The organism is Achromobacter sp. LC458 (assembly GCF_001005835.2).
GTDB lineage: Bacteria > Pseudomonadota > Gammaproteobacteria > Burkholderiales > Burkholderiaceae_B > Achromobacter > Achromobacter spanius_B.
Genome location: NZ_LBHW02000019.1, coordinates 1 through 56,615, shown reverse-complemented (window position 1 = coordinate 56,615; position 56,615 = coordinate 1). Strand labels below are relative to the sequence as shown.

The window sequence follows — 56,615 nt, the reverse complement described above, 5'->3', positions numbered from 1 at the left end:
CTTGCTGGCCAGCTTGGGCGAAGCCTTGTCGCAGGCCGAGCGCATCGGCTACCCCGTCATGCTCAAGAGCACGGCTGGCGGTGGCGGCATTGGCTTGTCGCGCTGCGAGAACGAAGCGGAACTGACCGTGGCGTTCGACAGCGTGCAGCGCATGGGCGAACATTTTTTCCGCGATGGCGGCGCGTTTATCGAACGCTATGTGGATAACGCGCGGCACGTGGAAGTGCAGATCTTCGGCGACGGCGCGGGCCGCGTGTTGGCGCTGGGCGAACGCGATTGCTCGGTGCAGCGGCGCAATCAGAAAGTGATCGAAGAAACGCCCGCGCCGCTGCTGCCGGCCGCAACGCGCGCGGCGCTGCTGGCCGCCGCCGTGCAGCTGGGCGAGTCGGTGAACTACCGGTCCGCCGGCACGGTTGAATTCATCTACGACCCGGCGCGCGACAGTTTTTATTTCCTGGAAGTGAACACGCGTCTGCAAGTCGAACACCCCGTCACGGAAGCCGTCACGGGGCTGGACCTGGTGGAATGCATGCTGCGCGTGGCGGCCGGCGAAGCGCTGGACATCGCCGCGATGTCGCGCGCGCCGCAAGGGGCGTCCATCGAGGTGCGCCTGTATGCCGAAGACCCGTTGCGCCAATTCCAACCGTCGCCGGGCGTATTGACCGAAGTGTTCTTTCCCGAGGGCGTGCGCGTCGATGGCTGGGTGGCGACCGGCACCGAGGTGCCCGCTTTCTACGATCCGATGCTGGCCAAGCTGATCGTGCATGCGGACACGCGCGAGGCGGCCTTGGACAAGCTGGCCGACGCGCTGGCGCGCACGCGTCTGCACGGCATCGCCACCAACCTGGACTACCTGCGCCAGATCGTGGCCGACGAACGTTTCCGCGCGGGCAAGCTGTCTACGCGTTTCCTGGACAGCTTTGCGTATCGGCCCGCCGCCGTCGAAGTGCTGGAAGCGGGCACCTACACCAGCGTGCAGGATTATCCGGGCCGCACGGGCTACTGGGACATCGGCGTGCCGCCGTCCGGCCCGATGGACGACTACGCGTTCCGGCTGGCCAACCGCATCGTCGGCAACGCGCCGGATGCGGCGGGCATCGAGGCCACGCTGGTCGGCCCGACGCTGCGCTTTCATGGCGACACCATCGTGGCGTTGACGGGCGCCGAGTGCGCGGCCACGCTGGACGGCGAACCGGTGCCAATGTGGCAACCCATTGCCGTGCGTTCGGGCCAAGTGCTGGCCACCGGCCGCGCGCTGTCCGGTTGCCGCAGCTATCTGGCCGTGCGCAACGGCCTGGACGTGCCCGTCTACCTGGGCAGCCGCTCGACCTTTGCGCTGGGTCAGTTCGGCGGCCACGCCGGCCGCACGCTGCGTGTGGGCGACATGCTGGCCATCGTGCGTCCCGAGCTGGATGCGACGGCCACTGCGCCGCTGGCCGAACCCATGGCCGCGCCGGCCGACTTGATCCCCGCGTATGGCAACACCTGGGAAATCGGCGTGTTGTACGGCCCGCATGGCGCGCCGGATTTCTTCCAGCCCGAAGCGATGGACACGTTCTTCGCGGCGGATTGGGAAGTGCACTACAACTCGAACCGCCTGGGCGTGCGCCTGATCGGCCCCAAGCCGACCTGGGCGCGCGAGAACGGCGGCGAGGCGGGCTTGCACCCGTCCAACATCCACGATTGCGAATACGCCATCGGCAGCATCAACTTCACCGGCGACAGCCCCGTCATCCTGACGCGCGACGGCCCCAGCCTGGGCGGCTTCGTGTGCCCCGTGACCATCGCCAGCGCCGAGCTGTGGAAGGTGGGGCAGGTCAAGCCCGGCGACCGTATCCGCTTCGTGCGCATGGACTATCCGCGGGCGGTGGCGCTGCAAGCGGCGCAGGACCAAAGCGTGGCTGCGCTGTCGGGCGTGGCGCCCGCCGCGACCCAGCCCAGCCCCGTGCCGGCCACCGTGTCCGAGACCATCGTGGCGGCGCTGCCCGCCGAGGGCGCGCGCCCGTCAGTGTCGTATCGCCAGGCGGGCGACGGCTATCTGCTGCTGGAATACGGCGAGAACGTGCTGGACCTGGCGCTGCGCATGCGCATCCACCTGTTGATGGAAGCGCTGAACGCCGATCCGATTCACGGGGTGGAAGAGCTGTCGCCGGGCGTGCGCTCGTTGCAGATCCGTTATGACAGCCGTCAGATTTTGCAGGGCGCGCTGATCGAGCGACTGCTGAAGATCGAAGCGGGGCTGGCCGACGTGGCCACGCTGAAAGTGCCCACGCGCGTGGTCTACCTGCCGATGGCGTTCGAGGATACGGCCACGCTGGGCGCCGTGCAGCGCTACCAGGAAACCGTGCGCGCCAACGCGCCGTGGCTGCCGAACAATGTGGACTTCATCCAGCGCATCAACGGGCTGGCCAGCCGCAACGATGTGCGCGACATCGTGTTTGACGCCAGCTACCTCATCATGGGCTTGGGCGACGTGTACCTGGGCGCGCCGTGCGCCGTGCCGATCGACCCGCGACACCGCCTGCTGACGTCCAAGTACAACCCCGCGCGCACCCACACGGCCGAGGGCACGGTGGGCATCGGCGGCGTCTACATGTGCATCTACGGCATGGATTCGCCGGGCGGCTATCAGCTGGTTGGCCGCACCTTGCCGATCTGGAACAAGTTTCTGAAAAACCCCGTGTTCCAGGACGGCAAGCCGTGGCTGCTGCGCTTTTTCGACCAGGTGCGTTTCTACCCGGTGACCGAAGCAGAGCTGGACGTGTTGCGCGAAGACTTCCGCGAAGGGCGCGCCACGGTGCGCATCGAAGAAGAAGTCTTTGACTTCGCCGCGCACCAGCGCTTCCTGGCCGATCAGGCCGACAGCATCGCCTTGTTCCAGACGCGTCAGAAAAGTGCGTTCGATGCCGAAGTGGCCTTGTGGAAAACGGAAGACGTGGCGGCCGAGCAACCCGCCGCGGCGCCCGAGACCGAGGCCGACACCGCGCTGCGCGAGGGCGAACGCCTGGTCAGCGCCGACATGTGCGGCAACATCTGGAAGATACCGGTTCAGGTAGGGCAGAGCGTATCGGCCGGCGACACGCTGGTGGTCGTCGAAGCGATGAAGATGGAGCTGTCGGTCATCGCGCCCGCAGCGGGCACGGTCACGGCGATACGCTGCGTGCCGGGCAAGCCCGTCAACGCGGGCGACCCGCTGGTGGTGCTGGCCGAAGACGCCACTTGCACCGTGGCGGGATGATGCGGCTGGAATCCGTTCAGGTCAGCCCGGCGATCCGGCCCGCGCCGGCGCTGGCCGGATCGCTGGCCGACCAGGTGTACCAGCGCATCAAGGACGACCTGTTCGACTTTCGCATGCTGCCGGGCGAACGCTTTACCGAAGCCGATCTGGTGACGCGGCTGGGCGTCAGCCGCACGCCGGTGCGGCTGGGTCTGGCGCGCCTGGAGCGCGAAGGCTTCGTGCTGGCGCGCCCGCGCAGCGGTTGGCAGGTGCGGCCGTTTGATTTCGAACGCTTCGAGGCGCTGTACGACGTGCGCGTGGTGCTGGAGCAGGCGGCGGTGGACAAGCTATGCACGCGCGAGCCGATGGACGACTCCGGCATCCTGGGCGCGTTGAAAGACGTGTGGCTGGTGCCGCCGCCGCAGCGCATTCTGGATGGCCGCTTGGTGGCGCAGCTGGACGAGGCGTTTCATTGTTCGCTGGTAGCCGCCGCCGGCAACCCCGAGATGGCGCAGATACACCGCGACGTCACCGAGAAGATCCGCATCGTGCGGCGGCTGGATTTCACCAAGGATTTTCGGGTGGATGCCACCTACGACGAACACGCGGCGATCCTGCGCGCGGTGCTGGCAAGGCGCGGCGACGAGGCCGCGCGCATGCTGCGTTCGCATATCGAAATGAGCAAGGCGGAAGTGCGCAAGATCACGCTGCACATGCTGCATGAAGCGCGCCAGGGCGGGGGCTAGCCCTGCAACTGCCGGTAGACCTCTTGCGATACCCGTTGCAGTTCGTCGCGGCTGACCGCACCGGACAGGGCATAGCCAAACTGGCCTTCCACCCAATAAAACACCCGGACCGGCCCTTCCTGCGTGAACTGGAAGGCGGTCTGCCCGCCCGCGGCTTCGCGCGTAACGTACAGCGTCAGGCGTTGCCCATCGGCCGCGCCGTACATGAATTGTGCGACCGGACCCGAGCCGCCGGGCAGCAAGCGGCCGCCCACCAGTTCATAACCCGCCTGCGATAAGGACGGCGCGCGCACCGGCGCGCCCATGCGCTTGGTCAACCACGTGACCAGGCCTTTTTCGTTGTCGGCGCCCACTTCAACCGGGCGGCCCATGTCCGGCGCGTACACCGCGTGCGCGATGGCGGCGCGTTGGGCATAGCCGCCCGCCGCGCGTTCCGGGCTGGCGGTGGCCAATACCGTTTGCATGCGCTGGGCGTCCATCGCGCCGCGCGCCGTCCAGGCCGCGCCGGCGCTCACGGTGGCGATCAACACGCTGGCCGCCAGCGCGCGCCATGGGAACTGCCGCGCGGGCGCTTTCAAGGGCAGTCGCAAGGGCAGGGGTTCATCCAGCACCGGGTCCAGCAGCGCGTGCAGCGCGCGGCGCTGCGCCTGCCAGTCGGACACGCGGGTCTGGTCCTGCGGATGCGTGGCCAGGAAAGCGTCCACTTCGGCATGCCGCGCGGGCGGCAGCTGGCCATCGGCATAGGCATGCAGATCGGCTTCGGTGATGGGGCTGCCGATGTTCGGAACCGGATGAAGGGATTTGTCGTTCATGTCATTTCACGCGATGCAGCCGGTTGACCGTGTCGCGACCCTGCATCAACGCGCCCAGCTTTTCACGGGCGCGTGACAGGCGCGACATGACGGTGCCCAGGGGCACGTCCAGCACCTGGGCCGTGTCCTGGTAGGACAGGTCTTCCACGCAAATCAGCAACAGCACTTCGCGCTGCTCGGGGGGCAAGGCTTGCAGGCAGCGGTCCAGATCACGTACCTCCAGATGGTCGGTCTGCGTGGCGCGCACCGGCGCGTCGGGCAAGTCGCCCGGCGCGGTCTGGTCGGCCCGCCGGTTGGTGGCGCGCACGCCGTCGATGAAGTGGTTGTGCATGATGCCGAACATCCAGGCGCGTAGCTCGCCGCGTTTTTGCCAGCGGGAAAAGCGGCTCCATGCGCGCTCCAACGTGTCCTGCACCAGGTCATCGGCCCGGTGCGGGTCGCCCGTCAGCCCGCGGGCGTAACGCCGCAGGCTGGGGATGCAGGCCAGGATCAGGGCCTCGTCGTCGGCGCGCATGGTCAAGCTGGGGCGGCGTCAGGCGCGGGTCAAGGCTTGATGACGTGCCAGACGTCCTTGAAGTTGTCGCCGGTCTTGTCGCCCGGCTTGGTGTCCTTGGCGTACAGGTAGACGGGCTTGCCCTTGTACGCCCATTGCTTGGAGCCGTCGTCGCGGGTGATGACGGTCAGATCGCCCATGGGCTTGGCGTCGGCGGGCGCGGCGACGGGCGGCCAGATCTTGGCGCACTGGTCGTTGCAGGCGCTTTTGCCCCCGCTGTCTTTGTCGAAGGTGTAGAGCGTCATGCCCGCGCTGTTGACCAGCATGCCGTCTTGCGTCTTGACGGCTTGGGCGTGGGCGCCGGCCGTGAACAGGGCGGCGGAGCCAAGAACCAGGGCGGCGGCGATATGTTTGCGCATGTTGAGCCTCGTACGATGTGGGGGAAGGGGTGACTGCCCACTACAGACGCCTGCCGCCGGGGCTTTATTCCAGGCGGGCAAAAAGAAATTGCATCGGTCGTTGCTGCAAGGGTCAGCCGGCCGGCCGGACCGCGCCGGGTTCGTAACGCATTTCATATTCCAGGTCGGTCTCCTTGACGCGGGTGAAGCCCAAAGCGGCGTACAGCCGTTGGGCGGGGTTGCTTTTGAGTACGTTCAGCGTCACGGGCGCGCCTTGCGCATCGGCCTGATCCAGGATGCTTTCCAGCAGGCGCCGGCCCAGGCCACGGCCCTGGAAGTCCGGCGCGATCTGGATCTGCACGATGTGCCAGCCGGCAGGGTCGCGGTAGTGCTTGAACAGGCCGGCGGGGCGGCCGTCCACCCAGACGATGTGCGCGTCGTCGAAGTGGTACTGGATGCGGGCCAGGTGGTCGGCGTCAGCCGTCGGCGCGCCGGCGCGTTCCAGGTGTTCCTGCATGGTGGCCTTGCGCAACGCCAGCAGAAAAGGCACGTCTTCTTCGGTGGCGGGCTGCAAGGCCAGGGAATGATCGGGGGCGCGGGGCGCTTGGGACGACTTCATGGGGCTTCGGGGTGATTTCAGGGCGGGGTGGGGGTTTGGCGTTTGGCCAGCTTGCCGGTCTGATGAATCAGGTTATAGAGCTGTTGGGCCGCCGGCGCCAGCGGCCGGCCGCGCCGCGCGATCAGGCCCAGCGTGCGCGTGACGCGTGGATGCTCCAGCTTGACGCTGGTCAGCGTGGCGTGGCCGGCCAGCGGCATCGCCAGCTGCGGCACCGCCGCCACGCCCAGCCCGGCTTCCACCAGGCCCAGCAGGGTCATCACGTGACTGACTTCGAACGCGCTGACGGTGCGCTTGCCGCTTTTGGCCAGCGCATCGTCGATCAGCAGGCGGTTGCCGCTTTCCTTGGCGACGGTCATGAAGCGTTCTTGCGACAGGTCTTCCCACGACACGCTGCGGCGAGTCGCCAGCGGATGGTCGCGCCGCACCGCCAGCACGAAGTCTTCGCGCAGCACCGCCTTGAAATCCACATCGGGTTCCTGCGTGCCGAAAAAGCTGATGCCGAAATCGGCGCGGCCCGTCACCACGCTGTTGAGCACGGTGTTGGCGGTTTCGTCGATGATGCGCACGCGGATGCGCGGGAAGCGTTCGGTGTAGTCGCGAATGACCGAGGGCAGGAAGTAATACGCCACGGAAGGCACGCAGGCCACGGTGACCAGGCCGCCGCGCTGCGCGGCCAGGTCGCCGATGCTGAGCACGGCGCTTTCCAGTTCATCGATGGCGCTGCGGGCACGCTCCAGGAAGATGCGGCCCACCTGGGTCAGCGATACGCGGCGCGTGGTGCGTTCCAGCAGGCGCGCGCCCAGGATGCTTTCCAGCTTGTCGATGCGGCGGCTAAGCGCCGGCTGCGACAGGTGCAGGTCATCGGCCGCCGCGCGGAAGCTGGCGCGCTCGGCCACGGCCACGAATGCCTGTAATTCCTGTAAGTCGAAATTGATGCGTGCCATGCATTAATCCATCCGTAAGTTGCAATTCACATCATAGCCATGCCCGCGCAGAATGGCTTGCATGGAAACCATCATCCCTTGCGTCCTGATGCGCGGCGGCACGTCGCGCGGCCCCTTCTTCCTGAGCGACTGGTTGCCGGCTGACCCCGTGCAACGCGACCGCCTGCTGTTGATGGCCATGGGCTCGCCCCACGCGCTACAGATCGACGGCCTGGGCGGCGGCAACTCGCTGACCAGCAAGGTGGCCATCGTGTCGCGTTCGACCCGGCCCGACTGCGATATCGACTACCTGTTCGCGCAGGTGTCGGTGGAGAAGGCCAGCGTGGACACCCGCCCCAATTGCGGCAACATGCTGTCGGGCGCGGCGCCGTTCGCCATCGAGGAAGGCCTGGTCCAGGCGCAGGACGGCGTCACCTCGGTGCGGGTGCACAACGTCAATACCGGCGCCGTCATCGAAGCCGTGGTGCAAACCCCGGGCGGCCACCTGACTTACGAAGGCGATGCGCGCATTGACGGCGTGGCCGGGTCGGCGGCGCCCGTGCGGCTGAACTTCCTGGACGCCTGGGGCGCGGTCACCGGCCGCTTGTTTCCCACGGGCCGGCGGCAGGACACCGTGGATGGCGTGGCGGTCACCTTGATCGATGCGGCCATGCCGATGGTGCTGATGCAGGCCGCCGACTTTGGCCTGTCGGGCAGTGAAAGCGCCGCGCAGCTGGACGGCAACGCCGACCTGCTCCAGCGCATCGAGCGCATCCGGCTGCAAGCCGGCCTGCTCATGGGCCTGGGGGACGTCTCGAACAGCGTCATTCCGAAACCGGTGCTGGTGGCGCCGTCCCCAACCCCAGATGGGCTGGCATTGCAATCGCGTTATTTCACGCCGCGCGCCTGCCATCGGGCGCATGCCGCCACGGGCGCGGTGGGCGTCGCCAGCGCCTTCCTCATGCCCGGCACGGTGGCCCACGATTGTGGCGGGCCGCCGATACAGGCGGGGTATCGCAGCGTGCGTATCGAACACCCATCGGGCGCGATGAGCATCGATGTCGACCTGGACCCGGTCAGCGGCGTGGTGCGCAGGGCGGGCTTGGTGCGCACCGCGCGCAAGATCATGAAAGGGCAGTTGTACGTGCCCGGCCAGTACACCGATGCACCCGTCTGCGTGGAGGAATCCCACGCAATGGCTTAGCCCGTTGATACCAGTCAACGGGTAATCGGGTCCGACAAAAAGGGCAAAACCGCCCCGGACCCTTGATCTTTCCCTACCGTCGAAGCGACCCGTGGCTATGACACAGAAGTGCCGCGCGACGACCCCTGAATCAGGAGACAACCATGAAGCACCCTCACGTCAAGACCGCCTGCGCGGCCGCCATGCTGTTTGCGTTCAGTGCGTTTGCGCACGCCGAATTTCCCGAGCGTGCCATCACGCTGGTCGTCCCCACCGCGGCGGGGGGCGGCAACGACGTGCTGGCGCGCGTGGTGGGGCAGAAGATCGGCGAGCTGCTGGGCCAGACCGTCATCGTGGTGAACAAGCCCGGCGCGCAAGGGGCCATTGCGTCCGACTACGTGGCGCGTCAGCCGGCTGACGGCTACACGCTGATGCTGGGCTATATCGGCACGCACGGCATCAATCCCGCCATGCAGAAACTGAACTACGACCCCGTCAAGGACTTCACGCCCATCGGCATGGTGGCCGATTCGCCGACCATCATGGTCGTGTCCACGCGCATCCCGGTCAAAGACGTGGCCGCGCTGGTGAAGTACGGCCATGAGCATCCGGATGGCTTGAACTATGCATCGGCAGGCCCGGGCACCGCGCCGTCGGTGGCCGGCGAACTGTTCAATCAAGCCACCGGCACCACCATGCTGGACGTGCCGTACAAAGGCTCGGCGCCGGCGCTGACCGACACCTTGGGGGGCGTCACGCAGGTCATGTTTCCCAGCCTGTTCAGCGTGTACCCGCACCTGAAGTCGGGCATGATCCAGGCCCTGGCGGTGGCCGGGTCGACGCGCTCGGCGGCGTTGCCGGACTTGCCCACGCTGGCCGAAGCGGGCGTCAAGGGCGTGGACGTGCCGCAGTGGTACGCCATCTTTGCGCCCGCCAAGGCGGCGCCGTCGGTGGTGGTGACGCTGAACAAGGCGCTGAACCAGGCCTTGGCGGACCCGGCGGTGGCGCGGAAAATCGCGGAGCAAGGCGCCGAGGTGCGCCAGAGTACGCCGGCCGAATTGGGGGCGTTCGTGGAGAGCGAGGCACTGCGTTGGAAGCAGTTGCTGGGCAAGCGCAAGCTGGCTTCGGGCTGACGGCCGTTACGCCTGCATCAGCATCAGCCGGTCCGCGTCGAAGTTCTTCAAGTTCGGGAACACCAGACCCAAGTCGTCGCGGCCGGCGCCAAACCATGCGCCCAGCGAGGCGCCCAGCTGGTCCACCGCGAACGTGGGCAGCAAGCGGCCGTTGTCCACAAAGCCGGGGCCGTCCAGGGCGATCTCGGGGTGCGTACCGTAAAAGCGCCCGCCATTGACCGCCCCGCCCATGACCAGATGATGCGCGCCCCAGCCGTGGTCGGAACCATTGCCGTTGGACCCCAGCGTGCGTCCGAACTCCGACGCCGTGAAAGTGGTGACGCTTTCGGCCACGCCCATCGACGCCAAGGCATGCTGGAACGTGGCCATGGCCTGGCCCAGCTCGCGCAACAGCGCGGGGTGGGCGTCATTCAAGCCGGTGTGATTGTCATAGCCGTTCTGCGACACAAAGAACACCTGGCGCCGCGCGCCCAGCGCCTGCCTTGCGCCGATGATGCGCGCCACGATCTTCAATTGCTGCGCCAGCGGCGACGCGAAATCACCCGGCACCGCGACGTCGGCCAACGCCGCGCGCAGCTGCGTGTCGGCATCGATGGACTGCGCGGCGATGCGCGATAGCTCGCGTTCCATCAGATGCTCGCGCGGCTGCGTGATCAGTTGGCGCAGCAGCGCCGTGCACGCGCTGGACCCGTACATATCGCGGTGCAGCAGATCAATGGACGTGGACCCGTTGATGCCGACCCGATAGCCCGCGACCTTGCGCCCGGCCAGCAGCACCGTGCTGCCGCCCGCCGTGATGCCGGTGAACGTGCGCTGAGCGTTGGCGCTGGCGAACAGATCGGTCAGCCGGCCGCCCCAGCCCGACGATGCCCCCTCGGGCGCGAGGGCCTGCCAGTAGGCCTGCTGGTCGTTATGCGAAAACAGCTTGGGCGGCAAGGGCACGCGCGCGCTGATGTATTCGGCCTTGGTCGTGGGCGCCACCAGCGGCCCCACGTTCAGTAACACGGCCAGGCGTCCGCTTTCGTACAGCGGGGCCAAGGGGGCCAGCGCGGGCGCCAGCGCAAATTGCGCACCCCCTGCGGCGGGTGCCTTGCCGCGCAAGACGGTGGCTTGCAACGCGTCGCGTGGCAGGGCGATGTCGCCGCGCGCGGCGGCGTAGGCGCGATAGGCGGGCGAGTCAAAGGGAACGATCGTGTTGTAGGGGTCGTTGCCGCCATACAGGAAGACGCAGACCAGCGCCTTGTAGGAAGACGGCGATCCAGACCCCGACCCCGACCCCGACCCCGATGCCGATGGCTCCGGCAAGGATTGCGCGGCCGCGGCACCCAGGGCCGCCAGGTTCAGCGCCAGCGGCGCGGCGGCGCCCGTTGCGCCCAGTGCGCAGGCGCGAAGCAGGAAGGCGCGGCGGTCGGCGTCGTGGCTTCGTTTCATTTTTGCACCAGGTATTCAGGGCTGGCGGCCACCAGCATGATCGCGGCGCGCACGCGGTCGCGCGGCCGGTGGGCGGGCAGGGTAGCCACCGCTTGTGCGATGGCGCTGGCGGTTGTTGCGCTGAAGGCATCGCCCGCCAGCAGCAGCACCACGCGCGCCACCAGCGCGTCGGGGTCGTGCGCCAAGGCAATTTCGGGCGCATACGATGTCTGCAAATCCTCCCAGCCGCGATCGGCGTAGACCGCCAGAAAATTCAGGTAGCCGGCAATGCTGGTCTCATCCGTGATCTGTAGTTCGGGCGCGACCAGATGCCGGCGGGCCAACTCGGTGACGGGTGGCGTATAGCGCGGCCGAAAAAAGTTGAACACGGTGGCCGACCGCATCGGGCTTTGCGCCAGCCGTATCGTGTTGTCGGTGGTGTCCGGCATCGCCCACGCGCCATTGGTCGACGTGGCGCCGAACGCGCGCGCCCATCCCGAAAAGCGCAGGATGGGTTCGCGCACCTTGCCCCAGCCGGGGTTCGCCAGATCGGGGTTGCGCGCCTCCGGGTCCAGCAAGATGGCGCGCAGCACCGCCTTGAGGTTGCCGCGCGCGCCGCTGCCGTCGTCGTCGAACACGGCCGATACGCGCCGCACATACGCCGGGCTGGGGTTGCTGGTGACCAGCCGCTGTATCAGTTGCATGCCGATGAAAGGGCCCACGTTCGGATGCGCACAGATGACGTCCATAGCGCGCTTGAGCGACAGATGCCCATCGGTGCCCGCGGGAATCACCGTGCCCAGGAAGCGCTTTTCCGCCATGGAGTGCTGCGCGTTGTTCAGCGCCATGGGGCGGCGATGAAATTGCACGTCGGTCTCGGGGCCGTTGATGTCCCAGCCGGTGAACACGCGCGCCAGCCCCTGCACATCGGCGTTGGTATAGGTTTCGACCGGCGCGCCGTTGACCTTCCTGACGGTGCCATCGGGCTCCAGTTCCAGCAGCCCGATGCTGAACAGCTGCATGACCTCGCGCGCGTAGTTCTCGTCGGGATGGCGGCCGGTCTTGGGGTCTTCCTTGCGGTTGCCGCGATAGGTCAGCATGCAGCCCATCGACAGGTTCTTGGTCACGGCGGTCAGCAGCGCCTGGTAGCTGCCCAGCGCGTGCTCGGCCAGCAGGTCCATGAAGCCGGCCGCGCCGAACAGCGGCCACGAGGCGGTGATGGACTGCACGCCCACCACGAATATTTCCGATAGCGCGAAGGCCATGCGCGTGCGCACCTGGTCTTCAGCGCTGATGAACTTGCGCCACAGCGTGGATTCCAGCGGCGCGTTGATGCCGTTGCCCTTGAATGCCTCGGTGTTTTTCTTCTGCTGTAGCAGCCAGTCGAAATGCGTTTGGGATGGCGGCATCGCCAACTGCGCGTCCAGCCACGCAGCGTAGCCGTCGCGCACCACGGCGTCGATCAGGGCGGGGGTGGGCCCGAACGTGGCCTGCGCCAGAAAGCGCGAGGCCTGGCCGGGGGTAACTGTCATCGCAAGCCTCTCGTCGAATGCGAAAAACTACGGTACTGAACCGCGCGGCGCGCTTCAATACCGTCATTCGGACGAGAGGATTAATCCTTAAGCATGAGGCCCGGACCGGGGCTCAGACCGAGCGCGTGATGCCGCCGTCGATACGGATGTTCTGGCCGGTGATGTAGGACGACGCGTCGGACGCCAGGAAGGCGATCAGGTCCGCCACTTCGTCGGCGGTGCCGTAGCGGCCCATGGGGATGCGCGCGCGGCGGTCTTCCTTTTCGGGCAGGCTGTCGATAAAGCCGGGCAGCACGTTGTTCATGCGCACATTGTGTTCGGCGTATTCGTCGGAAAACACTTTGGTGAAGGCGGCCAGGCCGGCGCGGAACACGCCGGAGGTGGGGAACAGCGCTTCAGGTTCAAAGGTGGCGTACGTGGAGATATTGACGATGGCGCCGGACTGTTGCTGCTTCATCACCGGCGCCACCAGGCGCGCGATGCGCACGACGTTCAGCAGGTAGTACTCCATGCCCAGGTGCCAGTCTTCGTCGCTGATGGACAGAAGCGGGCCCTTGGGACCGTGGCCCGCGCTGTTGACCACCGCATCGACTCGGCCCCACTTTTGCAACGTGGTTTCCACCAGCCGGGCCAGGTCTTCGGGCGAGCGGTTCGAGCCGGTCACGCCCAGCCCGCCCAATTCACCCGCCAGGGATTCGCCCTTGCCGGACGACGACAAAATCGCGACGCGGTAGCCGTCGGCCGCCAATTTGCGCGCCGCCGCAGCGCCCATGCCACTGCCGCCCGCCGTCACGATCGCTACTTTTTCCGTGCTCATGCCTGCTCCCTGTCGGTGTGTACGAGAAAGCGGCCATTGTAGGGGGAACGCACCCAATGGAAACGGGCTGTCGCCCCGAAAGAATCGGGGGCGACAGCCCGTGTCGGCCGCGGCGTCAGGCGGGTCAGTCGACCAGCTTCAGGCTGCCTTTCATCAGGGCGAAGTGGCCGGGGAACGAGCAGAAGTAGGTGTAGTCGGTGCCGGCGGCCAGCTTGCTGACATCGAAGGTGACGGAGTCGGACTGCCCGCCGCCGATCACCTTGGTGTGCGCGATGACGCGCGCGTCGCCCTTTTTGACGTAGTCATTGTCCAGGCCGGCGGCCATGCCGTCGTTGACGGCGCCCTGCATGTCGGCGGAGGTGGTCAGCACCCAGTTGTGGCCCATGACGTTCTTGGCCAGGTTGCCCGGGTGCTTGAGGTTCACGGTGAACTGCTTGCAGCTTTTGCTGACCGTGATTTCCTTCTTGTCGAACTGCATCTGGTCATTGCCGGCGATATCCACCGAGCATTCGGCAGCCAGGACCGGGGCGGATGCGGCAGCCAGGATCGCGGCCACGCAAAGTTTCTTGAACATCATTTCTTGCCTCCAACGTTTCACTACAAGCGGATTTCCGGCCCGCGCTTGCGCGCCGTGACCGGTTTCACGACATTCTGACTCCGCTACCGGCCAGAATGCCAACACCCGCGCAAGCGGGCTTGATGCAGCGCAAGCCAAGGCGATTGAGTTGCGTGAAAGCGTGGCCGGTCAGGGCTTGGGGCTGACGCGCCAGATTACGTTGCCGACGTCATCGGCCACCAGCAAGTCGCCTTGGCCATCGACGGCGACCCCTACCGGGCGCCCCTGCGCCTGGCCGTCCTTGTTCAGAAACCCGGTCAGCACATCGCGTGCCGGGCCATTGGGCGCGTTATTTTCAAAGGGTACGAAGATGACTTTGTAGCCACTGCGCGGGTCGCGATTCCAGGAACCGTGCTGGCCGACAAACATGCCGCCGGCGTAGGGGGCGGGCAACCGCGCGGCGCCGGACCAGGCCAGCCCCAGCGAGGCGGTGTGCGGACCCAACGCATAGTCGGGCACGATGGCGCGCGCCACCAGGTCCGGGCGCGGCGGCGTGACCCGGGTGTCCACGTGCTGCCCGTAATAGCTGTAGGGCCATCCATAGAAGCCGCCGTCTTTTACCGACGTCATGTAATCGGGAACCAGGTCGCTGCCCAGCTCGTCACGCTCGTTCACGGCCGTCCACAGTGTCTTGCCGTCGGGCGCCCAAGCCATGCCGACCGGGTTGCGCAGGCCCGTGGCGTAGAGCCGCTTGGTGCCGGTGGCCACATCGATTTCCCAGATGGCGGCGCGCCCCTCTTCGATGTCCATGCCGTTTTCCGCCACATTGCTGTTGGACCCGACCGACACGTACAGCTTGCTGCCGTCCGCGTTGGCGATCAGGTTCTTGGTCCAGTGGTGGTTGATGCCGGCCGGCAGGTCGGTGACGTGCACGCCGGGGGCCTGAATTTGCGTCTGGCCGGGCTGGTACGGAAAGCGCAGCACGGCGTCGGCGTTGGCCACGTAAAGCTGGTTGCCGACCAGCGCCATGCCGAAAGGCGAGTTCAGGTTTTGCAGCAGCACGCTGCGCGTTTCCGCCACGCCGTCGTGGTCGGCATCGCGCAGCAGGGTGATGCGATTGGCGCTGGGCGTCTTGGCGCCGGCGCGCTTCATGACGATGCCCGCCGCCCATTCCTTGATGCCGCCGCCCGCGCCTTCGGGCTTGGGCGGCGCGTTGGTTTCCGCGACCAGCACATCGCCGTTGGGCAGCACGTAAAGCCAGCGCGGATGGTCCAGGCCGCCGGCGTACGCGTTAACGGCCAGGCCGGCGGCGGCCACGGGCTGTGCGCCGTCGGACCAGCCGACGGCCTTTGCGGTGTTGACGGTGGGGATCAGCGTGGAGTTGGGCGCGGGCAGCGTCGGGTTCGGACCCATGCCGGATTCCACGGGCAGGGTGGCGATTTCACCGCAGGCGGCAAGCGTGGCCAGGGCGGCCATCGCGCCGATCGTCAGGCCGGCCTGCGCCAGGGGGCGCGCGGTACGCGGGGTGGGCATGATGCGACTCCAGGCTGTGGATTCGCATCATCATACCTAGCCGGGTGCGCCGGGCATCGGTTCCGCCCGGGCGGGGCCTCGGATTGCCGCTGCCACGAGGGAGCGCGGCCGGGTCCGCGTAGCCATTCACTTCACCAGCGTGACCGGTACCTCGGCAAGTTGCAGCACCTGGTTGGCGACGGACCCCATCAGGATGTTGACCAGCGTACCGTGACCGCGAGTGCCCATCACGATGCGGGCGCAGTGCTGGTCGCGGGCGTATCCGGCGATCTCGGTGGCGGGGTGGCCAAACAGCACCTGGCTGGTGTGGTCGGTGCCCGTCGCGCCCAGCAACTGCCGCGCATCTTGCGTGGCCTCCTGGCCCTCGCGGGCGTAGAACTGGTCGATCATGTCTTGCGTGATCAGGCGCGACACGCCGGCGCGGCCATGCGTGGGTGTCTGGACGTTGATCAGGTGGATGCGCGCGGACGCCGCGCCTTCGGCCAATTGACGCGCATAGAGCACTGCGCGGTTGGCATTGTCGGAGCCGTCGACCGGGACAAGGATGTTCAACATGGTTGCTCCTGTGTGCGTTACTTGACCAACGTGACGGGCAGGTCCGTCAGGTGCACAACGCGCGTGGCGATGGACCCCATGAACAAAGACGATACCGAGCCCAGGCCGCGCGAGCCCATGTAGATTTCGTCCGCATCGGATTCCGCCGCCACGCGGATGATGGTGTCGGCGGGTTCGCCGACTTCGATGCGTACGTCGAACGGCACGCCGGCTTTGGTGAGCAGGTCGCTGCTGGCCCGAAGCGCGGCGCGGGCTTCGTCCTGGTGGTACGCATCAATGTCGGCTTGCGCCAGACCGCGTCCGATCTTGCCCGACTTGAGCGGAATCTGCACCGTCAGCAACTCGACGTGCGCGACGGGATCGTAAGCACGTGCCGCCAGCAAGGCTTGGACGGCGTGCAGCGCGGGCGGCGAGCCGTCGACGGGTATCAGGATGCGTTTCATGCGCGTCTCCTTGGGTGCGAGCCTGGGCAGGCGGATTTTTCTACTGTATTCGAATTATTCGCCGGTTTCGGGCCGGGGAAGATGCGCTGGATCAAGCGGGGCGCAGACAGGGAGTTTGCCGCGGTGCGGGATGCTTGGGGTTTTTTCACCCCGATTTTTCGCCTGCAATGTCGACCGAGCGCCGCTGCTACCGCCAGCGCGGGGGAGTTTGAGCGACTGCCACGCCCGGCGCCCAAAGCCGGTCCGCCAGGGCGGCCACGGCCGGCGCATGGCCGGTCGTCTCCAGTTGGCAGATGGCGTGGGGGTGGTGGTCGGTGGCGGGGTCGCCACGGTCCGAGCGGCCTTGGCCCGAGGTGCCTTTGTCCAAGGTGCCTTTGTCCGAGCCGTCGTTGTCCGAGCCGCCTTGGTTCGAGTGGCCTTTGTCCGAGCCGTCTTTGTCCGAGCCGCCTTGGTCCGGGACGGTCTTGCCCGGGTCGGCTGTGCCAGCGGCGCCAGAGCGCAACAGCCGGCGTTGCTGCAACTGGTGCTTGAGCCAGCGGGCGACGGGCGCGCCCGTTTCCAGCAACGGCACGCCAGGGCCGGCCGACGCCTGGATTGCGTCGCGCAAAAACGGAAAGTGGGTGCAGCCCAGCACCAGCACGTCGGCCCCGGCCGCGCGCAGTTCCTCGACGGGCGCGCGCACCGCCGCGTCCACATCGGGGCCTGACAATTTGCCTTGTTCCACCAGCGCCACCCATTCGGGGCAGGGCCGCAATACGATGCGCACCTCGGGCGCCTCGCGCTGGACCAGCGTGGCGAACTTGGGGCTGGCCAACGTGCCGGTCGTGGCGAACACGCCGACCACGCCGCTATGCGTCAGATGCGCGGCCGGCTTGATGGCGGGCTCTACGCCGATGATGATCAGGTCGGGGTATCGCGCGCGCAGCGGCGCAATGGCGGCGGCGGTGGCCGTGTTGCATGCCACGACCATGGCCTTGGCCTGCCGCGAGACAAAATAGTCCGCCATGGCGTAGGCGCGCTGCAACACGAAGTCCTGGGTTTTGTCGCCATACGGCACGTGGGCCGAGTCCGCCACGTACAGCAAGGATTCATCGGGCAGGGCGTCACGAATGGCGCGCAACACGCTCAGGCCGCCAACGCCGGAATCGTATACGCCGATGAGGGAATCACAAGACATGGTCGCAACGCAAAAAGGAAAGACACGTGCCGCGCAGTGTAGCGCCGCGAGCAGGGCGTCTGGCCCGTGGTCCGGCCCGTCGTCCGGCCCCTAGTCCGAGTCCGATCCTGGACCTGTACCCGATCCCAGACCTGAAGCCGATCCTGTGCCCGAGCCCGAACCCGAACCCGGAGCCGAACCCGAACCCGAACCCGAACCCGGCGCTGAACCCGAACCCGACTCCGCGCCTTCGACCCCACCTTCGCCCGCGCCGACGCCGTCCGCGCGATGCCGGCGCACTTCGTCGATCAGCTTGCGGGTCGCGCCCGACAGCGGCGCATCGCGCCAGATCAGCTTCAGCGCGGCGCGCAGCGCCACGGGGCCGGTCACGTTGACGTACACCACGCCTTCGATGTTCACGCGCCGCAATGACGCGGGCACAAGCGACACGCCCAGGCCCGCCGCCACCAGGCTCAAGGTGGACAGCATGCGCGGCGCTTCCTGCACCACGCGCGGGCTGAAGCCCGACGCGCTGCATGCCGTGATGATGGCGTCGTACAGGCCCGGGCCGCTGTGCCGCCGATACAGAATCAGGGATTCCTCGGCCAGCTCGGACAGCGCGATCTGCTGTCGCGCGCGCCCCTTGACGGCGGGATGGTCGGCGGGAAACGCGGCCAGCATGGTTTCTTCCAGCACCGTTTCCTCGGCCACGCCCGGCGTGCTGGCATACGCGCCGCGAATGAAGGCCACGTCGACCCGGCCTTCACTGACCGCGTCGCGCAGTTCGCCCGAGCTGCTTTCTTCCAGCACCAGCCGCACATTGGGCGCGCTTTCCCGAAAACGGCGGATGACCGACGGCACGAAGGGATGGAACGCCGCCGACCCGGTAAACCCCACCGTCAGCCGGCCGGCTTCGCCCTGCGAGACCCGGCGCACGCCGTCCACCGCCTGATCGACCAGCGCAAGAATGCTGCGCGCGTCTTCCTTCAAGGCACGGCCGCTTTCGGTGAGCTCCATGCCGCGCGGCAGGCGATGAAACAGGGTCACGCCAAGCTCCTGTTCCAACACGCGTATCTGTTGGCTCAGCGGAGGCTGGCGGATGCCCAGCCGTGCCGCGGCCTTGGTCAGGTGAGCTTCCTCGGCGACGGCCAGGAAGTAGCGCAGCAGGCGCAGATCTACAGATGCCATATGCAGTGAATATGATTGTTTGCGTGGTCATATATTAGACATTATCCAAGCCGAAGAGTAGGCTGCGAGCCTTGATTTTCCGCTGTCGCCGCGCGCGTTTCGCGTGGTGAGAACGACGCGCCCGCCCTTGCCCCGCCGGCCTTGCCCCGGCCTACGACCCTATGAATGCAGCAGCCTTGACCCCCGACGCCGCCACGCGGCCGCCGCCCACTTGCGGGCAATTGTTCACCGGTTTCCTGATGCTTGGCCTGACCGCTTTCGGCGGCGCGTTGCCCCTGGCGCGCCGCATGGTCGTTGAAAAGCACGGCTGGTTGAGCGGCCCCGAATTCACCGACCTGCTGGGGCTGTGCCAGTTTCTGCCCGGCGGCAACATCATCAACCTGTCGGTGGCGCTGGGCATGAAGTTTCGCGGGCCGCGTGGCGCGTTCGCCGCCTTGATGGGGCTGATTCTTGCACCGTCGGCCATCGTCATTTTGCTGGGCATGGTGTATGACCGCTTTCAGAACGATCCGCATATCCAGCACCTGTTCGCCGGCCTGGCTGCGGCGGCGGCGGGGCTGCTGATTTCGATGGCGGTCAAGATCGGCGTGCCGGTCATCAAGCGCCGCGACTGGCTGGCGGGCGTGGTGGCAACGCTGTGCTTCGTGGCCGTGGCGGTGCTGCGCATTCCGCTGTTGCCCACCATGGCGGTGCTGACGCCGTTGAGCATCCTGCTGGTTTGGAGGCAACGTCGATGATCCACACACTGATTGCCCTGGCCCTGATCTTTTCCCAGCTATCGGTGCTGGCGTTCGGCGGCGGCAACACGATCCTGCCCGAGATGCAGCGCCAGGTCGTGGACGTGCACGGCTGGATGACGGCGGCCGACTTTTCGGCCCTGTTCGCGCTGGGGCAGGCCGCGCCGGGGCCGAACCTGATGGTGGTCACGCTGGTGGGCTGGCATGTGGCCGGTTGGTGGGGCATGTTGGTCACCACCATCGCCAAGTTCGGCCCGTCGTCGCTGATCACCATCGTGGCGCTGGGCTTGTGGGAACGCTTCAAGGACCGCCCATGGCGGGGCGTGATCCAGGCGGGTATTTTTCCCATGACGGTGGGGTTGGTCGCGGCCAGTGCGGCGCTGATCACCGAGGCGTCCGTGCACTCGTGGCTGCTGGCCGCGATCACCACCGTCGTGGCGGTACTGGGCAGCACCACGCGCATTCACCCGCTATGGCTGTTGTTTGGCGGCGCGCTGGTGGGTTTGTTGGCGATCGGTTAGCGTAGGCGCATGCCTAGCGCAGGAGCCCCCATGACCCAACCGAGTACGACCAAACCTCGGGTTGAAGAACCAAAGGACGGCGAACAAAAGGTTCGGACGGCGCGGCCCGACGAAGCGGATCGGGGCGATACCGATCGGGACCACGGTAAGCCGGACTGCGCAGAGCCGGGCGAAGCCAAGCCCGACCACGCCAAGCCCGACCACGCCAAGCCGAACGACGGCCACAGCGCCTCAGTTGAGCGCCTGCCCTTTTTTCACGCGCATCGACGCCTGATGTTGTGCGGCATGCTGTTCCTCGCGGTGGGCGGCGGCGCGTACGCGTGGGGGCGTTCAGTCAGCCTGGCGCTATTGCTGGGCTTCGATGCCGCCGCGCTGGTGTTCCTGGTGCTGACGGCGCGGGTGTTTGGCAAGGCCAGCCCCGCTTCAATGCGCGTGCAGGCCAGGCAGCAGGACGTGGGCCGTTTCGGCGTGCTCTGGAGCAGCGTGGCCTTGTCCTGCATGGTGTTGATGGCGCTGTGGGTCGAGCTGCACGGCGAAAGCAGCTCGGGCGGCGCGCTGGATATCCTGGCGGCGGGCGCGACCATCGTGCTGTCGTGGCTCTACATGAACATGATTTTTGCGCTGCACTATGCGCATGGCTACTACGGCCATCGGACCGGCGCGCACAAGGGCCTGGATTTTCCCGGCACGCAGGAACCGGACTACTGGGACTTTGCGTATTTTGCGTTGGTGCTGGGCATGACGTTCCAGGTGTCGGACGTGCAGATCGTCAACCGCCGCGTGCGCCGCATGGCGTTGATGCACAGCGTGATCGCGTTCTTCTTCAACGTGTTCATCATCGCAATCAGCGTGAACGTGGCGGCGGGAAAAGCATAGCGAAAGCGGAGAGGGAATGCCCCCACGCGGCGCACGCTACGCGCGCTTGCTGCCCCCCGAGGGCGCGCCTCCCGCCTTGGGGCGGCCCGGCGGCGGGAGGGAATGCCCCCACGCGGCGCACGCTAGGCGTGCTTGCTGCCCCCGAGGGGGCGTCTCCCGCCTTGGGGCGGCCCGGCGGCGGGAGGGAATGCCCCCACGCTGCGCACGCTAGGCGTGCTTGCTGCCCCCCGAGGGGGCGTCTCCGGCCTTGGGGTGCCCCGCGCCGCAGGCGTCGGGGCCTTCGCGATCAGGCGGCGGCGCCCAATCTCCACAGCGAGGTGACTTCCTTTGAGCGCGCGGCGTATAGCGGGTCGCTGGGGTCTTTGGCGCGGGCGTGCGTGGGGCGGGTGTCCAGGCGTTCGATGACGCGCAGGCCGGCCGTGTCGATCATTTCAAGCAGCTGTTCGCGCGTGCGCAGGCCCAGGTGCTCGGCCAGGTCAGACAGGATCAGCCAGCCTTCGCCGTTGGGCGTCAGGTGCGCCGGCAGCCCGTTCAAAAAGCCGCGCAGCATGCGGCTGTCGGGGTCGTACACGGCTTGCTCCACCGGCGAGCTGGGGCGCGCCGGCAACCACGGCGGGTTGCAGACCACCAGCGACACCCGGCCTTCGGGGAACAGGTCGGCGTCAACCACGTCGACCTGTTTGTCCAGGCCCAGTCGTTCCAGGTTTTCGCGCGCGCAAGCCAACGCGCGCGGGTCCTGGTCGGTGGCGATGACGCGCTTGCCGCCTCGGCGTGCAATCACGGCCGCCAGCACGCCGGTGCCCGTACCGATATCGAACGCCACGCTACCGCGCGGCATCGGCGTATTCGCCACCAGATCCACATACTCGCCGCGCAGCGGCGAGAACACGCCGTAGTGCGGATGGATGCGGTTGTTCAAAGCGGGGATCTCAACGCCCTTCTTGCGCCATTCAAACGCGCCGATCAGGCCCAGCAGCTCGCGCAGCGACGCCACATAAGGCTCGTCGGCCGGGCCGTGCGCTTCTTCGCAGGCCTGGCGCGCATCGGGCGCGCGGCGCAGCGAAATGCCGTGGCCAGCGTCAAACGGAATCAGCAGCATGCCCAGGATGCGGGCGCGCTGCGATTGGATCTGGCGATGCTGGTTGAACGCTTCCAGCATGGTCTCGACCGGCTTGCGCGGGCGCTTGTCCACGCGCCGCGTCATGGCCAGCAGCAGCTGGCGGGCGTTCTGGAAATCTCCGCGCCACAGCAGGCCCACGCCTTCGCACGCCTGGCGGTACGCCATGTCGGCGGTCAGTTTGTCGTCTACCACCACCACGCGCTTGGGCGGCGTTGCGCCGGTTTCAGAGCGCCAGCGGGCGGAATGGGGGACATCGTTTTCGACCCAGTGCAATTCGGGGGCGCTCAATGTGTCGCTCCAGCAAGGACGGGGGAAGGGGTAAGGATCATGGGGACCAATAAAAAAAGATAGGGCGCGGGCTGCCAATGTAGCAGCTTCGCGCCCCGGGGCGGGCGCGCGGCACGCCGGCCGCCGCGCGCAACACGCATCAGTGGAAAAGGACCACCGCCTTTTGCAACGTGATCCAGATCCCCCAGGCCAGCGGGATGCCCACGCAGGCCCAGGCAAACAGCACCAGCACGGCGGGTGTGCGGAACGTGGACGCGCCCACGCCGTGCGTTTCGGCGGCGGCCGCGCGCTCGTGCGCCAGCGCTTTTTCATGCGCCAGCTCGTCATCCGACATGAAGTACTTCGGATTGACCGGGCGTATCGCCAGATTGCACAGGAAGCCCAGCACCAGCATGCCCGCCAGGATGTACATCGTGATGTCGTACACCTGCGCGCGCGGCACGCCGATCGACAGCTGGTATTCGCGGATATAGTTCACCAGCACCGGGCCGAAGATACCGGCCGCCGACCACGCCGTCAGCAGGCGACCATGAATGGCGCCCACCATCTGCGTGCCGAACAGGTCCGCCAGATACGCCGGTACGGTGGCGAAGCCGCCGCCGTACATGGACAGAATCACGCAGAACGCGGCCACGAACAGCGCCAGCGCGCCGATGTGGGCCGTCCAGGGAATGGCGGCGTACAACACGAAGCCCAGCACGAAGAAGATCAGATACGTCATCTTGCGGCCCAGCTTGTCCGACAGGCTGGCCCAGAAGAAGCGGCCGCCGATGTTGAACAGGCTGAGCAGGCCCGTGAAACCGGCCGCAATGGCGGCGATGGCGGCCAGTTGATCCTTGTCCAGCTGGCCAAAGCCCAGTTCCGGTTTGTTGATCAGCCCGCCGCCGAACACCTCCTGCAACAGCGGCGACGCCATGCCCAGAATGCCGATGCCGGCCGTGACGTTCAGGCACAGCACCAGCCACACCAGCCAGAACTGCGGCACGCCCCAGACGCGCTTCACGTGCACGTGGCCCTTGGTGATCATGGCGTTGTTGGCATGCTTGGCCGGGGCGGTCCACCCTTGCGGCTTCCAGCCCGTGGGCGGCACGCGGTAACCCAACGCACCCGACATCATGAACACGAAATACACCACGGCCATGGTCAGAAACGTTTGCCACACGCCCGGCGAGGTCGGCGTGGCAAAGTGGCGCATCAGCAAGTCGGCCAGCGGGGCGCCGATCATCGCGCCGCCGCCAAAGCCCATGATGGCCATGCCGGTGGCCATGCCGCGCCGGTCGGGAAACCATTTGATCAGCGTGCTGACGGGCGAGATATACCCCAGCCCCAGCCCGATGCCGCCGATGACTCCCGAGCCCAACCACAGCATCCACATCTGATGCAGGTACACGCCGATGGCGGAAATGACCAGGCCGCCGCACCAGCACACAGCCGACACCACGCCCGCCTTGCGCGGGCCGGCGCGTTCCAGCCAGCCGCCCCACAGCGCGGCCGAGCACCCCAGCAACACGAAGAACAGGGTGTACATCCACCCCATGGTTGAAATTTTCCAGTCGCAGCTGGTGGTGAACAACTCGGCCACCAAACTCATGTCGGCCGGGCAGGCCAGCGGCTTGGCGCCGCCCACCACTTTGGACAGCGGCAGCCAGAACACCGAAAAGCCGTAGGCCATGCCGATGCACAGGTGGATGGCCAGGGCGGCCGGCGGCACCAGCCAGCGCGAGAAACCCGGCCCGGCGATGGTGCGTTCTTTGTCAAAAAAGCCCGGCTTAGCGCCGGGCAGGTCCAAGGTGGCGGTGCTTTCCATGTAGTCTCCTCGATGGGTGCGGCTTTATCGCCGCTATGTTTTGTTTTGACTGCGGGTAAAGCGGTGGCGCCCGCCTAGTTCACGCGGGGCGCGGGCGTCAGGCGCTGGCGGTTCTGCGTGACCGCGTCCAGCACCAGCGGATGCAATTGTTCGTCGCCGGCATCGCCGTCCGGGGTGGCCGCCAGGAAGCCCAGCAGCTCGTTGCGCATGCGCGGTTCCCAGAACTTGTGGATATGGTTGGCCACGCCTTCCAGCGCTTCGTGGCGGTCCGGCATGGCGTCAAAGAACTGGCCGATGCGGTTGGCCATGCGGATCAGGTTGCCGATTTCCATTGCGAGTCAGGGTCCGGTTCAAGTGCGATTCAGGATGCGATTCAAGGTGCGATTCAAGGTGCGCTTTAACCCGCGCTTCAGTCGATGAATCGTTCGGGGTGCGAATACAGCGTGGCGTCGTCGCCGCGTAAGAAGCCCACCAGGCTGACGTTGGCGTCTTGCGCCAGGCGGATGGCCAGCGCCGTGGGGGCGGACACCGCGGCCAGCACGGCCACCCCAGCCGCCGCCGTCTTCTGCACCATTTCAAAACTGGCGCGGCTGGACACCAGCACGATGCCGTTACCGCCGTGCATCGCCTGTCGTGCCAACGCACCGATCAGCTTGTCCAGCGCGTTATGGCGGCCCACGTCTTCGCGCAGCAGCGCCACGGCGCCGTCGCCGCCCGCCCAGCCGGCCGCGTGCGTGGCGCCCGTGATGTCGTGCAGCGCCTGGCGCGCGCGCATGTCGCGCATGGCGGCCAGCACCGCGCGGATGCGCACGGCCGACCCGTTCGTCACGGGCGCCACCGGCCGCAGCACTTCGGGCAGCGTTTCCACGCCGCACAGGCCGCAGCCGGTGCGTCCGGCCATGGCGCGCCGCCGCGTTTTCAACCGCACTTCGCAAGCGCTTGAAATTTCCACCTGCACCACGATGCCATCGCATTGCGGCAGCACGTCAATGCCGCGCACATCGCTGACGCTGTCGATGATGCCTTCCGACAGCGAAAAGCCCACGGCAAAGTCTTCCAGGTCGGCCGGCGTGGCCAGCATGGTGGCGTGGCTGATGCCATTGAATTCCAGCGCCACCGGCGTTTCCTCGGCAACAAAATCCGATTCGGCGGCGGGGGCGATGGTCCCGCCCCGCACGCGCGTGACCTGGGTCGGCGTGCAGTCGGGGCGGGGCGGCGGGGGCGTTGTCTGGGAAGTCATGGCATCCGGGGCAGTGGCTGGCAGGCGGTCATTTCCCGGTCAGCGCCGCTTCGTTCTCGCGCGATCGCTCGCGCAGCAGCTTTTGCTGGATGTCGGCAAAGCGCGACCATTGGCGTTGCCATTCCGAAGGCTGGGACACGCGCGTCACCTGCACGGCCGTGACCTTGTATTCGGGGCAGTTGGTCGCCCAGTCCGAGCTGTCCGTCGTGACGACGTTGGCGCCTGACTCGGGAAAGTGGAACGTGGTGTATACCACGCCCGGCTGCACCCGGTCGGTCAGCGTGGCGCGCAGCACCGTTTCGCCGGCGCGGCTCTGGATGCCGACCCAATCGCCTTCGGCCACGCCCCGATCCTCGGCGTCTTGCGGATGCAGTTCCAGCACATCCTCGCCATGCCACATCACGTTGGGCGTACGCCGTGTCTGCGCGCCCACGTTGTATTGCGACAGGATGCGGCCCGTGGTCAAGAGCAGCGGGAAACGGCGCGTGCTGCGTTCGTCGGTGGGCACGTACTTGGTAATCATGAACTTGCCCTTGCCGCGCACGAACGTGTCGATGTGCATGATGGGTGTGCCGTCCGGCGCATCGTCATTGCACGGCCATTGCAGGCTGCCCAGCTTGTCCAGCTTGTCGTAGCTGACGCCTGCGAACGTGGGCGTCAGCCGCGCGATTTCCTCCATGATTTCGCGCGGGTGCGTGTAGTTCATGGGGTAGCCCAACGCATTGGACAAGGCCACCGTCACTTCCCAATCCGACTTGCCGTTCTTGGGTTCCATCACCTTGCGCACGCGCGAGATGCGGCGTTCGGCGTTGGTGAAGGTGCCGTCTTTTTCCAGGAACGACGAGCCCGGCAGGAACACGTGCGCGTACTTGGCGGTCTCGTTCAGGAACAGGTCCTGCACCACGATGCACTCCATGGCCGCCAGCGAGGCCGCCACGTGCTGCGTGTTGGGGTCGGACTGCACGATGTCTTCGCCCTGGCAGTACAGGCCCTTGAACGAGCCGCCCAATGCCGCTTCGAACATGTTGGGAATGCGCAGGCCGGGTTCCGGTTGCAGCGTCACGCCCCAGTCCCGTTCGAATTGCGCGCGCACGGTGTTGTCGGAAATGTGGCGATAGCCGGGCAACTCGTGCGGGAACGAGCCCATGTCGCACGAGCCTTGCACGTTGTTCTGGCCGCGCAAGGGGTTCACGCCCACGCCCTCGCGGCCGATGTTGCCGGTGGCCATGGCCAGGTTGGCAATGGCCATCACGGTGGTGGACCCTTGGCTGTGTTCGGTCACGCCCAGGCCGTAGTAGATGGACCCGTTGCCGCCGGTGGCGAACAGCCGCGCCGCGCCGCGCACGGCTTGCGCCGGCACGCCGGTGATTTCGGCCATGGCCTCGGGCGAGTTCTCGGGCAGCGATACAAAGTCGCGCCATTCGTTAAAGGCCTTGGCTTCGCAGCGTTCGGCCACGAAGGCCTCGTCGATCAGCCCTTCGGTGGCGATCACGTGGGCCAGCGACGACAGCAGCGCCGTGTTGGTGCCCGGCCGTACCTGCAAGTGATAGTCGGCCTTGATGTGCGGCGAGCTGACCAGTTCGATGCGGCGCGGATCAATCACGATCAGGCGCGCGCCCTGGCGCAGGCGGCGCTTCAAGCGCGAGGCAAACACCGGGTGCCCGCTGCTGGGGTTGGCGCCCATCACGATGACCACGTCGGTGTGCATGACCGAATCAAAGGTCTGCGTGCCGGCCGATTCACCCAGGGTCTGCTTCAGGCCGTAGCCGGTGGGCGAATGGCAGACGCGCGCGCAGGTGTCCACGTTGTTGGTGCCGAAGGCCGCGCGCACCAGCTTTTGCACCAGCCAGGTTTCTTCGTTGGTGCAACGCGACGACGTGATGCCGCCGACCGCGTCGCGGCCGTACTGGCTTTGGATGCGGCGAAATTCCGACGCCGCGTAGTTGATGGCCTCGTCCCAGGACACTTCCTTCCAGGAATCGGTGATGTGCTTGCGGATCATGGGCTTGAGCACGCGTTCCTTGTGCGTGGCGTAGCCCCATGCAAAGCGGCCCTTCACGCACGAGTGGCCGCGGTTGGCCTGCCCGTCTTTCCAGGGCACCATGCGCACCACTTCCTGCCCCTTCATCTCGGCCTTGAAACCGCAGCCCACGCCGCAGTACGCGCAGGTGGTGATGACCGAGTGTTCGGCCTGACCCATCATGATGACGGTCTTTTCCTGCAACGTAGAGGTCGGACAGGCCTGCACGCAGGCGCCGCAGGACACGCATTCGCTATCCAGGAACGGCTGGTCCTGCCCGGGCGACACGCGCGATTCAAAGCCCTTGCCAGAGATCGTCAACGCAAACGTGCCTTGCGTTTCTTCGCAGGCGCGCACGCAGCGGTTGCAGACGATGCACTTGGACGCGTCGTAGCTGAAGTAGGGATTCGAATCGTCGACCTTCGCGTCCAGGTGGTTGGCGCCGTCATAGCCGTAGCGCACGTTGCGCAGACCCACCACGCCGGCCATGTCCTGCAATTCGCAGTCGCCGTTGGCGGGGCAGGTCAGGCAGTCCAGCGGGTGGTCCGAGATGTACAGCTCCATCACGCCGCGCCGCAGTTCGTGCAGCTTGGGGGTTTCGGTGACCACCACCATGCCGTTTTCGGCTGGCGTGGTGCAAGACGCGGGATAGCCGCGCCGGCCCTCGATCTGCACCAGGCAAAGGCGGCACGACCCAAAGGGTTCAAGCCTGTCGGTCGCGCACAGCTTGGGGATGTTGATGCCGGCCTCGGCGGCCGCGCGCATCACCGACGTACCCTCGGGCACGCAGATTTCCTGGCCGTCGATGGTCAGGGTAATGGTGTTGGCGGACTCGCGCGCCGGGGTGCCCAGGTCGCGGTCGCGCTTGATGACGGTCTCTAGCATGGTCGTCTCTCGGGTTCAGGCCGCGTGCGCGGCAGACTGCGAGGACTCGATGCCGAAGTCCTGCGGAAAATGGTTCAGCGCGGACAGCACGGGGTAGGGCGCCATGCCCCCCAGCGCGCACAGCGAACCGCCCATCATCGTGTCGCACAAGTCACGCAGCAGGTGCACCTGTTGTTCGCGCTGCGCGGGGCTGACCCCGCCTGCCGCGATCTTGTCGATGGTTTCAACGCCGCGTGTGGAACCGATGCGGCACGGTGTGCACTTGCCGCAGGATTCAATCGCGCAGAACTCCATGGCGTAGCGAGCCATGCGCGCCATGTCCACGGTGTCGTCAAACGCCACCAGCCCGCCGTGGCCGATCATGGCCGAGATCTGTATGTAGGCTTCGTAATCCAGCGGCACGTCCCATTGCGATTCGGGCAGATAGGCGCCCAGCGGGCCGCCCACTTGCACCGCGCGCAACGGCCGGCCGCTGGCGCTGCCGCCGCCGAAGGTGTAGAGCAGGTCACGCAGGCTCAGGCCGAACGCCTTTTCCACCAGGCCGCCTTGCCTGACGTTGCCGGCCAGTTGGAACGGCAAGGTGCCATGCGAGCGGCCCACGCCGTAATCGCGGTAGTAGGCGGCGCCCTTGGCCAGGATGATGGGCACGGTGGCCAGCGATATCACGTTGTTGATGACGGTGGGCTTGCCGAACAGGCCCGAGATCGCGGGCAGCGGCGGCTTGGCGCGTACCACGCCGCGCTTGCCTTCCAGGCTTTCCAGCAGCGAGGTTTCTTCGCCGCAGATGTAGGCGCCCGCGCCCTTGCGCACTTCCAGGTCGAAGCGGCGTCCGCTGCCGTGGACGTCGGCGCCCAGCCAGCCGACGCTGCGCGCGCGGGCGATAGCGGCTTGCAGGGTCTCGATGGCGTGCGGGTATTCCGAGCGCACGTAGATGTAGCCGTAGGTGGCGCCCACGGCCAGCCCGGCAATCGTCATGCCTTCGATCAGCACATAGGGGTCGCCCTCCATCAGCAGGCGGTCGGCGAAGGTGCCCGAGTCGCCTTCGTCGGCGTTGCACACGATGTACTTCTGGTCGCCGGGCGTGCCCGCCACCGTTTTCCATTTGATGCCGGTGGGAAACGCCGCGCCGCCGCGTCCACGCAGGCCGGAGGCGACCATCTCGTCGATGATGGCGGCCGGGTCCATTGCCAGCGCCCGCTTCAGGCCCGCCAGGCCGCCGTGCGCGGCGTAGTCCTGCAAGGACAGGGGGTCAATCACCCCGACGCGGGCGAAGGTCAGGCGTTCTTGCTGTTTCAGGTAGGGGATGTCTTCGGTCAGGCCCAGGCACAGCGGGTGTACCGGGGCGGCGCCGGCGGCGTTGTCGTGGTGCGTCAGCCAGCCGGCATCGAACAAGCCGGCCACGTCTTCGACCGCCACGGGGCCGTAGGCGACGCGGCCGTTTGGCGTGGTCACTTCCACCAGCGGTTCCAGCCACAACAAGCCACGCGATCCATTGCGCACGACCTGCACGGCCAGGCCGCGCGCATCGGCGATGCGTTCGACCTCGCGCGCCACGGCGTCCGCGTCCATGGCCAGCGCGGCCGCGTCGCGCGGCACGTAGATGACGACGGGGGCGCTCATGGGGTGGTCTCCTGCGGTTGGGCCAACGTGCGCGCCAACAAGCGGTCCAGCTTCTCGGGCGTGACGCGGGCATGCGGCCGGCCATCGATCATGATGGCGGGCGACTGCGCGCATAGCCCCAGGCAGTAAACGGGTTCCAGCGTGAAATTGCCGTCAGCGGTGTGGGCATGAAAATCGCAGCCCAGATGCGCGCGGGCATGGGCAGCCAGCTGGTCGCCGCCCATCGCCTGGCAGGACTCGGCGCGGCACACTTCCAGCGTGTGGCGGGCGGCCGGCTGGCTGCGAAAGTGTGGGTAGAACGTGATGACGCCGTGGACTTCGGCGCGGGACAGGTTCAGGGCCTCGGCGATGGTTTGCACCGCTTCGGCCGGGATACAGCCCAGTTCATGCTGCACCTGATGCAGCACCGGCAACAAGGGGCCGGGCAGGTCTTTCAGCCGCGCAACGATGCGGGCGGTGGTGGCAATGGCGGGGGTGGTGGACGCCTGGGCGGCGTCCAGAGCCAATTGGCCGCCCCGGGCGCCGCCGCTGGACGCCAAGTCGGATGTTGCCTCGCGCTGATGCACGGTGGTCTCCTCCAGTGTTGCTGGGCCCCTTGACGGGGTCTGTTGTGGCGGTCGAATGTTCGGGTATTCCCAGGCAATTAATATGCTTTTAAAAACATAATAAAAACCAGTCCGCCGCGTTATTTGTGTACTCTAACCACGTACTTGAACGCCTTCAATAAGAAATAAATGACATATAAAAATGACATATAAGTTCCGAATCGGGCTGCGGCCGCAATGGACCTTGGGCGGGGGCGACGACACGGCTCCTTTGCCCTTGCAGGACATGCTGGCGCTGTTGGCCGCCATCGACGCCACAGGCAACATCACCGGCGCGTGCCGCGCATGCGGGCTGTCTTACCGCCATGCCTGGGGCGTGCTGCGGCGCTTTGAAACGCTATTTGGCACGCAGCTGCTGGTGACGAACCGGCGCCAGGGCACGCAGTTGGCGCCGTTCGCGCAGCGCCTGCTGTGGGCCAACCGCCGCATCGAAGCGCGGCTGATGCCCACGCTGGACAGCATGGCGTCGGAATTGCAGGAAGAACTGGAAAAGCTGCTGCCCGAAAGTGGCCCGCATCTGCGGCTGCACGCCAGCCACGGCTTCGCGGTGGAATCGCTGATGCAGCACATGGGCGGCAGAAAGCCCGGGCTGGAACTGCGCTATCGCACCGCCATCGAGGCGCTGGCCTCGCTAGAGCGCCACGAATGCGATCTGGCCGGTTTCCAGGTGCCGCTGGGCGACTTTGAAGCGCCCATCATGGAACGCTACGCGCAGTGGCTGCACGCCGATGAATACCTTCTGATCCATCTGGCCGTGCGCAACACCGGCTTGTTCGTCACGGCGGGCAACCCCAAGCAGATACGCGGCATGGCCGACCTGGCGCGCCCGGATGTGCGCTTCGTCAACCGCCAGATCGGGTCCAGCACGCGTTACCTGGTCAGCTTGATGCTTCAGCGCGCAGGCGTGTCGATTGGCGAAGTCCAAGGCTACGAAACCAACGAATTCACCCATATGGCGATTGCCGCGCATATCGCCAGCGGCATGGCGGACACCGGCGTGGGCGTGGAAACCGCCGCCTGCCGTTTCGGGCTGGACTTCATCCCGCTGGTGCGCGAACGCTACTTCTTTGCCATCCGCAAGTCGGCACTGGAAACGCCCGCCATGCAAGACCTGCTGTCCATCATGCGCAGCGCCGACTATGTCGGCTACGTGGGGCAGCTGGTGGGTTACGACGCCAAGGACACCGGCCGCCTGCAAACCCTGGAAGAGGCCTTCGCCTAGGGCCGCCGCCCGGGACGCCGCTTGCCGATATATGATCGCCCCATGAGCAAAGTGATTTTCCTTGCCGACCGCCGGTCCGACCGTTCGGCCTGGCCCGCGCCCGGCGAACTTCCGGCCGACGGCCAGCCCGCGCTGGACCGGCGCGCGCGTCCGCTGCGCGACCTGCGCATTTCCGTGACGGACCGCTGCAACTTCCGCTGCACCTACTGCATGCCGCGCGAAGTGTTCGACGCCAGCTATACCTTCATGCCGCATTCGGCGCTGTTGTCGTTTGAAGAAATCAGCCGCCTGGCCGGCATCTTCACGCAACTGGGCGTGGAAAAGATCCGCCTGACGGGCGGCGAACCGCTGCTGCGCAAACATATCGAAAACCTGGTCGGCCAATTGGCGGCGCTGCGCACGCCGGCGGGCCAGCCGCTGGACCTGACGCTGACCACCAACGGCAGCGTGCTGGCGCGCAAGGCGGCCGCGCTGAAAGCCGCCGGGCTGACCCGCGTCACCGTCAGCCTGGACGCGCTGGACGCGTCGATGTTCCAGGATATGAGCGACAGCGGCTTCACGCCCGACGACGTGCTGCGCGGCATTGACGCCGCCGCGGACGCGGGCTTGGCGCCGGTCAAGGTCAACATGGTGGTGCGGCGCGGCCTGAACGACGGACAGATCCTGCCCATGGCCGAACGCTTCCGGCACAGCGGGCACATCCTGCGCTTTATCGAATACATGGACGTGGGCAACACCAACGGCTGGAACCTGTCTGAAGTGGTGCCCAGCCAGGAAGTGCTGGACCGCATCGGCGCGGCCTACCCGCTGGAACCGGTGCAGTCCGCCGACATGGGGCGCGTGGCCGAGCGCTGGCGCTATCTGGACGGCGGTGGCGAAATCGGCGTCATTTCCAGCGTCACCCACGCATTCTGCGGCGGCTGTACGCGCGCGCGCCTGTCGCCGGAAGGCAAGCTGTTTCTGTGCCTGTTCGCACACGAAGGCTTTGACCTGCGCGCGCCGCTGCGCGATGGCGCCACCGACGCCGAACTGGCCGCGATGCTGGCCGGCATCTGGGGCGGGCGCGCCGACAATTATTCCGAACTGCGCGGCCGCAACATGGCGGACCCAACGCCGGACCCGGGCCGCAAAGTCGAAATGAGCTACATCGGTGGGTGACGCGTCGTTGCTGGCCCCTTGCATCGCCGGCTTGATCCTGGCGGGCGGGCAGGGCTCGCGCATGGCCCATCAGGACAAGGGCCTGGTGCTGTTGAACGGTGAGCCCATGGTGGCGCATGTCGCGCGCCGGCTGGCGCCGCAGGTGGCGCGGCTGATCATCAGCGCCAACCGCCATGCCGACCACTATGCGCGCTACGGCACGGTGGTGGCGGATAACGAACCGGGCTTGGAAAAATACCAGGGTCCGCTGCTGGGCATCGCGGCGGGGTTGGCCGCTGTGGCCGCAGTGGCGGATGTGGAGTGGGTGGTGGTGGTGCCGTGCGACACACCGTTTCTTCCCGGCGATCTGGCCGCGCGCCTGGTCGACGCCGCGCAATCCGCGCAGGCGCCCATGGCCTATGCCATGGCAGGCGAACAGCGCCATTCGGCCTGCATGGCGCTGCGCCCATCGCTACTGCCGGGCTTGCGCGCCTACCTGCACGGCGGCGATCGAAAAGTCGGTCTGTGGCAGGCGCGCGTGGGCGCCGTGGCGGCGCGCTTTGACGACGCGCCGCATGCCTTCATGAACGTGAATACGCCCGAAGAATTGGCCGAGGCCCAGCGCTACGCCAGCCAGGGCCGCTGATCCGGCCAACGCCCGGCGCTACGCCAGCCAGTGCCGCAAGTCGTAATACGGCACGCGATCGCCATCGTTGACCAGCACGTCGGCCGGCAGGCGCGCCAGGCCCGTGGCCCACGGCATCGAACTGATCACGCCCGAGCCTTGATGGCCGTAGGGCACCAATTCGGCGGTGCCTTCGGTGGCGACACGGCGCTGCACCCGCAGGAATTCCTCGCGTCCGTCCTTGCGCGGATTCTCGGTGCGCAGCGGCAGCAGGCTGACGGGCGGAAAGATCTCTTCGCGGCCTTGCATGCGGCGCACCAGCGGCGACACCAGCATGGCGAACACGGCGTAGGCCGACACGGGGTTGCCCGGCAGGCTGACGACGGGCTTGCCGTTGATCTGTGCCAAGGCCACCGGCTTGCCCGGTTTCATGCGCACTTTCCATAGCGATAACTCGCCGCCCAAGGTGGCCAGCGCGGGCTTGACCAGATCGCGTTCGCCCACCGACACGCCGCCCACGCTCAATACCAGATCGCAGTCGGCCAGCAGCGTCTTGAACGCGGCCAGCAGGTCTTCTTCGGTGTCGCGCGCGTGCAGCACGTGCACGGGCACGGCGCCCAGGCCGCGCGCCAACGCGGCCAGCATCGGGCCGTTGGAGTTGTAGATCTGTTCGGGGGCGCGGGGCGAGCCGGGCGGAACGAGTTCATCGCCCGTGGTCAGGATGCCCACGCGCAGCTGGCCGACCACCGGCACGGTGGCAAGCCCCTGCGAGGCCAGCAAGGCCACGTGCGCGGCTTGCAGCATGGCGCCGGCCGCAAGCAAGGGTGCGCCAGCCATCGTGTCTTCACCCCGGCGGCGGATATGCTGGCCGGGCGCGGGCTCACGCGAGATTTCCACGTGGTTGTCGGCTTCCACCGTGTCTTCCTGCATGACGACGGTATCGGCGCCGTCGGGAATCAGGCTGCCGGTGAACAGGCGGATGGCGTGGCCGGGCTTGAGCGGTTCGGGCACGTCGCCGGCATAGCAGCGTTGCTGGATCGGCAGGCGCGCGCCGGCTTGCCAATCGGCCACGCGCAAGGCGTAGCCGTCCATGGCGCTGTTGTCGGCGGGGGGGATGTCCACCGTGGCTTGCAGGTCGGTGGCCAGCACGCGGCCGGCGGCCTCGGTCAAGGCGATGTCTTCGCGGCGTTGCAGCGGCCCGGCCGCATTGGCCAGCAGGGTCTGGGCGTGATCAAAATCCAGCATGGGTCAGTGGTCTTCTTTCTGAGGCTTGAAGTGCGAGGCGAAATTGCACGGGCGGTGGGCGCTGTCGAACTGTTCACGCAATATCTGCGCCCAGGCCGTTTCGCAGGCGTTGTTTGAACCGGGCAAGCAGAAGATCAGCGTCTGGTTGGCCGACCCCGCGAACGCGCGCGACTGGATCGTTGAACTGCCGATCTCGGTGTACGAGAGTTGCCGGAACAATTCGCCAAAGCCGGGAATCTCGCGGTCCAGCAGCGGCAGGATGGCGGTGGGCGTGTGATCGCGATGCGAAAAGCCCGTGCCGCCGGAGGTCAGGATGACCTGCACTTCGGGGTCGGCAATCCAGTCGCTGATCACGCGGCGGATCTGGTAGATGTCGTCGCGCACGATGTCGCGGCGCACGCACTGGTGGCCCGCATGCGCCAGGTTGTGGGCAAGCAGATTGCCGGAGGTGTCGTCGCCCGCGCTGCGGGTGTCGCTGACCGTCAGCACGGCGCAGGCCAGCGAGACGGGAATTTCTTCGCTCATTTGCTTTCCTTCGGTGGGGCGGTGTCTTCATCCCAGGCGTCGGTGCGGTCCTGATCGGCCTGGCGTTGTTCTACCCAGAAGCTGTTGCCGCCGGCCAGCGTCTCGCGCTTCCAGAACGGCGCGCGCGTCTTGAGCGCGTCGATGATGTATTCGCAGCCGCGAAAGGCATCGCCCCGGTGGGCGCTGGCCGCCGCCACGAACACGATCTGCGCATTGCGCGACAGCGCGCCCACGCGGTGCACGATGACGGTGCCGTCCAGCTTCCAGCGCTGGCGCGCGGTGTCGGCAATGGCTTCAAGCTCGCGCTCGCACATGCCGGGGTAGTGTTCCAGGTAGAGCGTGTCGGTGGGCGAGTCGGGCGCGTAGTCGCGCACATAGCCTACGAAGGTGACAATGCCGCCCACGCCGGACCCGGCGTTCTCGCGTAGCGCCGCCGTCAGCGCGGCGGCGTCGAAATCGGCTTCCTGGACGCTGATCATGGCGTTCTCAGCCTCCGGTCACGGGTTCGAACACAGCCACTTCGTCGCCGGGCCGGATCGTTGCCGTGGGTTTGGAATGGGTTTGGTTGATGGCCAGTTTCAGGCGCGTGGCGGGCGCCAGCTGCGGGTAGCGTTCCCCCAGCGCGGCCAGCAATTGCGCGCCGGTGGACTCGCTGTCCAGCGGCCAGTCTTCACCGCGCTTGCCGACCAATTCCGCCACGCGGGCGAAGTACAGAAGATTAATCGTTGCGCCATTCACCGCTTTTTCCTCCGGCCTTGTACTTAAGGCGAACTTGTTCAACCACGATGCCCTTGTCGGCGGCCTTGCACATGTCGTAGATGGTCAGCGCGGCCACGCTGCACGCCATCATGGCTTCCATTTCCACGCCGGTCTTGTAGCTGGTGCGGCAGGTGGCCTGGATGTCGATGCGGTGCGCGGCGTCGTCCAGCGAGAAGTCCACGCCCACGAACGCCAGCGGCAGGCTGTGGCAAAGCGGGATCAGTTCCGCGCAGCGCTTGGCGGCCAGCACGGCGGCCACGCGGGCAGTGTTGAGCACTTCGCCCTTGCCCTTGCCCGGCTGCGTCAACAGGCCATAGGCCACGGCATTCATGCGCACGCTGGCCACGGCAATGGCCACGCGTTCGGTGTCCGTCTTGGCGATGACGTCGACCATGCGGACCTGGCCGGCTTCGTCCAGGTGGCTCAGGGTGGGGGTGGCAGATGACATTGGGAATCGGGATCGAGAATTGTTAATGTTTGAAAAGGGCGGTCCCGGCAGGCCGGGCAGGCCGCTGTTCCGCCTATGATAGACGAGCCCTAATCGGGGCGCGATAATCGCCATCAACTCGTCTCAGGAGACTCGCGATGCCCTTGCGGCGCCCCAAGCTTCGGTTCACCCGGCGCGCCGGCAAAATCTTGTTGGGCATAGTGGCGGTTGTGCTGATCCTTTGCGCAATTGCCGCCTGGCAGGTCCCAAAGGTGCTGCACAACGTGCTGACGGACGACGTGGCCAAGATGATCGGGCGCGACGTTTCGGTCGGCAAGATCACCTTCAACCCGTTCACGTTGACCATCCGCGCACGCGACCTTGCCGTGGCGCAACCGGGTTCGCAGACGCCGCTTCTGGCGCTGGCTGAAATGGATGTCAGCGCCGCGTGGAGCTCCTTGTTCTGGTTCGCGCCCGTCGTGGATCGGCTGACGCTGCGCCAGCCTACCATCGCCATCGTGCGCGAAGACGTCACGCGGTTCAATTTCTCTGACATACAGCAACGCGTCGCGCAATTAACCGCCGCCCAGCCCGAAGAACCGCCCAAGCCCGATACCGGCCTGCCCCGGTTTTCGCTGAACAACATGGTGATCGAGGGCGGCGCCGTCACGCTGGACGACAAGGTCACCGGGCGCAAACAGGTGGTGGACGAACTGGGCCTGGGCGTGCCGTTCATTTCCACCTTCGGCTATGCCACGGATATCGACGTGCAGCCGCGCGTACACCTGCGCATCAACGGCAGCCCGTTTGACCTTACGGGCGTGGCGCGGCCGTTCGACAAGGTGCCGTCGTCCACCTTGCGCGTTGCGTTCAATGGCCTGCAACTGGAAAAGTGGGCCGACGTGTGGCCCATGCCGCTGCCGTTCAAGCTGGACAGCGCGCTGCTGGATTCGAACCTGCAAGTGGTGTTTGAACAGCCCAAGGACGCGCCGCCCAAGATACGTGTGGTGGGCGATCTGGCGCTGCGCCGCTTCGATCTACGCGATACCGACGGCGACACGCTGGCCGCCTGGAGCGCGTTGACCGTCACGCGTCTGGAACTGGAACCCATCGCGCGCCAGGTGTATGTGGGCGAAGTGGGCCTGTGGGCGCCGCAGGTGCATGTGCGGCGCTACGCCAATGAACACCTGAACTGGCAGGACGTGGTGGTCAAGCTGAAGGCGCTGGGCGGCGTGGCCGCGACCGACACGCCCGTGGCGGACAAGCTCAAGCGCGACCTGGGGCTGAAGGTCGCGCCGAAGGCGCAGGAGGGCGCTGCGCCCGGCGCCGGCACCGGTGCTGCGCCTGCCACTGGCACCGGCACGGCACCTGGGACCGACCCGGCACCGGCCACCGGCACCGCACCCGCCACCGGCACCGCACCGGCCACCGGCACCGCACCCACGACCGATCCCGCGCCCGCCGCAACGGCTTCCCCCGCGACGCCGCCCGCCGCGCCCGCGGCGTCCGAATGGAAGGTGACGCTGGACGCCTTCAACCTGCATGAAGGCGAGCTCTACCTGACCGATGCGGTCAGCAAGCTGGATTACGTCATGACTGGGATCGGCGCCACCGTGGAAGGCGTGGTGGTGCCCGAGGTCAAGAACCAGCCCATCGACCTGTGGCTGACGGTGGACAACAGCACCGACGGTGGCTGGATACGCGCGAAAGGCCCGCTGGAGTTGTCGCCGCTGTCGCTGGAGCTGGGCGTGCGCTTGGGCAACATTGCCCTGGCTCCGTTGGCGCCGGCCGTGCGCAGCGTGGCCCCCATCCTGCTGCAAGACGGCCGGCTGGCCGCCAACGCGCAGATCCACGTGCGCGAAAAAGGCGGCGCCATCGACGCCTTGGCCACCGCTGTCCAGGCCGACCTGACCCAGTTCAAGGCACGCGACGAAGCGCAAAAACCTCCGCTGGACATCGCGCTGCAATCGCTGCACGTCACGGCCGACCGCCTTGCCATGGGCCCGGGCCAAAGCCGCTTCACGCTGGCGGCGGCGGGCATCCAGGGCAACGGCAAGCTGAACCTGGCGGGCACGTTCACGCCGCAGCCGCTGACCCTCGCGTCGTCCGTCGACCTGTCCGACCTGAACGTCGCGCCGTTCGCGGCCTACGCCGCCGGCAGCCTGAACGCCACCGTGCGCGCCATTACGCTGGGGGCCAAGGGCGACGTGGCCTATGCCGCCGCCGCCGACAACGCGCCCATGCGGGTCAACTGGAAAGGCGGCGTCGAGATCACCGGCGTTGACTTGCAAGACCGCGTCAACAACGACGACTTCCTGAATTGGAAGCGGCTGGCCTTTGCCGGCATGGACGTGTCCGTGGCGGGCGACAAGGTGGGCGCCAAGCTGGGCGACATCGCGCTGGAAGACTTCTACGGCCGCATTCTGTTGAATGCCCAGGGCCGGCTGAACGTGATGGACCTGGTGGCGGCGCCGGGCCAGGCGGGCGGCTCCATCACGCAGGACACGCAAACGCCGGGCCGCCAGTCGCCCGCCACGCCGGCATCGTCGGCGGCATCCAAGGCGGCATCCCCGGCAGCCTCCAAAGGCGGCGACGGCGCGTCCATGCCTGACATCGCCGTCAACAGCGTCACGCTGTCGCGTGGCCGCATGACGTTTACCGACCGCTTCGTCAAACCCAACTATGTGGCCGAGCTGTCGGCCATCGAAGGTGCGATCTCGGCCGTGTCGTCCACCAACCCGCAGCCCGCCAAGGTCAAGGTCACGGGGCGCGTCTACACCACGGCGCCGCTGTCCATCAGCGGCATCGTGCAGCCTTTCGCCAAATACCTGACGCTGGACCTGAAGGCGTCGGCCAAGGGCGTGGACCTGCCGCGCTTCAACACCTATTCGGCCAAGTACGTGGGCTACCCGATCAAGCGCGGCAAGCTGTCGGTGGACCTGGAATACAAGATCAAGGACCGCGCATTGCAGGCGTCCAACCACGTCGTGCTGAACCAGCTGACCTTCGGCGACAAGACCAACAGCCCCGACGCCACCAAGCTGCCGGTGCTGCTGGCCGTGGCGCTGTTGAAGGATTCGCGCGGCAATATCGACATCAACCTGCCCGTGTCCGGCTCGCTGGACGACCCGGAATTTTCGGTGGGCGGCATCGTGGTGCGCGTGATGATGAACCTGGTCGTCAAGGCGGTGACGTCGCCGTTCAGCTTGCTGGCCTCGGCCTTCGGCGGCGGCGAAGAGTTGTCGTATGTGGAGTTCGCGCCGGGCAGCGCGGTGCTGACCGAGGACTCGGTGCAGCGCATCGACACGCTGATCAAGGCGTTGACGGACCGCCCCGCGCTGAAGATGGACATCAGCGGCCGCGCCGATCCCAAGACCGACCTGGACGGGCTGCGCCAAGCCTGGGTCGACGCCCAGATCCGCGCCGCCAAGGCCGCCGACACGACGCCGCGCGGCAAGAAGCCCGACCCGGCCGGCGTGAAGGTGTCGGCCGCCGAACGCCAGAAGTATCTGGAAGAGGTCTACGACGACGCCGACATCAAGGACAAGCCGCGCAATTTCATCGGCATGTCCAAGTCGGTGCCGGCCGCGCAAATGGAAGCCATGCTGCGCGGCGTGGCGAAGGTGGGCGACGAGCAGTTACGCCAATTGGCCGATGCCCGCGCGCAGGCGGTATATGAGAAGTTGCTAGCCCAGGAAGGACTCGCGGACCGTGTCTTCATCGTCGCGCCGCAGCTGGACGCGGACGGCATCAAGGACGAGGGGCAACCCTCGCGCGTGGACTTCTCCCTGAAGTGAACCCGGCTTGGCCCACGGTGCGCATGGCGCCCCGGGGCCGGGCTTTTTTTGCCAGGAGATTCTCGATGAAAGATCAGGACGCGCACTTCGACAGCCTGCTGCCGCCCCTGCGGCTGGATCGGCGGGGCTTCATCGCCACGACCGTCGCGGCGGGCTTTTCCCTGGCTGCCGGGCAAGCCGTGGCGCAGACCGCCATCGCCACCGACGCCAAGGGGCTGACGGCGGGCAAGATCGATATTCCAACCGCCGACGGCAAGATGCCGGCCTACCGCGCGGCGCCCGAAGGCAAGAAGAACCTGCCCACCGTCATCGTCGTGTCCGAGATCTTCGGCGTGCACGAATATATCCAGGACGTGTGCCGACGCCTGGCGCACCTGGGCTATCTGGCGATCGCGCCGGAACTGTTCGCGCGCCAGGGCGACCCGTCCAAGTACACCGAAATCCCCAAGCTGCAAGCCGAGATCATCGGCAAGGTGCCCGACATCCAGGTGCAGGGCGATCTGGATGCCACCGCAAAGTGGGCGGCGGCCAACGGCGGCAACCCCGACCGGCTGGGCATCGTGGGCTTTTGCTGGGGTGGCCGCCAGGTGTGGCTGTACGCGGCCCACAACCCCAAGCTGCGCGCGGGCGCGGCGTTCTACGGGCAGTTGGCGGGCGAACCCAGCGAGCTCAAACCCAAATCGGTGCTGAGCCTGGTGAACGAATTGAAAGCGCCCGTGCTGGGCGCTTACGGCGGCAAGGACGCCGGTATTCCGCTGACGGACGTGGACAAGATGCGCATCGAACTGGCCAAGGGCCCGGCCCCGGCAAAGGCGTCGCGCATCGACGTCTACCCGGAAGCACCGCACGCGTTCCATGCGGACTACCGGCCGTCGTACCGCAAGCCGGAAGCCGAGCAGGCCTGGACGCGGATGCTGGATTGGTTCAAGCAGAACGGGCTGTAGCCCGTCGGCTAGCGCGGCGGTCTACTGGGCTTCTTCGCCCGGCAGGCCGTCGCTGACTTCGGCCAGCGCGCTTTTCATATCGTCGTAGCTGATCGCGCGTTCGTTCTGAAAACTGCCCAGCACGCCCCGGCAACCGTCCACGCCGGAGCGCTTCATGTCGTCCATCATCGTCTTGCCTTCAGCCAGGCCCTTCTGGAACAACGCGTCGTAGGACGCGGCTGAAAATCCATATTCCTTGGCGTAGCGCGCCAGGTTCTTGTGGGCCGTTGCCTGATGCTGCGCCAGGTCGGGCTCCGAGGCGCCGCACGCGCGCGCCGCGCCGTTCGATTCGCCGGCGGCCACCACGAAGGAATCGTATTGCGCTTGCTCGCTGGCGTCCGGTGCCGCCCAGGCCGGGGCGGCGGCGGTGGCCAGGACCCAGGCCAGGGCTGTCAGAAACTTGTGCATCTGTGGATCTCCGCTGGATGCCCGGCGGGCGATGGGCGATGTAGGCGCCGCGCGGGCGTGGGACACTCGCGCATTATGACAAGCAGCCGTATCCACGCGATGAGGTCCCGGTGTGGAGTCGTTTCAGACTGTGCGTGTTCTTTTCGTGTCGGTCTGGCGCAGCGGGCAGGGCGCGCACGCACTATGATGGAGGGTGTGAGGCGATCCTGCCTCAATGCATTGCCCCACTTTCCCTGGAGATACCATGACGATCAAAGTCGGCGACCGCGTGCCGGAAGGCACCCTGACCGAATTCATCGAAACCGAAACCGCCGGCTGCTCGCTGGGCCCCAACGCGTTCCAGGTTTCCGACCTGACCCGCGGCAAGACCATCGCGCTGTTCGCCCTGCCGGGCGCGTTCACCCCCACCTGCTCGGCCAAGCACCTGCCTGGCTACGTGGAACAAGCCGACGCCCTCAAGGCCAAGGGCGTGGACGAAATCTGGTGCGTGGCCGTCAACGACGCGTTCGTCATGGGCGCCTGGGGCCGCGAACAAAAGACCGAAGGCCGTGTCCGCATGCTGGCCGATGGCTCGGCGCTGTGGACCAAGGAACTGGGTCTGGAACTGGACCTGATCGCGCGCGGCATGGGCGTGCGTTCGCAACGCTACTCGGCGCTGATCGTCGACGGCGTGGTCAAGCAGCTGAACGTGGAAGGTCCTGGCAAGTTCGAAGTCAGCGACGCCGCCACGCTGCTGTCGCAAATCTGACCTAACGTAGCTTCCAGTTTTACCGCTCAACGCGGCGGGTTGCCTTTGCAGCCCGCCGTGCTAATGCCAGCAGCGGTTGCCAACGCCATGCTCGCCACCCTCTCCTCATTCTCGTCCCTGTACTTCGCGACCTTGCTGATGCTGATCGGCACGGGTCTGTTCAACACCTACATGGGCCTTCGCCTGACCGCGCAGTCCGTCAGCGAAGTGTGGATCGGCGTCCTGATCGCCGGCTACTACCTGGGCCTGGTGTGCGGAGCCCGATTGGGGCACAAGCTCATCATTCGCGTGGGTCATATCCGCGCGTTCGTCGCGTGCGCGGCGATTGCCACCAGCATGATCCTGGCCCAGACGCTGGTTGATTCCATGCCGTTGTGGCTGGTCTTTCGCCTGATTTCCGGCGTGGTTATGGTGACCGAATTCATGGTCATCGAAAGCTGGCTGAACGAACAAACCGAAAACCACCAGCGCGGCCGGGTCTTCTCGGTGTACATGGTGGTGTCCGGGCTGGGCACCGTGCTGGGGCAGTTGGCGCTGACCGCCTACGCCACGCTGGACCTGCGACCCCTGACGCTGGTGGCCATGTGCCTGGTGTTGTGCCTGGTGCCCATTGCCGTCACCGCGCGTTCCCACCCGCCCACGCCGCTGCCCGCGCCGCTGGACATCCGCTTCTTCATGCGGCGCGTGCCGTTGTCCATGACGGTGCTGTTCGTGGCGGGCAACCTGTCGGGCGCGTTCTACGGGCTGGCCGCCGTCTACGGCGCCAAGCACGGGCTGACGACGTCGCAGGCCGCCGTCTTTGTGGCCGCCGCCGTCACGGCGGGGCTGCTGTCGCAATGGCCGATGGGCTGGCTGTCCGACCGCATCAACCGCGCGGGCCTGATCCGTTTCAACGCCTTGCTGCTGGTGCTGCTGCCCACCGTGATGTGGGGCTGGCTGACCTTGCCGTATTGGGCGCTGGTGGCCTTGTCGTGCGTGTTCGGCATTTTGCAATTCACGCTGTACCCGCTGGGTGCGGCATTCGCCAACGACCACGTGGAGTCCGAACGCCGGGTCAGCCTGTCGGCCGTCTTGCTGATGACCTATGGCGTGGGCGCGTGTATCGGCCCGATGGTGGCGGGGCTGATGATGTCGCTGGGCGGGCCCAGCATGTACTACGTCTTCATCTCGGCTTGCGCCTTGATCCTGGTATGGCAGGTGCGCCCCACGCGCGTCACCGGCGCGCACCAGGTGGACGAAGCGCCGACGCACTTCGTGCCGATGCCCGACACGCTGCAAAGCTCGCCCGCGGCGGCAGTGCTGGACCCGCGCGTGGATCCGGAAAACGACATCGCGATGGAAATGGTGCAGCCGGACCCCGCCGCCGCGCCGGTCGCCGCCACCGAGGACCCGGTCGTCGAAGAGCCGGCACTCAAGCAGGAATGGCCGGCGGACGCTGCGGCAGCCGATGCTGCGGCAGCCGACGCTGCGGCGGGCGATCCCGCGGCAGGCGATCCTGCGGCAGGCGATCCTGCGGCAGGCGATCCTGCGGCAGCCGACGCTGCGGCAGCCGATGCTGCGGCAGCCGATGCTGCGGCAGCCGACGCTGCGGCGGGCGATGCTGCGGCAGTTGACGATGCGGCAGGCGATCGTGCGGCAGGCGATGTTGCGGCAGGCGATCCTGCGGCAGGCGATCCCGCGGCAGGCGATCCCGCAGCAGGCGATCCCGCGGCATCCGATGCCACGGCAGCCGGTACCGGCGCGCCAGCTGGCGCCCGTGCTGCTGATGTTGAATCCGGGGCAGGCGAGAAGGATGTCTCGCCCTCGGAAACCGAATCCGACACCCAGCGCCGCCGCCGCACGGGCACCTGACGATCGCGCGGCGGGGATTACCAGGGCGCCATCACGACGATCGCGCCCAGCGCCAGCGCGATACCCAGCGCGTTGATCCGGGTCAGCGGCTCACGAAACACTAACGCGCCCACCAGCGTCCCCAGCGTGATCACGCCCATGTTCATCGACGCAAACACCAGCGCCGGATGTTCAGGCAAGGACTGGTGCGCGCGGATGTAGGTCAGGATGTTGCCAAAATTGGCCACGCCCAGCGCCGCGCCCGCCAGCAGATGGCGCGGCTGCCAACGCACCCGGCGCGCCAGCAGATACGCCAACATCAACACGCCCGCCAGCACGAAGGCCAACAGCAGCCCGCCGGCAAACGCGGTGCCGGCGCGCGCCACCTGCTTGAACAGGATATCGATCACCCCGTATCCCGCCCACACCGCCAGCGGCCACAGCCAGATGCCACGGTCAGAGGCGGCGGCGTTGGTTGTGGCGGCGGTCGTGGTGGCTGGGGCGGCGGTGGCGGTTGTGGTGGCGGTGGCGGTGGCGGCAGTCGTGGCGGCAGTCGCGGCAGTCCCGGCGGTCCCGGGGGTGCGCGCAGCCGCGCCTGCCGACGCCCAGCGCGTCGGCCGCAGAAGCAAGCACGCCAGCGCGGCAAACGCCAGCAGGACCGCCGCCAGCTTGCGGCCATTGACGGGTTCGCCAAACAACAGGAACGCGGCCAGCAGCGGGATGAACAGCGACAGGCGCTGCGCCGCGTCGCTGCGCACGATGCCGGCGTGGCGCACCGCCGCCGCCATTGCCAGGAACACGCTGGGCAACAGCACCCCAAGCGCGGCCAGAACGGCCCACGGCGTGCTCGGCGTGAACAGCGCGGCAGGGTTCGGTTTCAGCACGGCCCAGCAAAGCAGGGCGGCCACGGCGTAGTTCATGGCAATCGCCTGCCGCACGTCCACGTCGTAGCGGCGCGCCAACTTGAGCAGCACGGCTACTGTGACGCTGCACGTCACGCTTGCCAACAGGTAAAGAACGCCAGGGGTCAACGGCATGTCGTGCCGCCTTCTGCGCAGGGTTGGTCAGAACTGGCTCGAGGGGGGGCGGAAAGCTCCGCGGCCGGCTCGGGGGAAGCGGAAAGTGCCGAGGCGGTGAGTGCGGCGGCGGCCTGTGCCGACGGGGCAAGTCCGGAGGCGGCATGTCCGTAGGAGGCATGTCCGTAGGAGGAATGCCCCGCGCCCGAGAACTCCGGCGCGGCATGGTGCGGCGCCGGCTCCACGTGCATGCCCAGCCGTTGCAGCAGGCGCTGGTCGGCCTGCATCTGCGGGTTGGCGGTGGTCAGCAGCGCGTCGCCATAGAACATCGAATTGGCGCCCGCCATGAAGCACAGCGCCTGCATGGCGTCGTCCATGGTTTCGCGTCCGGCCGACAAGCGTACGGCCGCGCGCGGCATCGTGATGCGCGCCACGGCAATCGTGCGCACGAACTCGAACGGGTCCAGCGGCTCGACCTTGGCCAGCGGCGTGCCTTCCACCTGGACCAGGTTGTTGATTGGCACCGACTCCGGATAGGGCTCCATGTTGGCCAGTTGCGCGATCAAACCGGCGCGTTCCCGCCGCGATTCCCCCATGCCCACAATGCCGCCGCAGCACACGCTGATGCCGGCCTCGCGCACGCGCGCCAGCGTATCCAGGCGGTCCTGGTAGGTGCGGGTGGAAATGATCTTGCCGTAGAACTCCGGCGACGTGTCCAGGTTGTGGTTGTAGTAGTCCAGACCGGCGTCCTTGAGCTGCTCGGCCTGACCGTCGCGCAGCATGCCCAGCGTGACGCAGGTTTCCAGCCCCAAGGACTTCACCGCGCTGACCATCCGCGCCACGGCTTCCAGATGGTGCGGCTTCGGGCTGCGCCAGGCCGCGCCCATGCAAAACCGTTGCGCCCCGCCTGCCTGAGCGGCCTTCGCGGCGGCCACCACTTCATCCAGCGGCATCAGCTTGTCGGCATCAAGCCCGGTGTCGTAGTGCGACGACTGCGGGCAGTACGCGCAATCCTCCGGGCAGCCACCGGTTTTGATCGACAGCAGGCTGGACAGCTGCACGGCATTCGGGTCGAAGTGCGCACGATGGACCTGCTGGGCGCGGTGCATCAAGTCGATGAACGGCATCGCGTACAGCGCCAGGATGTCGTCGGGGGTCCAGGCCGGGGCGGCTCGGTTGCGGGTCGTTTGCGGGACGGGGATGTAGGCGGTCTGCAAGGGCGGGCTCCAATCGATCTATCGAAAACCACGCCGCTTGCCTGGCGAGGCAAGGGCGGGATCGGCGGATCGTAAGAACCTGCGCAGGGTTTGCGCAATGCAGGCCCACTGCACGAAAATGCGGGCCACTTCGATGCATGTTCGCCGCGAATAGAGGATTTAACCGTGCGGCGCGGTCTAACGCGATGGCATCTTCGTCGACGCCGACCCCCTCAATATTTTGATTCTAATTGTAAATTCCGGGCGTATCCGGCGGCGCCGGGACGGCACCATTGCACGGCGGTCACTTTGTCGGATCACCCCGTTGCGATGACCCCGTTGCGATCACCACGTTGCGATCGTCCCGTCGTGATCGTCCCGTTGCGATCACCCCGTCGCGATCACTCCTTAGCCGGCTTGTCACGCACCCGCGCGGACTCGTGGCCCGTGATCCCTCGATCGCGCGCCCAGACAATCGCCGCGCTACGCCGGTGCACGCCGATCTTGCTGTAGATCGTGGCCACATGATTGCGCACCGTATTGCGCGACAGCTTCAACGCCTTGGCGATGCCGTCGTCGTCGTGGCCCTGGCAGAGCAGGCCCAGCACTTCGCGTTCGCGCGTGGTCAGTTGCGCCAGTTCCGCCACATCGCGCGAGGCCGGCGCGGGCTGGCGCAACTGCGCCAGCTTTTCGATGATGCCCCGGCTGAACCACGACGTGTCCTGCATCACCGCTCCGATGGCGGCCAGCAGCTCGATCTCGGAGCGTTTGCGTTCGGTGATGTCCTGCATCACGATCAGCAGTCGGCGCTGCCCACCGATCATCACGGGCTCGGCCGACACCAGGCAATCAAGCGCGCCGCCATCCTGCGTTGCCAACGTGGCTTCGCGGTTGCGCGCGCTTTCGCCACGCTTCAGGCTGGCGGCCATGCCTTCGTAGGGTTGCAGGCCTACGTCGGTCAAGGCCGCGCCCACGCTGTCTTCGGGCGACGCGCCGGTTACCGCTGCAAAGGCGTCGTTGATATCCAGCACGCGCAGCGTATCGCCTTCGCATACGGCCATCGGCACGGGCGCCAGCTTGAACGCCTTGGAAAAGCGCTCTTCGCTTTCGCGCAGCGCCATCTCGGTGCGTTTGCGCGCTTCCAGGTCGATGAAGGTGAACAGCATGCAGGGTTCGTCCTGCATGTCGATCGGTTGGCCGGCGACCATCACGAATTTGGCGCCGCCGTCCGCCAGCTTCACGACGCCTTCGCGCTGTGTAATGGTCTTGCCTTCGTTCAGATTGGCCACGGCCTGTTCTTTGTCGTCGCCGCCGTCCAGCACATCCAGCTCGTACGCGGACTTGCCCAGCACGGTCTCACGCGTGTAGCCCGTCATTTCCAGAAAGCCCTGGTTGACCTTGACGTAGCGCAGGTCGGAAAGCCGGCAAATGAGGGCGGGCGCCGGATTCGCGCCGAAGGTGCGTTCGAAGCGTTCTTCGGCGTTGATCTGCTCGGTCTGGTCGTGCAGGATCAGCACGCGATAGTCAGCGCCTTTGTCGCCTTCCAGGTTCAAGCCGCGTGCGCGCACGTTGCGCAGGAACTCTTCGTCATCCTTGCGGCTCAGGTCCAGCAGCAGATCGTCAAACGTTTCTTCAGCGGCCAGGCGGTCCAGCGGATATTGGCGCGCGGGTACGCGGTGATGGTTGCGGTAGGTCAGCGTGTAGCGCTTGCGGTAGCCGGCGGGCGTGCCGCCCAACGCTTCAAGATTGTCGACGCCGTGTAATTCAAGTGCGCTGTTATTGGCCCATGCAATTGAGCCGTCGGGTTCAAGCAGGATGATGCCTTCATTCAAACCCGCGATGATGGCTTGCAGGTGTTGGCGATGCGCGTGTGGCGCGGCGGCGTTTGCGGTCACGTAGGCCTCTTCGGTTCGCGTGGCGTGAGCCCACAGGATGCAGGGGCGCGGCAAAGCTGTCCAGACAGCAAAACGGACGAGTCTTAGCGGCGGGGTAAAAGGAGGGGAGAACGCACAAAATAACGCGCGGACAATGCGGGCGCTGAAATGCAAAAAGCCCCGGAATCCGGAGCTTCAATGTGTACTGCGACGATGCGTATTGCGATAGTGGGTATTGCGAGGATCTGTCGTGCGATCTTTCAAGCTGCATGCTGGCAAACACCAAAGTGCTTGGCGGAGCGGACGGGGCTCGAACCCGCGACCCCCGGCGTGACAGGCCGGTATTCTAACCAACTGAACTACCGCTCCGCAGCGGCTTACTCAACAACTTCAAACTTCATCACTACACTGCGGTGTCAAGGCAGCTTGTACTACGTGCCAGAAATCTGGCGTCCCCTAGGGGATTCGAACCCCTGTACTCACCGTGAAAGGGTGATGTCCTAGGCCTCTAGACGAAGGGGACCTGAACTAACAGAACTGCAAACAACTTTACTACGGTACTGCGGTACTGCGTGCTGGTGGAGGTAAGCGGGATCGAACCGCTGACCTCTTGCATGCCATGCAAGCGCTCTCCCAGCTGAGCTATACCCCCCAGGGCGCCCTGATGTTCCAAACTTCAAACAACAAGGTCTCACACTCTATAAAAGCAAAAAGCCCCGAAGACGGAGCTCTTGAAAGACTCAGAGCGAGAGCTTTTGGCGGAGCGGACGGGGCTCGAACCCGCGACCCCCGGCGTGACAGGCCGGTATTCTAACCAACTGAACTACCGCTCCGCAGCGGCTTACTCAACTACTTTGTCACTTCAACTGCACTTATCTACTTCTTTACTGCTGCCAGTGAACTGGCGTCCCCTAGGGGATTCGAACCCCTGTACTCACCGTGAAAGGGTGATGTCCTAGGCCTCTAGACGAAGGGGACTTGGACTTGCTGTACTGCATAACTGGTACTGCAACTACATTCTTCGCTGTTGACTGGTGGAGGTAAGCGGGATCGAACCGCTGACCTCTTGCATGCCATGCAAGCGCTCTCCCAGCTGAGCTATACCCCCGTTTCTCTAATCAATTCCTGCTACGTTTTACGGTAAAAACACACGTTTTATTGTGCGCTTTTTCGTAGTTCGTTGCCGGTTTTGTTTAGTGCCGTTGGCGAAGAAACGAGATTATGCACGAACAAAATCGGGTGTGCAAGTCGATCGCGGGCAAAAACCATAAAACGACAAAAAAAATAGGGGTGGGATGCCTTTTTCTGCTTATTTTGTGAGCGAAATCAGACCATCCAAGACCGGGTGCCGGCGCGTGGATTCCAGAAAAATCAAAGGCTTGTGCAGATGCTATCGTGGGCGATAAAAAATTTTCGACATCCTGTGGCTTGCGCGTAAAAAAAGCCGCGCGACAACCTGAGAATTCCGGCATGAGCACAAAGACTTCGTTTCCCACCCGGCCCCTGGGCCGCAGCGGCATGCACATCACGCGTATCGGATTGGGCGCCTGGGCCATCGGCGGCAACGGCTGGGCGGTGGGGTGGGGGCCGCAAGACGACGCCGATTCCATCGCCGCGATTCGCCTGGCCGTGGACCGGGGCATCAACTGGATCGATACGGCGGCGGTGTACGGGCTGGGTCACTCCGAAGACGTCGTGCGTCGGGCGCTGGCGCAGATGGCGCCCGGCGATCGGCCCTATGTGTTCACCAAATGCGGGCTGACGTGGTCCACCGATAATCCGCAAGCGATGCCGCGCCGTACCGGCGCACCGGCCAGCATTCGCCGCGAAATCGAAGGGTCGCTGCGCCGGCTTGGCGTCGAGCGCATCGACCTTTATCAAATGCACTGGCCGGCCGGCGACGGCACGCCGCTCGAAACCTATTGGCAGGAACTGCTGAACCTCAAGCAGGAAGGCAAGGTTGGCGCCATTGGCCTGTCGAACCACAATCTGGCGCAGTTGCAGGATGCCCAGGCGCTGGGCCATGTGGATTGCCTGCAACCGCCTTTTTCGGCGATCCAGCGTGGCGCGGCGGCCGACCTTATTCCCTGGTGCGCGCAGCATGACGTGGGCGTGATCGTCTACAGCCCCATGCAGTCCGGGCTGCTGACGGGCGCGTTTACCGCCGAACGTGCCCGGGCGTTGCCGCCGGACGATTGGCGCGCGCGCAATGCCGAATTCGCGCCGCCGAACCTTGCCCGCAACCTGGCGCTGGCGGATGCGATGAAACCTATCGCGGAACACCACGGCACGACGGTGGCCGCGGTCGCCGCGGCGTGGACGTTGGCATGGCCGGGCGTTACCGGCGCCATCGTCGGCGCGCGCAGTGCCGCGCAGGTCAATGGTCTGCTGGGCGCGGCCGAACTGGAATTGGATAGCGACGACTTGGACGCTATCGCCGAGGCCATTGAGCTGACGGGGGCGGGCGAGGGGCCTGTGCGCCCGCCGCAAGACAGCGGCAGGTTGCCCGAAAACCTGTTCGCCTAGGAAAGCCAGCGATCAGTTGGCGGGCCGGGCCTTGCGGTGGCCGCCAATGGCCGCGATAAGAATCAGGCCCATCAAGGCCAAAGCCAGTTTGTCGCCAAAGCGCGCATACGGGGTCAGCCCCGTCATGCCTTGCACCGATACCGGCAGCACGCCGGGCTGCAACGGCGCAAGCTGCGCCGCCACGTGGCCCTTGGCGTCGATCGCGGCGGTAATGCCGGTATTGGTGGCCGTCAGCATGGGCCGAGCGGTCTCCATCGTGCGCAGGCGGCCGATCTGCAAGTGCTGGCGCAACGCCCACGAATTGCCGAACCAGCCCAGGTTGCTGACGTTGACCAGGATGGTTGCGCCCGGCTCGCCATTGGCGCCCGGCTGTAGCGCGGGCAAGAGGTCGGGGCCGAACAGGTCTTCGTAGCAGATGTTGAACGCGATGTGCTGGCCGCCCACCGGGAAGGGCGTCTGACGCGGCGCGCCGCGATCGAAATCGCCCAGCGGGATGTTCAGCATGTCGACAAACCAGTGAAAGCCGGGCGGCACGTATTCGCCCCATGGCACCAGATGGCGCTTGTCGTAACGCATGGCCGTGCTGCCGGTCAGCAGTTGCTGGACCGGCGTGTTGCCGTCGAATCCCACCACGCTGTTGGTGTAGCGGTCGCGACCATTGACGCGATCATGCAGCGGCACGCCCATCGCAATGGTCATGTTGCCGCGCGCGGCCACGCCACGCCAGGCGTCCCAAATGCGCGGATCCAGCTGGTCCTGGAAAACCGGCATCACGGTTTCGGGAAGAATCACAAGCTGCGGCGCCGGCACGCCGGGCGCGGGCGGCAGCGCGGTCATTTCCAGATGGCGCACCAGGCTTTGCTCCAGCAGCGCGGGGTCGAACTTTTGCGATTGCTCGATGTTGCCCTGGATCAGCCTGACGTTAAGCGGGTCACCCGTGGGCGAAGACCAATCGATGCGCGACAGCGGCCAACCCACGGCGGCCAGCGCCACCGCGACGCCCGCCGCCAGGGCCTGGCGCGAGTCCATGGCCTTTTTGCGGGACGGCTGCCACAGGCTGGCGATGGCGGCGGCGGCGAACGCAGCCACAAAGGCCATGCCGTGCACGCCAAGAATGGGGGCCCATCCAGCAATCGGGCTGTCCACCTGTGCGTAGCCGATGTTCAGCCACGGGAACCCGGTCAGCAAAACCGCGCGCAGCCATTCGAAGGCGGCCCACAGGGCGGCCCAGGCCAGCGTGGATGACAGCCTGCCCAGCGGCGTGGCGCCCGCCGTCAGCGGAACGTAGCGGCGCGTCAGCGCACTGGCGGTGGCGGGAAACAGCGCCAGGAAGGCGGACAGGGCCAGCACGCCCGCCACGGCCAGCGGCGCGGCCAGATCGCCGTAGCGATGCATGCTGATGAACAGCCAATACAGGCCCACCGCGTAGGTGGCAAAGCCGAATAGCCAAGCGCGCAGCCAGGCTTGCGTGGCCGACGGCGCGGTCAGCGTGACGCGCGCCGCAATGGCCAGCATCAGTATCTGCGTGATGGCCAGCGCCCAATCCGGCAGCGGGCCGGGTGCGAAGGTCAGGGCGTGCACGGCGCCCGCCAGCGTCAAGCCGGCGGCGCCGCGCAGGAGGATGCTGCGCGGGGTACGGCTCATGCGTCGTCGTTGGGTCGGGAGGATTGGGCAGGCACGTTGCGCTTGACGCGCAACCAGATGGCGCGGCGGGCGTCACCGCGAGCCACTTCCAGGCGCAGGCCGTCGAATTCGGCTACGTCGCCACGGCGCGGAATGCGGCCCAGCTGGCCTCCCATCCAGCCGCCCACGCTGTCGTATTCGTCGTCAGGCAACTGGCAGCCGAAGACCTCGTTGAAGTGCGAGATGTCGGTGGCCGCCATGACGCGCCACTGGTTTTCGCCTTCGGGGAAGATCTCGTCTTCTTCGGTTTCGTCGAATTCGTCTTCGATGTCGCCGACGATCTGTTCCAGCACGTCTTCCATCGTGACCAGCCCGGAAATGCCGCCATGCTCGTCAATGACGATGGCCTGGTGGTTCCGGCTGGCGCGAAATTCGTGCAGCAGCACATTCAAGCGCTTGGACTCGGGGATGAACACGGCGGGGCGGACCAGGGTGCGCAGTTCGATGCCGGGTTCCAGCATGCAGCGCAGCAAGTCCTTGGCCAGCAGGATGCCGATGATGTTGTCGCGATCACCCTCGTACACCGGGAACCGCGAGTGCGCGGTTTCAATGACGGAGGCCACCAGGTACGGGATGGGCTGCGTGACGTCCAGCAGGTCCATGCGCGAGCGTGGAACCATGATGTCGCCGACGGTGCCTTCGGACACGGCCAGCGCGCCCTTGATCATCTTGTAGGACTCCGCATCCAGCAGGTTGCGGTCGTGGGCAGCTTCCAGAATGGCCTTGATGCCTTCGCGGTCCTCGGGCTCTCGGCGCACAAGGGAAAGCAGGCGGTCTAGAAGGGATTTGGTGGCGGGTTTGGATGAGCGAGCAGAGGTCGCTTCAGGAGCAGGGTAAGGGTCAGACATCGTCCGGGAGGACAAGTTATGGAGGGGCCAGCATAACCGAAACTGGCGTGGGTTTTGTAACGACGGCCCTGAAAATGCGGGCAAACGACGACATCTGCGCGTTGCTTGACGCCATTTTTCGCCAGAAGCTAGGGGTTGACCCGAGGGGCCGCAAGCGGCATGCCCGAACGCACGGTGGCGTTGGACACATGGGTGGTCACGGCCTGCCGGGCCTGCCTAGTCGGCCGCCACGTACGGGTCGGCAATGCCCATCTGCGCCAGCGTGGCCGTTTCCAGGGCTTCCATGCGTTTGGCGTCGCGCGCCTTGATGTGGTCGTAGCCCAGCGCATGCAGCACGCCGTGAATCGTCAGGTGCGCGGCGTGCTCCAGCAGCGGTTTGCGCTGTTCGCGCGCCTCGCGCACCAGCACCGGCACACACATCACGATATCGCCGCGCGCAACACCCAACGGGTCCACGCCGTACTCGAAGGTGAGCACATTGGTGGCGTAGTCGCGTTCGCGGAAATCGCGGTTCAGGCGCCGGCCCTCGGCCGCGCCGACCAGGCGCAGGCTGAGTTCCGCAGCCGAAAAATCCACCAGCCCGTCTTCGGCCGCCGCCGCCAGTGCACGCTCGGCCCACCGGCGCAGGCGCCAGCGGGGCAGGCGGGCTTCCTCGACCCCGTACTGCACGGACAGGGACAGATCAGGCTTCATTTTCAGAGGCGCGATCGTAGGCGTCGACGATGCGGGCCACCAGCGGGTGGCGCACGACATCGCGGCTGGTGAAGCGGGTGGTGGCGATGCCCTGGACGTCTTCCAGCACTTTGACCGCATGGGCCAGGCCGCTGTCCTGACCGCGCGGCAGGTCCACCTGCGACGGGTCGCCGGTGATGACGGCCTTGCTGCCGAAACCGATCCGCGTCAGGAACATCTTCATCTGTTCCGGCGTGGTGTTCTGCGCTTCGTCCAGGATGACGAACGCGTGGTTCAACGTGCGGCCGCGCATATAGGCCAGCGGCGCGATTTCGATGGTCTGCTTTTCGAACAGGCGCTGCACCTTTTCAAAGCCCATCAGGTCGTACAGCGCGTCGTACAGCGGGCGCAGATACGGGTCAACCTTCTGGGCCAGATCGCCGGGCAGAAAGCCCAGGCGCTCGCCGGCTTCGACGGCGGGGCGCGTCAGCACCAGCCGCTGCACCGTATCGCGTTCCATGGCGTCGATGGCGCAAGCCACCGCGAGCCAGGTCTTGCCCGTGCCGGCGGGCCCGACGCCGAACGTGATGTCGTGCTTCAGGATGTTGTTCAGGTAGTCGCGCTGGCGCGGCGTGCGCGGGCGCAGGTCACTGCGCTTGGTGCGCAGCGCGATGCTGTCGCTGTCGTCGTCCAGGGCCGGCAAGGCATCGGCCTCGCGCACCTGGGCTTCCTGCGGCTTGTCTTCCTGGCGGCCAACGCCGATTTCCACCAGGCCCAGCTGGATGTCATCGATCGACAGGGCGCGGTGCACGGCTTGTTCGTGAAAGCGTCGCAAGACCCGGCCGGCCAATTCGGCGCGTTCGCCTTCGATGGTGACGCGGCTGCCGCGACGCGACAGCTTCACGCCCATGCCGTCGGCCAGCTGGCGCAGGTTCTCGTCCAGGGGGCCGCACAGATTGGCCAGGTGGGTGTTGTCGCCGTCCAGGTTGACGACGGCGGGCATGCTGCGACGGGCGCGGGAACGGGGAGTGGTCATTCGGCCTCTTGGGGAACGCGGTCTACATCGGCCACCCGGGCGCGCAACGAATTGGTGTGCGCTTCGGTGATGATGACGTCGACCATTTGTCCGATGAGCCGCGCGGGCGCGGCGAAGTTCACAATGCGGTTGTTCTCGGTGCGGCCCATCAGTTCGTTGGGGTCGCGGCGCGAGGGGCCTTCCACCAGCAGCCGCTGGCGGGTGCCGACCATGTTGCGGGCGATGGTGGCCGCCTGCTCGTTGATCAGCGCTTGCAGGCGCTGCAAGCGGCGCAGCTTGACGTCTTGCGGCGTGTCGTCCGTGAGGTCGGCGGCGGGCGTGCCCGGCCGGCGCGAATACACGAACGAGAACGAGGTGTCGAAGCCGACGTCTTCGATCAGCTTCATGGTTTTTTCGAAGTCTTCTTCCGTTTCGCCGGGAAAGCCCACGATGAAGTCGGACGACAGCGTCAGGTCGGGGCGGGCCGCGCGCAGGCGCCGCACCACCGACTTGAATTCCAGCGTGGTGTAGCCGCGCTTCATGCCGGCCAGCACGCGGTCGCTGCCGGCTTGCACGGGCAGGTGCAGGAACGACACCAGCTTGGGCAGGCGGGCGTAGGCGTCCACCATGCGCTGGGTCATTTCCTTGGGGTGCGACGTGGTGTAGCGGATGCGTTCGATGCCCGGGATTTCGTGCACGTATTCCAGCAGCATGGCAAAGTCGGCGATCTCGTCCGAGCCTTCCATCTTGCCGCGGTACGCGTTCACGTTCTGGCCCAGCAGGGTCACTTCCTTCACGCCCTGATCGGCCAGGTCGGCCACTTCGATCAGCACGTCCTCGAAGGGGCGCGACACTTCCTCGCCGCGCGTGTACGGCACGACGCAGAAGCTACAGTATTTGCTACAGCCTTCCATGATGGACACGAACGCCGTGGCGCCGTCCACGCGCGGGGGCGGCATGTTGTCGAACTTTTCGATTTCCGGAAAGCTGATGTCCACTTGCGACCGGCCCTCGGCGCGGCGGCGCGCGATCAGGTCGGGCAGGCGGTGCAGCGTCTGCGGGCCGAACACCACGTCGACATAGGGCGCGCGCTTGACGATGGCCGCGCCTTCCTGGCTGGCCACGCAACCGCCCACGCCGATCACCAGGTTGGGATTGGTCTTTTTCAGGTGCTGCACCCGGCCCAGGTCCGAGAACACCTTTTCCTGCGCCTTTTCGCGCACCGAACAGGTGTTGAACAGGATGACGTCGGCTTCTTCCGGGTTGTCGGTCAGTTCCAGGCCCTGGTCGCCGCGCAGCACGTCGGCCATCTTGTCCGAGTCGTACTCGTTCATCTGGCAGCCAAAGGTGCGGATGTACAGCTTGCGGGGGGAACCGGTGCCCGCGTCGGCGGCGGCAGTGTCCGGAAGGGCGGCGGCGGCGGAATCGCCGGCGCTGGGCGCGTTGGCGCGCTTGAGGGAGGTAGCTTGCATGAGTGTCGCCGTGACGGGTGTAGATCCCGGGGGCTGAAAGGGGTGGAAAGGCGGAATTTTAACCTTTGCCGGAAAATTGTTTCTTGGCCCCGTGGGTAGGCCGCCGTTACGATAGCGAGCCGGCTCGATTCCCGCCGCAAGTAATATTCCTGTTTCCCCTTAAGCGTTCCTCTT

Annotated in this window: 49 protein-coding genes, 6 tRNA genes and 1 pseudogene (1 of these 56 running past the window's edge); 15 read left to right on the top strand and 41 right to left on the bottom strand. The window is 66.4% G+C overall.

All coding sequences use genetic code 11. The annotated features are described in order from the left end of the window. A protein-coding gene (gene uca, locus YH64_RS17025) for an urea carboxylase (RefSeq protein ID WP_046805200.1) crosses the window boundary here: on the top strand, positions 1-3,238 show its 3' portion. Its footprint begins 404 nt before the window's first position; the window shows 3,238 of its 3,642 coding nt (coding positions 405-3,642); its start codon lies off the left edge, out of view; the stop codon is at positions 3,236-3,238. Continuing rightward, a complete protein-coding gene (locus YH64_RS17020; protein ID WP_046805201.1) occupies positions 3,235-3,963 on the top strand; it encodes a GntR family transcriptional regulator in 729 nt (242 codons plus the stop codon). The genes uca and YH64_RS17020 overlap by 4 nt, the downstream gene beginning before the upstream one ends. Here YH64_RS17020 and YH64_RS17015 read toward each other — a convergent pair. The 5 genes from YH64_RS17015 to YH64_RS16995 form a co-directional block, all read right to left on the bottom strand. Further along, positions 3,960-4,775 (bottom strand): anti-sigma factor, encoded by an 816-nt coding sequence (locus YH64_RS17015; protein WP_046805202.1) that lies wholly within the window; start codon positions 4,773-4,775, stop codon positions 3,960-3,962. The two genes, YH64_RS17020 and YH64_RS17015, sit on opposite strands and share 4 nt — an antisense overlap. A gap of 1 nt (position 4,776) precedes the next feature. After that, positions 4,777-5,289 carry an RNA polymerase sigma factor gene (locus YH64_RS17010; RefSeq protein ID WP_046805248.1) on the bottom strand — a complete coding sequence of 171 codons (513 nt, stop codon included), beginning with the start codon at positions 5,287-5,289 and terminating at the stop codon, positions 4,777-4,779. Positions 5,290-5,318: 29 nt separating this feature from the next. After that, positions 5,319-5,687 (bottom strand): lipoprotein, encoded by a 369-nt coding sequence (locus tag YH64_RS17005; protein ID WP_046805203.1) that lies wholly within the window; start codon positions 5,685-5,687, stop codon positions 5,319-5,321. Between the two features lie 112 nt (positions 5,688-5,799). After that, positions 5,800-6,285: a GNAT family N-acetyltransferase gene (locus tag YH64_RS17000; protein ID WP_046805204.1), complete on the bottom strand. Its 486-nt coding sequence runs from the start codon at positions 6,283-6,285 to the stop codon at positions 5,800-5,802. A gap of 17 nt (positions 6,286-6,302) precedes the next feature. Continuing rightward, positions 6,303-7,229: a LysR family transcriptional regulator gene (locus YH64_RS16995; RefSeq protein WP_046805205.1), complete on the bottom strand. Its 927-nt coding sequence runs from the start codon at positions 7,227-7,229 to the stop codon at positions 6,303-6,305. Between the two features lie 61 nt (positions 7,230-7,290). On the opposite strand from YH64_RS16995, the gene YH64_RS16990 reads away from it, so the two are divergent. Both YH64_RS16990 and YH64_RS16985 read left to right on the top strand, forming a co-directional pair. Beyond that, on the top strand, positions 7,291-8,412 hold the full coding sequence (locus tag YH64_RS16990; protein ID WP_046805206.1) for a 4-oxalomesaconate tautomerase: 1,122 nt from the start codon (positions 7,291-7,293) through the stop codon (positions 8,410-8,412). Positions 8,413-8,555: 143 nt separating this feature from the next. Then, positions 8,556-9,524, top strand: a complete 969-nt coding sequence (locus tag YH64_RS16985; RefSeq protein WP_046805207.1) for a tripartite tricarboxylate transporter substrate binding protein — start codon at positions 8,556-8,558, stop codon at positions 9,522-9,524. Between the two features lie 6 nt (positions 9,525-9,530). Here the strand turns inward: YH64_RS16985 and YH64_RS16980 are convergent, their stop codons facing one another. The 9 genes from YH64_RS16980 to YH64_RS16940 form a co-directional block, all read right to left on the bottom strand. Beyond that, complete coding sequence (locus YH64_RS16980; protein ID WP_046805208.1) at positions 9,531-10,955, bottom strand: DUF1501 domain-containing protein; 1,425 nt, start codon at positions 10,953-10,955, stop codon at positions 9,531-9,533. Then, on the bottom strand, positions 10,952-12,466 hold the full coding sequence (locus YH64_RS16975) for a DUF1800 family protein (protein WP_046805209.1): 1,515 nt from the start codon (positions 12,464-12,466) through the stop codon (positions 10,952-10,954). The genes YH64_RS16980 and YH64_RS16975 overlap by 4 nt, the downstream gene beginning before the upstream one ends. A 112-nt stretch (positions 12,467-12,578) precedes the next feature. Then, positions 12,579-13,283, bottom strand: a complete 705-nt coding sequence (locus YH64_RS16970; RefSeq protein WP_046805210.1) for an SDR family oxidoreductase — start codon at positions 13,281-13,283, stop codon at positions 12,579-12,581. 124 nt (positions 13,284-13,407) lie between these two features. Continuing rightward, positions 13,408-13,857: an azurin gene (gene azu, locus YH64_RS16965; RefSeq protein ID WP_046805249.1), complete on the bottom strand. Its 450-nt coding sequence runs from the start codon at positions 13,855-13,857 to the stop codon at positions 13,408-13,410. Positions 13,858-14,028: 171 nt separating this feature from the next. Continuing rightward, a complete protein-coding gene (locus tag YH64_RS16960) occupies positions 14,029-15,372 on the bottom strand; it encodes a sorbosone dehydrogenase family protein (RefSeq protein ID WP_082134502.1) in 1,344 nt (447 codons plus the stop codon). Positions 15,373-15,498: 126 nt separating this feature from the next. Further along, on the bottom strand, positions 15,499-15,927 hold the full coding sequence (locus YH64_RS16955) for a universal stress protein (RefSeq protein WP_046805211.1): 429 nt from the start codon (positions 15,925-15,927) through the stop codon (positions 15,499-15,501). Between the two features lie 17 nt (positions 15,928-15,944). Next, positions 15,945-16,370, bottom strand: a complete 426-nt coding sequence (locus YH64_RS16950; protein WP_046805212.1) for a universal stress protein — start codon at positions 16,368-16,370, stop codon at positions 15,945-15,947. Between the two features lie 187 nt (positions 16,371-16,557). Continuing rightward, positions 16,558-17,547: a glutamate racemase gene (gene murI, locus YH64_RS16945; protein WP_255444540.1), complete on the bottom strand. Its 990-nt coding sequence runs from the start codon at positions 17,545-17,547 to the stop codon at positions 16,558-16,560. A 90-nt stretch (positions 17,548-17,637) separates the two neighbouring features. After that, entirely contained in the window at positions 17,638-18,714 is a 1,077-nt protein-coding gene (locus YH64_RS16940; protein WP_370512755.1) for a LysR family transcriptional regulator, read from the bottom strand. A gap of 161 nt (positions 18,715-18,875) precedes the next feature. Between YH64_RS16940 and YH64_RS16935 the strand changes: the two genes are divergently transcribed. Genes YH64_RS16935 through YH64_RS16925 form a run of 3 tightly spaced genes read left to right on the top strand, consistent with a single transcriptional unit; the run spans position 18,876 to position 20,848 of the window. Then, a complete protein-coding gene (locus YH64_RS16935) occupies positions 18,876-19,451 on the top strand; it encodes a chromate transporter (protein ID WP_046805213.1) in 576 nt (191 codons plus the stop codon). Continuing rightward, the gene (locus YH64_RS16930) at positions 19,448-19,972 is read left to right on the top strand and encodes a chromate transporter (RefSeq protein WP_046805214.1); all 525 of its coding nucleotides are present in this window, start codon (positions 19,448-19,450) and stop codon (positions 19,970-19,972) included. The genes YH64_RS16935 and YH64_RS16930 overlap by 4 nt, the downstream gene beginning before the upstream one ends. A 30-nt stretch (positions 19,973-20,002) precedes the next feature. Beyond that, on the top strand, positions 20,003-20,848 hold the full coding sequence (locus YH64_RS16925; RefSeq protein WP_255444539.1) for a DUF1345 domain-containing protein: 846 nt from the start codon (positions 20,003-20,005) through the stop codon (positions 20,846-20,848). A 286-nt stretch (positions 20,849-21,134) separates the two neighbouring features. On the opposite strand, the gene YH64_RS16920 is transcribed toward YH64_RS16925, so the two are convergent. The 7 genes from YH64_RS16920 to YH64_RS16890 all read right to left on the bottom strand — a co-directional run bounded on the left by YH64_RS16920 (position 21,135) and on the right by YH64_RS16890 (position 30,394). After that, positions 21,135-22,256: a class I SAM-dependent methyltransferase gene (locus YH64_RS16920; RefSeq protein ID WP_046805215.1), complete on the bottom strand. Its 1,122-nt coding sequence runs from the start codon at positions 22,254-22,256 to the stop codon at positions 21,135-21,137. Positions 22,257-22,395: 139 nt separating this feature from the next. Then, the gene (locus YH64_RS16915; RefSeq protein WP_046805216.1) at positions 22,396-24,063 is read right to left on the bottom strand and encodes an OFA family MFS transporter; all 1,668 of its coding nucleotides are present in this window, start codon (positions 24,061-24,063) and stop codon (positions 22,396-22,398) included. Positions 24,064-24,137: 74 nt separating this feature from the next. Beyond that, positions 24,138-24,395 (bottom strand): formate dehydrogenase subunit delta, encoded by a 258-nt coding sequence (locus YH64_RS16910; protein WP_046805217.1) that lies wholly within the window; start codon positions 24,393-24,395, stop codon positions 24,138-24,140. 77 nt (positions 24,396-24,472) lie between these two features. Then, positions 24,473-25,303, bottom strand: a complete 831-nt coding sequence (fdhD, locus tag YH64_RS16905) for a formate dehydrogenase accessory sulfurtransferase FdhD (protein WP_143215418.1) — start codon at positions 25,301-25,303, stop codon at positions 24,473-24,475. A gap of 28 nt (positions 25,304-25,331) precedes the next feature. Then, positions 25,332-28,208, bottom strand: coding sequence for a formate dehydrogenase subunit alpha (gene fdhF, locus YH64_RS16900; protein ID WP_046805218.1), 2,877 nt, complete (start codon positions 28,206-28,208; stop codon positions 25,332-25,334). A 15-nt stretch (positions 28,209-28,223) separates the two neighbouring features. Continuing rightward, positions 28,224-29,828 (bottom strand): NADH-quinone oxidoreductase subunit NuoF, encoded by a 1,605-nt coding sequence (locus tag YH64_RS16895; RefSeq protein ID WP_046805219.1) that lies wholly within the window; start codon positions 29,826-29,828, stop codon positions 28,224-28,226. Further along, positions 29,825-30,394, bottom strand: a complete 570-nt coding sequence (locus YH64_RS16890; RefSeq protein ID WP_143215417.1) for a formate dehydrogenase subunit gamma — start codon at positions 30,392-30,394, stop codon at positions 29,825-29,827. The genes YH64_RS16895 and YH64_RS16890 overlap by 4 nt, the downstream gene beginning before the upstream one ends. Positions 30,395-30,575: 181 nt before the next feature. Between YH64_RS16890 and YH64_RS16885 the strand changes: the two genes are divergently transcribed. Genes YH64_RS16885 through mobA form a run of 3 tightly spaced genes read left to right on the top strand, consistent with a single transcriptional unit; the run spans position 30,576 to position 33,438 of the window. After that, the gene (locus YH64_RS16885) at positions 30,576-31,655 is read left to right on the top strand and encodes a substrate-binding domain-containing protein (protein WP_046805221.1); all 1,080 of its coding nucleotides are present in this window, start codon (positions 30,576-30,578) and stop codon (positions 31,653-31,655) included. Between the two features lie 42 nt (positions 31,656-31,697). Next, the gene (gene moaA, locus YH64_RS16880) at positions 31,698-32,813 is read left to right on the top strand and encodes a GTP 3',8-cyclase MoaA (RefSeq protein WP_046805222.1); all 1,116 of its coding nucleotides are present in this window, start codon (positions 31,698-31,700) and stop codon (positions 32,811-32,813) included. Continuing rightward, positions 32,806-33,438 (top strand): molybdenum cofactor guanylyltransferase MobA, encoded by a 633-nt coding sequence (gene mobA, locus YH64_RS16875; protein ID WP_255444538.1) that lies wholly within the window; start codon positions 32,806-32,808, stop codon positions 33,436-33,438. The genes moaA and mobA overlap by 8 nt, the downstream gene beginning before the upstream one ends. Positions 33,439-33,456: 18 nt before the next feature. Here the strand turns inward: mobA and glp are convergent, their stop codons facing one another. Genes glp through moaC form a run of 5 tightly spaced genes read right to left on the bottom strand, consistent with a single transcriptional unit; the run spans position 33,457 to position 36,394 of the window. After that, a complete protein-coding gene (gene glp, locus YH64_RS16870; RefSeq protein ID WP_046805223.1) occupies positions 33,457-34,662 on the bottom strand; it encodes a gephyrin-like molybdotransferase Glp in 1,206 nt (401 codons plus the stop codon). 3 nt (positions 34,663-34,665) lie between these two features. Beyond that, positions 34,666-35,187, bottom strand: a complete 522-nt coding sequence (moaB, locus tag YH64_RS16865; protein WP_046805224.1) for a molybdenum cofactor biosynthesis protein B — start codon at positions 35,185-35,187, stop codon at positions 34,666-34,668. Beyond that, on the bottom strand, positions 35,184-35,666 hold the full coding sequence (locus YH64_RS16860; protein WP_046805225.1) for a molybdenum cofactor biosynthesis protein MoaE: 483 nt from the start codon (positions 35,664-35,666) through the stop codon (positions 35,184-35,186). Before YH64_RS16860 ends, moaB begins: the two co-directional genes overlap by 4 nt. 7 nt (positions 35,667-35,673) lie before the next feature. After that, a complete protein-coding gene (locus YH64_RS16855; protein WP_046805226.1) occupies positions 35,674-35,925 on the bottom strand; it encodes a MoaD/ThiS family protein in 252 nt (83 codons plus the stop codon). After that, entirely contained in the window at positions 35,906-36,394 is a 489-nt protein-coding gene (moaC, locus tag YH64_RS16850) for a cyclic pyranopterin monophosphate synthase MoaC (protein ID WP_046805227.1), read from the bottom strand. Before moaC ends, YH64_RS16855 begins: the two co-directional genes overlap by 20 nt. A 137-nt stretch (positions 36,395-36,531) precedes the next feature. Between moaC and YH64_RS16845 the strand changes: the two genes are divergently transcribed. Together YH64_RS16845 and YH64_RS16840 are read left to right on the top strand one after the other, a co-directional pair. Further along, positions 36,532-40,170 (top strand): DUF748 domain-containing protein, encoded by a 3,639-nt coding sequence (locus YH64_RS16845; protein ID WP_143215416.1) that lies wholly within the window; start codon positions 36,532-36,534, stop codon positions 40,168-40,170. Positions 40,171-40,235: 65 nt separating this feature from the next. Then, the gene (locus YH64_RS16840) at positions 40,236-41,114 is read left to right on the top strand and encodes a dienelactone hydrolase family protein (protein ID WP_046805229.1); all 879 of its coding nucleotides are present in this window, start codon (positions 40,236-40,238) and stop codon (positions 41,112-41,114) included. A gap of 21 nt (positions 41,115-41,135) precedes the next feature. On the opposite strand, the gene YH64_RS16835 is transcribed toward YH64_RS16840, so the two are convergent. Then, positions 41,136-41,561 carry a hypothetical protein gene (locus YH64_RS16835; protein ID WP_046805230.1) on the bottom strand — a complete coding sequence of 142 codons (426 nt, stop codon included), beginning with the start codon at positions 41,559-41,561 and terminating at the stop codon, positions 41,136-41,138. Positions 41,562-41,805: 244 nt separating this feature from the next. Between YH64_RS16835 and YH64_RS16830 the strand changes: the two genes are divergently transcribed. Beyond that, positions 41,806-42,309, top strand: a complete 504-nt coding sequence (locus tag YH64_RS16830) for a peroxiredoxin (protein ID WP_046805231.1) — start codon at positions 41,806-41,808, stop codon at positions 42,307-42,309. Positions 42,310-42,396: 87 nt separating this feature from the next. Further along, positions 42,397-44,160: an MFS transporter gene (locus YH64_RS16825; protein WP_046805232.1), complete on the top strand. Its 1,764-nt coding sequence runs from the start codon at positions 42,397-42,399 to the stop codon at positions 44,158-44,160. A 17-nt stretch (positions 44,161-44,177) separates the two neighbouring features. Here the strand turns inward: YH64_RS16825 and YH64_RS16820 are convergent, their stop codons facing one another. From YH64_RS16820 to YH64_RS16780, 9 genes and pseudogenes are all read right to left on the bottom strand, one after another. Beyond that, a complete protein-coding gene (locus YH64_RS16820) occupies positions 44,178-45,170 on the bottom strand; it encodes an EamA family transporter (protein ID WP_185975389.1) in 993 nt (330 codons plus the stop codon). Positions 45,171-45,385: 215 nt separating this feature from the next. After that, positions 45,386-46,372: pseudogene (gene bioB, locus YH64_RS16815) on the bottom strand (biotin synthase BioB); the annotation flags it as partial. A gap of 380 nt (positions 46,373-46,752) precedes the next feature. Continuing rightward, on the bottom strand, positions 46,753-48,246 hold the full coding sequence (locus YH64_RS16810) for a helix-turn-helix transcriptional regulator (protein ID WP_046805257.1): 1,494 nt from the start codon (positions 48,244-48,246) through the stop codon (positions 46,753-46,755). 271 nt (positions 48,247-48,517) lie between these two features. After that, a tRNA-Asp gene (locus YH64_RS16805) sits at positions 48,518-48,594 on the bottom strand. 78 nt (positions 48,595-48,672) lie between these two features. Beyond that, positions 48,673-48,748: transfer RNA gene (locus YH64_RS16800), tRNA-Glu, on the bottom strand. A gap of 53 nt (positions 48,749-48,801) precedes the next feature. Then, positions 48,802-48,877, bottom strand: a tRNA-Ala gene (locus tag YH64_RS16795). A gap of 104 nt (positions 48,878-48,981) precedes the next feature. Continuing rightward, positions 48,982-49,058 (bottom strand) — tRNA-Asp (locus YH64_RS16790). 69 nt (positions 49,059-49,127) lie between these two features. Then, a tRNA-Glu gene (locus tag YH64_RS16785) sits at positions 49,128-49,203 on the bottom strand. A gap of 54 nt (positions 49,204-49,257) precedes the next feature. Further along, positions 49,258-49,333 (bottom strand) — tRNA-Ala (locus YH64_RS16780). Positions 49,334-49,695: 362 nt separating this feature from the next. Here YH64_RS16780 and YH64_RS16775 point away from each other — a divergent pair. After that, entirely contained in the window at positions 49,696-50,751 is a 1,056-nt protein-coding gene (locus YH64_RS16775; RefSeq protein ID WP_082134503.1) for an aldo/keto reductase, read from the top strand. A 12-nt stretch (positions 50,752-50,763) separates the two neighbouring features. On the opposite strand, the gene lnt is transcribed toward YH64_RS16775, so the two are convergent. The 5 genes from lnt to miaB form a co-directional block, all read right to left on the bottom strand. Then, positions 50,764-52,395, bottom strand: a complete 1,632-nt coding sequence (gene lnt, locus YH64_RS16770; RefSeq protein ID WP_046805234.1) for an apolipoprotein N-acyltransferase — start codon at positions 52,393-52,395, stop codon at positions 50,764-50,766. Further along, positions 52,392-53,282 carry an HlyC/CorC family transporter gene (locus YH64_RS16765; RefSeq protein ID WP_046805235.1) on the bottom strand — a complete coding sequence of 297 codons (891 nt, stop codon included), beginning with the start codon at positions 53,280-53,282 and terminating at the stop codon, positions 52,392-52,394. The genes lnt and YH64_RS16765 overlap by 4 nt, the downstream gene beginning before the upstream one ends. A 216-nt stretch (positions 53,283-53,498) precedes the next feature. Then, positions 53,499-53,975 carry an rRNA maturation RNase YbeY gene (gene ybeY / locus YH64_RS16760; protein ID WP_046805236.1) on the bottom strand — a complete coding sequence of 159 codons (477 nt, stop codon included), beginning with the start codon at positions 53,973-53,975 and terminating at the stop codon, positions 53,499-53,501. Beyond that, the gene (locus YH64_RS16755; RefSeq protein WP_046805237.1) at positions 53,965-54,990 is read right to left on the bottom strand and encodes a PhoH family protein; all 1,026 of its coding nucleotides are present in this window, start codon (positions 54,988-54,990) and stop codon (positions 53,965-53,967) included. The genes ybeY and YH64_RS16755 overlap by 11 nt, the downstream gene beginning before the upstream one ends. Then, a complete protein-coding gene (miaB, locus tag YH64_RS16750; protein ID WP_046805238.1) occupies positions 54,987-56,441 on the bottom strand; it encodes a tRNA (N6-isopentenyl adenosine(37)-C2)-methylthiotransferase MiaB in 1,455 nt (484 codons plus the stop codon). Before miaB ends, YH64_RS16755 begins: the two co-directional genes overlap by 4 nt. Positions 56,442-56,615 lie beyond the last annotated feature (174 nt).

Bases quoted from the DNA above. Each gene is read 5' to 3' on its own strand.
- YH64_RS17020 (WP_046805201.1), top strand. From the start codon at position 3,235: ATGATGCGGCTGGAATCCGTTCAGGTCAGCCCGGCGATCCGGCCCGCG.
- YH64_RS17015 (WP_046805202.1), bottom strand. From the start codon at position 4,775: ATGAACGACAAATCCCTTCATCCGGTTCCGAACATCGGCAGCCCCATC.
- YH64_RS17010 (WP_046805248.1), bottom strand. From the start codon at position 5,289: ATGCGCGCCGACGACGAGGCCCTGATCCTGGCCTGCATCCCCAGCCTG.
- YH64_RS17005 (WP_046805203.1), bottom strand. From the start codon at position 5,687: ATGCGCAAACATATCGCCGCCGCCCTGGTTCTTGGCTCCGCCGCCCTG.
- YH64_RS17000 (WP_046805204.1), bottom strand. From the start codon at position 6,285: ATGAAGTCGTCCCAAGCGCCCCGCGCCCCCGATCATTCCCTGGCCTTG.
- YH64_RS16995 (WP_046805205.1), bottom strand. From the start codon at position 7,229: ATGGCACGCATCAATTTCGACTTACAGGAATTACAGGCATTCGTGGCC.
- YH64_RS16990 (WP_046805206.1), top strand. From the start codon at position 7,291: ATGGAAACCATCATCCCTTGCGTCCTGATGCGCGGCGGCACGTCGCGC.
- YH64_RS16985 (WP_046805207.1), top strand. From the start codon at position 8,556: ATGAAGCACCCTCACGTCAAGACCGCCTGCGCGGCCGCCATGCTGTTT.
- YH64_RS16980 (WP_046805208.1), bottom strand. From the start codon at position 10,955: ATGAAACGAAGCCACGACGCCGACCGCCGCGCCTTCCTGCTTCGCGCC.
- YH64_RS16975 (WP_046805209.1), bottom strand. From the start codon at position 12,466: ATGACAGTTACCCCCGGCCAGGCCTCGCGCTTTCTGGCGCAGGCCACG.
- YH64_RS16970 (WP_046805210.1), bottom strand. From the start codon at position 13,283: ATGAGCACGGAAAAAGTAGCGATCGTGACGGCGGGCGGCAGTGGCATG.
- azu (WP_046805249.1), bottom strand. From the start codon at position 13,857: ATGTTCAAGAAACTTTGCGTGGCCGCGATCCTGGCTGCCGCATCCGCC.
- YH64_RS16960 (WP_082134502.1), bottom strand. From the start codon at position 15,372: ATGCCCACCCCGCGTACCGCGCGCCCCCTGGCGCAGGCCGGCCTGACG.
- YH64_RS16955 (WP_046805211.1), bottom strand. From the start codon at position 15,927: ATGTTGAACATCCTTGTCCCGGTCGACGGCTCCGACAATGCCAACCGC.
- YH64_RS16950 (WP_046805212.1), bottom strand. From the start codon at position 16,370: ATGAAACGCATCCTGATACCCGTCGACGGCTCGCCGCCCGCGCTGCAC.
- murI (WP_255444540.1), bottom strand. From the start codon at position 17,547: ATGTCTTGTGATTCCCTCATCGGCGTATACGATTCCGGCGTTGGCGGC.
- YH64_RS16940 (WP_370512755.1), bottom strand. From the start codon at position 18,714: ATGGCATCTGTAGATCTGCGCCTGCTGCGCTACTTCCTGGCCGTCGCC.
- YH64_RS16935 (WP_046805213.1), top strand. From the start codon at position 18,876: ATGAATGCAGCAGCCTTGACCCCCGACGCCGCCACGCGGCCGCCGCCC.
- YH64_RS16930 (WP_046805214.1), top strand. From the start codon at position 19,448: ATGATCCACACACTGATTGCCCTGGCCCTGATCTTTTCCCAGCTATCG.
- YH64_RS16925 (WP_255444539.1), top strand. From the start codon at position 20,003: ATGACCCAACCGAGTACGACCAAACCTCGGGTTGAAGAACCAAAGGAC.
- YH64_RS16915 (WP_046805216.1), bottom strand. From the start codon at position 24,063: ATGGAAAGCACCGCCACCTTGGACCTGCCCGGCGCTAAGCCGGGCTTT.
- YH64_RS16910 (WP_046805217.1), bottom strand. From the start codon at position 24,395: ATGGAAATCGGCAACCTGATCCGCATGGCCAACCGCATCGGCCAGTTC.
- fdhD (WP_143215418.1), bottom strand. From the start codon at position 25,303: ATGACTTCCCAGACAACGCCCCCGCCGCCCCGCCCCGACTGCACGCCG.
- fdhF (WP_046805218.1), bottom strand. From the start codon at position 28,208: ATGCTAGAGACCGTCATCAAGCGCGACCGCGACCTGGGCACCCCGGCG.
- YH64_RS16895 (WP_046805219.1), bottom strand. From the start codon at position 29,828: ATGAGCGCCCCCGTCGTCATCTACGTGCCGCGCGACGCGGCCGCGCTG.
- YH64_RS16885 (WP_046805221.1), top strand. From the start codon at position 30,576: ATGACATATAAGTTCCGAATCGGGCTGCGGCCGCAATGGACCTTGGGC.
- moaA (WP_046805222.1), top strand. From the start codon at position 31,698: ATGAGCAAAGTGATTTTCCTTGCCGACCGCCGGTCCGACCGTTCGGCC.
- glp (WP_046805223.1), bottom strand. From the start codon at position 34,662: ATGCTGGATTTTGATCACGCCCAGACCCTGCTGGCCAATGCGGCCGGG.
- moaB (WP_046805224.1), bottom strand. From the start codon at position 35,187: ATGAGCGAAGAAATTCCCGTCTCGCTGGCCTGCGCCGTGCTGACGGTC.
- YH64_RS16860 (WP_046805225.1), bottom strand. From the start codon at position 35,666: ATGATCAGCGTCCAGGAAGCCGATTTCGACGCCGCCGCGCTGACGGCG.
- moaC (WP_046805227.1), bottom strand. From the start codon at position 36,394: ATGTCATCTGCCACCCCCACCCTGAGCCACCTGGACGAAGCCGGCCAG.
- YH64_RS16845 (WP_143215416.1), top strand. From the start codon at position 36,532: ATGCCCTTGCGGCGCCCCAAGCTTCGGTTCACCCGGCGCGCCGGCAAA.
- YH64_RS16840 (WP_046805229.1), top strand. From the start codon at position 40,236: ATGAAAGATCAGGACGCGCACTTCGACAGCCTGCTGCCGCCCCTGCGG.
- YH64_RS16835 (WP_046805230.1), bottom strand. From the start codon at position 41,561: ATGCACAAGTTTCTGACAGCCCTGGCCTGGGTCCTGGCCACCGCCGCC.
- YH64_RS16830 (WP_046805231.1), top strand. From the start codon at position 41,806: ATGACGATCAAAGTCGGCGACCGCGTGCCGGAAGGCACCCTGACCGAA.
- YH64_RS16825 (WP_046805232.1), top strand. From the start codon at position 42,397: ATGCTCGCCACCCTCTCCTCATTCTCGTCCCTGTACTTCGCGACCTTG.
- YH64_RS16775 (WP_082134503.1), top strand. From the start codon at position 49,696: ATGAGCACAAAGACTTCGTTTCCCACCCGGCCCCTGGGCCGCAGCGGC.
- lnt (WP_046805234.1), bottom strand. From the start codon at position 52,395: ATGAGCCGTACCCCGCGCAGCATCCTCCTGCGCGGCGCCGCCGGCTTG.
- YH64_RS16765 (WP_046805235.1), bottom strand. From the start codon at position 53,282: ATGTCTGACCCTTACCCTGCTCCTGAAGCGACCTCTGCTCGCTCATCC.
- ybeY (WP_046805236.1), bottom strand. From the start codon at position 53,975: ATGAAGCCTGATCTGTCCCTGTCCGTGCAGTACGGGGTCGAGGAAGCC.
- YH64_RS16755 (WP_046805237.1), bottom strand. From the start codon at position 54,990: ATGACCACTCCCCGTTCCCGCGCCCGTCGCAGCATGCCCGCCGTCGTC.
- miaB (WP_046805238.1), bottom strand. From the start codon at position 56,441: ATGCAAGCTACCTCCCTCAAGCGCGCCAACGCGCCCAGCGCCGGCGAT.